Here is a 54,051-nt window from a genome sequence, read left to right on the forward strand (position 1 = left end):
TCATGGGCGTCGTGCTGATGCAGCTCGTCCGGGCCACGCTGATCAAGCACGACCTGCCGGACTCCGTCGCGCAGATGATCCAGGCCGCGATCATCGTCACCGCCGTCTACGTGGCACGGGAACGCCGATGACCGTGTCCGAAACGAGCAAGCGGTACAGGAAGGTGTTGCCCGGCGGCGCCGCGGTCGCGCTCGTCCTCGTGGTCGCGGTGTCGTGGCTGGTCTTCCCGCGCTTCGGCAGCCTCGACAACCTGCGCGACCTGGCGTTGCAGGGCTCGTTCCTCGCGGTGATCGCGCTCGGCATGACGTTCGTGATCATCACCGGAGGCATCGACCTCTCCGTCGGCTCGGTCTACGCCCTCGGCGGCGTGCTGGCGGCCTGGGCCTCGCAGTACGGGTTCCTGGCCGCGCTGGCCCTCCCGTTGCTGGTCTGCGGCACGATCGGGCTGATCAACGGCCTGCTGGTCGCCCGCACCAACATGGCGCCGTTCATCGTCACGCTGGCATCACTGCTGTTCGCCCGCGGCCTCCTCCTCGCGATCACCGACGAAGGTGCCACCACCTACCAGATCGCGCCGGACAGCGCGTTCGTCGAACTCGGCCGCGGCACGGTGTTCGGGTTCGGCTACCCGATCTTCCTCGTGGCGGTCCTCTGCGTCCTCGGCGGGCTGGTCCTGCACCGGACGGGTTTCGGCCAGAACGTGTTCGCCGTCGGCGGCGCGGAGCAGTCCGCGGTCCTGATGGGCGTTCCGGTCGTGCGGACCAAGATCGGGGTCTACACCGCGAGCGGCACGTTGGCCGGTCTCGCGGGCGCCCTGACCGCGGCCTACCTGCAGTCCGGCGTCACGGTCATTGGCGTCGGCACCGAACTGGACGCCATCTCGGTCGTGGTCATCGGCGGCACCCTGCTCACCGGCGGCATGGGCACGATCCTCGGCACGGTGATCGGGGTCGGCCTGATCAAGGTCATCCAGAACGTCATCAACCAGATCGGCACGCTCGACAGCAACTACCAGTCCGTGGTCAGCGGCGCGTTCCTGCTCGTCGTCGTTGTCCTGCAACGAGTACTCCGGAGGTAGGGGAGGAGCATCATGACCAGACGCGTCCTGGGCGTGTTGGTCGGCATCCTGATCACAACATCAACAGTCGCAAACCCCGCGCACGCGGCGGAGTGGCAACCGAAAACGCCTCCGCTCACGACACCGTGGACCAGCCAGGTGTCGCCGGCGAACGCCCTGCCCGAATACCCGCGCCCGCAGCTCGTCCGCACGGAATGGCAGAACCTCAACGGCGTCTGGGAGTTCGCGGGCGCACCGAACCTGGACAACCCGCCCTTCGGCCGGCCGCTGGCCGAAGGCGTCCTGGTGCCTTACCCGATCGAGTCCGCGCTGTCGGGGATCAAACGGCACGAGGACAACATGTTCTACCGCCGCACCTTCACCGTTCCGTCCACTTGGAACGGCCGGCGCGTCCAGCTCAACTTCGGCGCCGTCACCTGGGAGGCTCGGGTCTGGGTCAACGGCACGCGGGTCGGCACGCACACCGGCGGCTACGACGCGTTCTCGTTCGACATCACGCCCGCGCTCAAGCCGGGCGCGAACGAGATCGTCGTCGGCGTCGGCAGCCCGGTCGACGGCAGCCGCTACCCGATCGGCAAGCAACGCCGTGATCCCGGCGGGATCTTCTACACCGCCGCGTCCGGCATCTGGCAGACGGTGTGGCTGGAACCGGTGCGGAGTGCGCACATCACCCGCCTCGACACCACGCCGGACGTGGCGGCGGGCGTGCTCGACCTCGTCGTCCAGGGCACCGCGGGCCAGCAGGTCACCGCCGAGGTCCGCACCGGCAACACCACCGTCGGTTCGCGCACCGGCACCACGGGCTCCCACCTGCGAATCCCGGTGCCGAACGCCAGGCTGTGGTCGCCGGACGACCCGTTCCTCTACGACCTGCGCGTGACGCTCGCCGACGGTGACGTCGTTACCGGCTACTTCGGCATGCGCTCGCTCGGCAAGGCGATGGTCGGCGGCGTCATGCGGCCGTTGCTGAACGGCAGGTTCGTCTTCCAGATCGGCACGCTGGACCAGGGCTACTGGCCGGACGGCATCTACACCGCGCCGACCGACGGGGCACTGCGCTGGGACCTCGAACGCCAGAAGGCGCTGGGGTTCAACATGGTCCGCAAGCACATCAAGATCGAACCGGCGCGCTGGTTCTACCACGCCGACCGGCTCGGGCTGATGGTCTGGCAGGACATGCCCGCGGTCGACGCGGTGGACGAGGCACCGAACTCGCACGCGAACTACGAGTCGGAGCTCACGAGAATCGTCCAGCAGCTCAAGGGCATCACGTCGATCGTGCAGTGGGTGCCGTTCAACGAGGGCTGGGGCGAGTACGACGCCGGCCGCATCGTGAACCTGGTCCGCGGCATCGACGACACCAGGCTGATCAACCACAACTCGGGCTCCAACTGCTGCGTCTCCGATCCAGATCCGGGCAACGGCGACGTGATCGACGACCACGCCTACCAGATCACGACCGGCAACCGGCCGCCCGACGCGAACAGGGTCGCGGTGCTGGGCGAGTTCGGTGGCCTGGGCCGGCGGGTGACCGGTCACGAGTACGAGCCGGGCAAGGGGTTCGCCTACGGCGCCCTGTACCCGGACGAGCAGTCGCTGACCAAGCGGTACGAGGAGATCGTCAAGCAGGTCGCACGGCTGGTGCACACGCGTGGGCTGTCCGCGTCCGTCTACACGGAACCGTACGACGTGGAGAACGAGGTCAACGGCTTCTACACCTATGACCGCCGCGTGCTGAAGATGACCGAGGCACGGGTGCGCGACATCAACCGGAAGGTGCTCGCGGTCGCGACGGGCACGGCGATCGGCCCGGACGACCTGGTGTCGTTGCGCGTCACCACGACCGGCTACACCGACCGCTACCTGCGCCACCAGGACGGCCTGGCGCGCACCGACGTGATCGGCACGGACCTCGGCCGGCTCGACGCCACCTTCCGCGTGCGCCCAGGACTCGCCGACGCGGCGTGCTACTCCTTCGAGTCGCGGAACTTCCCCGGTGAGTTCCTGCGGCACAGCAACGGAAGGATCCGCAAGGACCGCGACGACGGCACGATCGCCGCGGACGCCACGTTCTGCGCGCGTGAGGGTTCCGGCGGCACCGCGCTGGAGTCGTACAACGTGCGCGGCGGCTTCATCAGGCACTTCAACGAGAACGTGTACCTCGCGCGCAGCGGCGGCCCGAACCCGTGGGACACGCCGACCTCGTTCGCCGCGGACACGACGTGGGCGATCGGCGTCGCGTTGTGGCGCAGCGGTGCCGACCTGCCGCTGGACCAGGCGCGATCGTTCCGGGTGACCACGCCCGGCTTCACGGACCGCTACCTGCGGCACCGCGACGGCCTGGCGCGCACGGACGTCGTCACGAGCACGAGCGACGGCCTGCTGAAGGCGGACGCGACGTTCGTGGTCAGGCGCGGGCTCGCCGACCCGACCTGCTACTCGCTGGAGGCCCGCAACTACCCCGGCCAGTACCTGCGGCACGCGGACTTCCGCGTCCGCCTGAACGCCAACGACAACACCGATCTCTTCCGCCGTGACGCCACGTTCTGCGCGCAGCCCGGCGACGGAGGCGTGCGGCTGGAGTCGGTCAACGAGCTCGGCACCAACATTCGCCACTACGCGGAGGAGGTCTGGGTCGCCTCGAACGGCGGCGCGCACACGTACGACAACCCTGCCTCGTACAACCAGGACGTGAGCTGGGCCGTGGGCTCACCCTGGGCACCGTAGGAGAGAACATGCTGCTACGCATAGTTTCCGTGTCCGCGATCGTGCTGAGCACGATCACCGTCCCTGCCGCGGTGGCGTCCGCGGACGTCGTCGACGCCATGAGCCGGGACTTCGGCATCAGCGCCGCACAGGCGCTGACCAGGATCCACCAGGAGAAGGTGGCGCTGAAGATCGCGCCGAACGCCCAGGCCGCGGCCGGGGAGTCCTTCGGCGGCAGCTGGTTCGCCGACGGCGTGCTGAAGGTCGCCGTCACCGACCCCGCCAAGGCCGACGCCGTGCGCGCTCAAGGCGCACAACCCGTGCTGCGCACGAAGACGCTCGCGTCGCTGAACGCGGTGAAGGCCGGCATCGACCGGCTGTCGAAGGCCGGCGCGGTGCCGAAGGACGTCGCCGCGTGGCGGGTCGACGTCCAGCGCGGCACCGTCGTGGTCGACGCCCTGCCGGGTGCCGATGTGTCCGCGCTGCCCAAGGACGTCGTCGTCAACACCGAAGGCGTGCAGCGGCCGCAAACGTTCGCGGCGGGCACCGTGGGCGGCGACCCGTTCTACACGGGCAACGTCCGCTGCTCGATCGGCTTCTCCGTGCACGGCGGGTACGTCACCGCCGGGCACTGCAACGTCGGCGCCTGGAACGTCTACGGCTGGGACCGTTCGTGGCAGGGCGAGTTCGTCGGTTCCTCCTTCCCCGGCAACGACTACGGCTGGGTCCGCACCGGCGGCGGCTGGTGGAACGTGGCGGTCGTGCTCGGCTGGGGCCAGGTGAGCGACGCCCTCGTGCGCGGCTCGTGGGAGGCCCCGCCCGGCACGTCGGTCTGCCGCTCCGGCTCGACCTCGCACTGGCACTGCGGTGTGGTCCAGGGCCGCAACGAGACCGTGAACTACCAGCAGGGCGCGGTCTACGAGATGGTCGGCACCAGCGTGTGTGCGGAACCCGGTGACTCCGGTGGCTCGTTCATCACCGGCGACCAGGCGCAGGGCGTGACGTCCGGCGGCTACGGCGACTGCTCCGGCGGCGGCCGGACGTGGTTCCAGCCCGTCAACGAGATCCTGCGCGTCTACGGGCTGACGCTGCTGACCGCCTAGTTGAACAGAATCCGCTTGGCCACGGCCTGACCGAGCGGCGTGCGCAGCCCCGCGAACGCCAGCTCGGCCAGGCCCGGCTCGCGGACCAGCGACAGCCCGCGCCGCATCGCCGACCGGATCCGGTGGCGGCGGCGCAGCGCAGCGCCGTCGTAGTGTTCGAGGACATACCTGTTGCCGCTGCGCAGGTAGTCGAACGTGACCGACGCGGCGAGCTCGGACATCCGCAGGCACGGGTCGAGCCCGCCCGCGGTGAGCGGGGAGACCGCGCCCGCCGCGTCGCCGACCAGCAGGCCGTCCGGCGACACGATCCGGCGCAGCAGCCCGCCGACCGGGATCGGCCCGCCGCGCCGCCTGACCGGACCGACGGGCGCCGGTGTGGGGAAGCTGTCCCGGAACCGTTGCAGCAGCCGGGGAAGCGGAGCGGTGAACCGGTCGGCGCGACCGGCCAGGCCGACGTGCGCGTGTTCGCCGTCGTCGATGACCCACGCGATGTAGCCGGGCGCGAGTCTCGGGTCGACGACGCAGTGGAACGTCGGCGTGGAGCCGGTCCTGATCGGGTAGACCTCCTCGATGCCGGTGATCAGCTTCCGGTTGACGTCCAGGCCGAGCTGCCTCGCGACGGTCGACCGGGCGCCGTCCGCGCCGATCGTGAACCTGGCGTGCACGGCTTTGCCCGGATAGCCGGCGTTGAGGACGACCTGCGCACCGGCCCGTTGAGCGTCCTCGACCGCCCGCGCGTAGATGCCGGCCATGTCGCCGACCCGGAACTCGTCGCGCGTGCTCACCAGCTCGACCGGTTCGCGCAGCGACGGCGGGTAGAGCAGCACGCGCCGGACCGCCGGGCCGAGGTGCGGCAGGTCGTAGTCGGTGAGCGTGCGCCGGACGAAGATGCCGGTGGTGCGGATGCCGGTGTCCAGGCTCGTCCTGCGCTCGCACACGGCCACGTCGAGGCCTGCTTCGGCGAGCAGGCGGGCGGTGTTGAGGCCGGCCAGGCCGGCGCCGACGACGAGCACGTCCACGGTGTCCATGCCCGACCGTAGAACCGATCGCTGCGCCGGTTTCCCCTTCACCGCAACACCTTCACCGGACCTGCACGGAAACTCCACAAACCCGATCGAACGAGGTGTTCCCTCCAGGTCGGCAGGAGGTGAGAATCGTTCGCGTGGGGGATCTGCACGGGCGGACCGTCGAGAGCAGGGCCGGGGTCACCGCCTTCCTGGCCGGTGTGTGGCTGATCGCCGCGCCACCGGTCCTGCACTTCAGCGCGTCCGCGCACGCCTTCCGGCCCTACTGGTGGTCGATGGGCCTGGCCGTGGTGATCATGCTGCTGGGCATGGTGCGGGCGCTGGCGCCGCTGGACGTGCCGTTCCTGCAGCCCGTCACCATCGCGCTCGCGCTGTGGCTGATCGTCGTGGCGTTGCGCGGAGCGGACGACAGCGTGTGGACCGTTTGGCTCAACCAGCTCGTGGTGTCGGCGTTGATCGCGCTGAGCGCCGGGCTCGCGTTGCTGATCGGCTCGCGGCAGTGAGCCGGTGGCCCGCGCGGGGCGGGCCACCGGGACGCTCAGCAGCGCTCGCTGGTGTTGGCGAACAGGAAGTAGCTGCTGCCGTCGACCTCGCCGTGCGCCCGCGTGCACTGGTCCAGCGTGTCCGCCGGACCGGACCACAGCTCCCGCTGTCCGCGCGCACCCGTCTTGTAGCCGTGCGAGTTGTTGTCGCGGGTGGTGGTGACGTTCGTGCGGAGGATGAAGTCCCTGCCGTGGCCCGCGATCCACGAGTCCCACACGTAGACGTAGGAGAAGTTCTTGCCACAGCCCTTGAACTGCTTCACCGACGCCATGGTCTCGTCGTAGTTCTTCGCGTACGCGGTCGACCCGATCTGCGTGACGCTGCTGCAGTACTGGTTGGACTCGGCGTGGGCGGTGCCGGTGCTCAGCACTGTCGCGGCAGCCGCGGCGACACCGGCCGCGGCCAGGATCTTGCGCATGGTGCTCCTCTCGTTCGCCGAGGAGCCTCCGTCGTGCCGGTTAGGCGCCGGTAAATCAGATCACCGCGGTCGCCTCGATCTCGACCAGGTGCTCGGGGACGTCCAGTGCGGCCACCCCGATGAGCGTGGCGGGCGGCGTCGCGGTCTCGCCGAGCGCCGCCATGGCGTTCTCGATGCCCTTGAGCAGCTCGGGCATCTTGTCCGGCGTCCAGTCCACGACGTGCAGCGTGACCTTGACGAGGTCCTTCAGCGACGCGCCGGCACCCTTGAGCGCGGTGTGCACGTTGACGTAGGCCTGCTCGGTCTGCCGGGCGAGATCCGGCTCCGCGTCCCAGGCGACCTGGCCCGCCACGTAGATCGTCTTCGTGCCGGTCGCGACGGCCACCTGGTGGTACACGTCGATCGCGGGCAGGCCGTCCGGGTTGATGAGCGTGACGGTCATGACTTCCTCTCTTGTGGTTACTCGGTAACCGTAGGAGAGTGTGGGCTGAACTGGAAGAACGCACTTTTTCGTGAGTGAGGAACCTCAAGGTGAGCAAGCAGCTCAGCGGCGATCTGGCGCGCGCGGACTCGTTGGCGCGCGAGATCTTCTCCGACATCGCCAACAAGTGGGCGCTGCTGATCATCGAGACGATCGGCGACTCGACCAAGCGCTTCACCGAGCTCAAGGTCGAGGTCGACGGCATCAGCCACAAGATGCTGACCCAGAACCTGCGGCTGCTGGAGCGCAACGGGCTGGTGACCCGTGTCGTGCACCCGACCGTGCCGCCGCGGGTCGACTACACGCTCACCGAACCGGGCCGGGCGTTGCGGGCGACCGTGGACGCGATGTGCGCCTGGACGACCCGCTACCTGAGCGAGATCGAGCAGGCGCGCAGCCGCTTCGGTCACTGAACCTGGTGATCACCGGGAACCTGGTGATCACCGGCCGGTGCCGTCTGGAACGCCGAGATCCGTCGCACCACCCGCACGGCGAGGACGGCGGCGACGATGCCGACGACCGCGCACAGGGTGGTGAGAACGGCCGCGACCAGGAACGAGCCGGTGGTGAGCTGACCGTTCTGGTAGACGTGGAAGTACGAGAAGTCGAGGAACCACATCAGCAGGTAGGCGGTCCACCACCTCGTCGTGGCGACGGGAGTCGGCCGTTGCCGCAGCGGGACGCCCTGCAGCTGCGGGTCGCAGGCGCGCCAGATGTCGTCGACGACGAGCTTGGGGAACCAGAGGTTCACGACCGGCACGAACCAGCCCAGCCACACCCAGACGCGGCCGTAGCGGTGTTCGCCGGGCCAGGTGAACCGCTCGGCGTTGAGGCGAGCCCGGTACAGCCACACGATGAAGACCACGATCGCGGCGAGCGTGATCACCGTGAGCGGCAGCTCGGTGGCCGCCCTGACCACCGTGACGGCGTCGAGCTCGGCCCTGGACGCGGTACCCGCGCGGTAGTCGGTGACGGCGGCGTAGGTCAGCCAGTCGGACGCCGCCTCGGCGACGTTGCCGAGCGCGACGATCCAGATGAGGACCGACGCCGCCGAACCGAGCCCGCGCACGGGTCTGAAGTGCTCCATGTTTCCCCCAGTCGATCGGTTGTTGTAGCGACCAGACGTCGTCCGGGGGAGAAATGTTGAGCGGCCCGCTGTGGGGCGGGCCACTCCGGCGGTCAGCTCCGCGGTTCGTAGAGGCTGAACGGCGTGCCCTGGTCGTCCCAGCAGTGCGCGATGCGGCCGACGTCCGGCACGGTCTGCACGTCGTCGCCCTTGCCGCCGAGCTCGGCGACCTTGCGCACCGACGCGTCGATGTCGGTGGTGTGGAAGTAGATGCGCGGCTGGGTGAGCTGGCCGTCCTTGGCGGCGATCGCGCCGGCCGCGCCGTTGGTGATCACGTGGTAGTCCTCGCCCATCGGGCTCGTCTCCCAGCCGAACACGCCGGCGAAGAACGCCCGTGCCCGCGCGGTGTCCTCCGCGGGCAGCTCGAACCAGTTGACCTGTCCGGACATCTCGATCGCTCCTTCGAGTTCGTGGTCTTGGTGAGCTGAGGACGAGCGAGCGGTCCGGAACTCGACATCAGCCGCCGAGATCTTTCAGCCGTCCGGCGAGGAACCGGCGGTCGGCGGGACCGGCGGCCAGGTCGTGGGCGCGCCGGTACGCGGCAACGGCCTCGTCCCGCCGGTCCAGGCGGCGCAGCAGGTCGGCGCGGGCGGAGTGCAGCAGGTGGTAGTCGTCCAGGCCGCTGATGCCGTCCATCAGGTCGAGCCCGGCCTGCGGCCCGTCGGCCATCGCGACGGCGACGGCGTGGTTGAGCTCGACCACCGGCGTCGGTGCCACGGCGAGGAGCTCGGCGTAGAGGGCGGCGACGCGCCGCCAGTCGACCGGGTCCTGCACGTGCAGGGCGGCGATCACGGCGTGCAGCACGTACGGGCCGGGCGTGCCGAACCGCAGCGCGCGGTCGAGCAGCGTCATGCCCTCGGCGATCTCGCCGGTGTTCCAGAGCGCGCGGTCCTGGTCTTCGAGCAGCACCAGGTCGCCTTCGGGGGAGAGGCGGGCGGCGCTGCGCGAGTCGTGCAGCAGCATCAACGCGACCAGCCCGTGCGCCTCCGGTTCGTCGGGCATGAGCGCCGCGACGAGCTTGCCCAGCCGCAGGGCTTCCTGCCGAAGATCGGCATCCGCGGCCGTGTAACCCCTGGTGAAGATCAGGTAGATCACCGCGAGCACGCCCTGCAACCGTTCGGGCAGCAGGTGGTCGGCGGGGACCTCGAAGGTGATGCCGGCGTCGCGGATCTTGCGCTTGGCCCGGACCAGCCGCTGGGCCAGCGCGGGCTCGGCGACCAGGAACGTCCGCGCGATCTGAGCCGCCGTGAAGCCCGCGACGGCCTGCAACGTCAGCGCCACCCGTGCCTCCTCGTTGAGCGCGGGGTGGCAGCAGGTGAAGATCAGGCTCAGCCGTTCGTCGCCCAGGTCGGCGAGCTGCTTGTCGGTCATCGTGACCGGCTCCGGCGGCGCGGGCAGCTTCGTGCGGGCCATCTGGGCGTGCCGGAGCCGGTCGCGCGCGTGGTTGCGGGCGACGGTGACCAGCCACGCGAACGGGTCGCCGGGCACCTCGGTGCGCGGCCACTTCCGCAACGCCTGCGAGCACGCCTCCTGCAACGCGTCCTCGGCCAGCTCGAAGTCGCCGAGCGCCCGCACGAGCGCCGCGAGCATCCTGCTCCGGTGCTCGCGGTACACCTGCTCGACCGCGGCCGACGCGAGGTCGCTCATGCCACCCCGTGGTTCAGGCCGGGGATGTGGTCGACCGGCCGCACCTCGACCGTCGCGCCGAAGTGGGCCTGCGGCATGAGCTCGGCCAGCTCCAGCGCCTCGTCGAGGTCGCGGCAGTTGAGCAGGTAGTAGCCGCCGAGGTGCTCGTGGGTCTCGGCGAACGGCCCGTCGGTCAGCATCGCCTTGCCGTTGCGCACCCGCACGGTCGTCGCCGTGCTGACCGGCTTGAGCGGGTCGCCCGCGACGAAGGCGCCCCGGCGGCGGCACTCGTCGGCGAACGCGTTGACCCGCGCGAGGATGTCCTCGAACCGCTGGTCGCCGGGCTTCGGGCGGTCCTCGCAGTTGTAGATCAGGAACATGTAGTGCATGCGTGTCCTCCAGTCGTCGTTCCGAGGACGAACGGTCCGTCCGGAACTCGACATTCGAGCACGCACTGTTTCTCACGGCAGCCCGAGTGCCGCCAGACTGGGGCGATGCGCATCACCAGGCTCGACCATCTGGTCCTCACCGTCGCCGACCTGCGGAGGACGATCGACTTCTACGCCGGCGTGCTCGGCATGGAGGAGGTCACGTTCGGTGACGGCCGCAAGGCGCTCGCGTTCGGCTCCAGCAAGCTCAACCTGCACGAGGCCGGCCACGAGTTCGAGCCCAGGGCCCGCCAGGCCGTTCCCGGGAGCGCCGACCTCTGCTTCATCACCGAGGACCCGCTCGACGACGTGATCGCGACGCTGGACGCGCACGGCGTCGCGATCATCGAGGGGCCGGTCGCACGCACGGGCGCGGTCGGGACGATCCGGAGCGTCTACGTGCGCGACCCCGACGGCAACCTCGTCGAGATCAGCAACTACTAGTTGACCCACCACTGCAGGGAGGAGCCATCCCTGGTGCCCTGGGGGATGTCGTAGGTGGCGGTTTCGCTCAGCGACGTGCCGCGCGCCCTGGCCTCCAACGTCTGCCCGGTCTTCCACCACCAGTTCGCGAAGAGCCGGCAGGAACGCCCCTGGATGGAGTAGATCGGCGAGGACACCCGGTCGCCGTGCTGGTTGAGCCCGGTGAGCTCGAACTGACGGGAGCCGGAGTTCTGGTTGTTGCAGACCTCCATCTGCACGGAGGGCGAGGACGCGTGGGCCACGCCGGGGAGGAACAGGCTCGCGGCGGTGGCGACCGCCGCCGTCAGTGCCCTGGGCCACAGGAAGGACATCGATCATCACCTTTCGTCGGGGTTCGTCGTCGAAAGGTAGTTCCGCGGTGGACCGGCCTGAGCGGTTTTCCGACCGATGCGGAACAAGTTCGACATCAGCAGCGTTCGTCGGTCTGTCCCCAGTAGACGTTGCCGTCGCCCCACACCTCGCCGTACGCCCTCGTGCACTTGGTGAGCGTGTCGGTGCCCTTCGACCAGACGTCCTGCTTGTTGGTGCCGTTGACGTTGCTGCCGTAGTCGCGGTCACCGTTCACGACCATCGCGGCGCTGGAGTAGAAGCTGCCGGGCTGCACGGCGTACGAGTCCCACACGTAGGTGTAGGCCCAGTTCCTGCCGCAGCCCTTGAACTGCTTGACCGACGCGATGGTGTCGTGGCCCTTCTTGATGTAACCCGTGGAGCCGATCTGCACGGTCGACGAGCAGCCGGGCGCCTGCTCGGCCTGGGCCGTGCTGGTGAAGCCGAACACCGACAGCGCCACCGCGGGCAGGATCAACATTGCTTTGCGCATGTGCCCACGGTGGCGCGAGCCGGTTAGTCAGCGGTTAATCGCCGTGCCGGTGCTCTCCCGGACCTTCTCGAAGTCCACGCCCGGCGCCAGTTCCACGAGCCGCAGGCCCTCGGGCGTCACGTCGAACACACCCAGGTCGGTGATCACGCGGTCGACGCACGCCTTGCCGGTCAACGGGAGCGTGCACTCGTCGACGAGCTTGGGGGTGCCGTCCTTGGCGGTGTGGGTCATCACGACGATCACGCGGCGGGCGCCGTGCACGAGGTCCATGGCGCCGCCGATGCCGGTGACGAGCTTGCCCGGCACCGCCCAGTTCGCGAGGTCGCCGCGGGCCGACACCTGCATCGCGCCGAGCACGGCGACGTCGACGTGGCCGCCGCGGATCATGCCGAACGACAGCGCCGAGTCGAAGAACGACGCGCCCGGCAGGACGGTGACGGTCTCCTTGCCCGCGTTGATCAGGTCGGGGTCGACGTCGTCGTCAGCGGGGTAGGGGCCCACGCCGAGGATGCCGTTCTCCGACTCCAGCACCACCTCGACGCCGGGCGGGAGGTGGTTCGGGATCAGCGTCGGCACGCCGATGCCGAGGTTGACGTACTCGCCGTCGCGCAGCTCCTGGGCCGCGCGGGCGGCCATCTCGTCACGACTCCACATGGCGCACCGTCCTGAACTCCACGCTCTTGTCGGAAACCTGCTCCGGCGTCAGCGGCACGACCCGCTGCACGAAGATGCCGGGCAGGTGCACCTCGTCGGGGTCGATGGCGTCCACGAGCTCCTCGGCCTCGGCGATCGCGACCCGGCCGGCCATCGCGGCGAGCGGGTTGAAGTTGCGGGCCGACTTCGCGAACACCAGGTTGCCGAACCGGTCCGCCTTCGCCGCCCGCACCAGCGCGAAGTCGGTGCGGATGCTGTGCTCCAGCACGTACTCGCGACCGTCGAACTCGCGCACCTCCTTGGCCGGGGAGGCGATCGCCACCGTGCCGTCGGGGTGGTAGCGCCACGGCAGGCCGCCGTCCGCGACCAGCGTGCCGACGCCCGCGGGCGTGTAGAAGGCGGGGATGCCGGTGCCGCCCGCGCGCAGCCGTTCCGCCAGCGTGCCCTGGGGGATCAGCTCGACCTCGATCTCACCCGCGAGGTACTGGCGGGCGAACTCCTTGTTCTGACCGATGTACGAGCCGGTGACGCGGGCGATCCGGCCGGCGGACAGCAGCACGGCGAGGCCCTGCTCCATCGCACCGCAGTTGTTCGACACGATGCCGAGCGAGCCGACGCCCTTGTCGTACAACGCGTTGATGAGCACCTTCGGCACGCCGCACAGCCCGAACCCGCCGACCGCGATGGTGGCGCCGTCGTCCACATCGGACACGGCTTCCGCCGCTGAGGTCACGATCTTGTTCATGACACCCTCTCGAAGACCGCCGCGAGCCCCTGCCCGCCGCCGATGCACATCGTTTCCAGCGCGTACCGCCCGTCGCGGCGCTCCAGCTCGCGCAGCATCGTCGCGAGGATCCGCGCCCCCGTCGCCCCGACGGGATGCCCGAGCGCGATGCCGGAACCGTTGACGTTGAGCCGTTCGAAGTCCGTCAGCCCCCACTCGCGGGTCACCGCCAGCACCTGCGCGGCGAACGCCTCGTTGAGCTCGATCAGGTCCATGTCGTCGAGCTTCAGACCGGCGATACCCAACGCCCGTGCGGACGACGGCACCGGCCCGATCCCCATCCGCGCCGGCTCGACGCCGGCCGAGGCCCACGACACCAGGCGTGCCAACGGGCGCAGGCCCAGCTCGGCGGCCTTCGCGGGATGCGTGACGACGCAGATCGCCGCGCCGTCGTTCTGCCCGCTCGCGTTGCCCGCCGTGACCGTGGCGCCCTCGACGTCCATGACGGTCTTCAACGACGCCAGCTTCTCCAGCGTCGAACCCGGCCGCGGGTGTTCGTCCGCCACGAAGTCGCCGACCGGGACCAGCTCGTCCGCGAACCGGCCGGAAACCTGGGCGGCGACCGCGCGTTCGTGGCTGCGCAACGCCAGCTCGTCCTGCTCCGCCCGCGCGATCCCGTACTCGCGGCGGAGGTTCTCCGCGGTCTCCAGCATTCCGCCCGGCACCGGGAAGCGCACGCCACCGGCCGTCACCCGCCCGCGCGCCAACGCGTCCGTGCCGGCGTTCGACATGCTCTCCACGCCACCCGCGAGCACGAGGTCCTGCGCGCCGGTCCGCACGGCCATCGCCGCGTTGATCACGGCCTGCAGTCCGGAACCGCACCGGCGGTCCAGCTGCACACCGGGCACGCCGACGCCCAGTCCCGCGTCCAGGGCGACGACCCGGCCGATCGCCGGCGCGTCCATGGTGGGGTAGCAGTGCCCGAGCACCAGATCGTCCACATCGGACGGATCGAGCTCTGTCCGGCGCATCAGCTCCGCGACGACGATTGCGCCGAGCTCCTGGGCCGTGCGCTCCTTGATCGCACCGTTGTAGCGGCCCACCGGGGTGCGGATGGGCTCGCAGATGACGGCGTCACGCATGAACTCTCCTCGTCAGGTGGTCGGCGACCAGGGCGTTCACGGCCGAGGGCTGCTCGGCGGTGAGCAGGTGCGCGGCGTCCGGCACGACCTCGAACCGCGCGCCGGGGATGCCGTCCGCGATGACCCGCACCGTGCTGGGCGGGGTCGCAGGGTCGTCGGCGCCCGCGAGCACCAGCGTCGGCACGGTGATGTCGCCCAGTGCGGCGCGCGTGTCGAACGTGCCGATCGCCTCGCAGCAGCCCGCGTACCCCTCCGCCGAGGTGGCGCGCAGCATGCCGAGCAGGCGCTCGGCCTCCTCGGGTTCGGCCGCGGCGAACTCCCGCGTGTACCAGGTGCCGAGCCGCGACGGCACCATCGCCCCGGTGCCGCTCTCGCGGACCGCCGCCGCCCGTGCCGGCCACTGCGGCGGGTCGGCGAACTGGGCGGCCGAGGCGCAGATCGTCAACGTCAGCAGGCGCTCGGCGTGGTGCAGGCCGAGCCACTGACCGATCGCGCCACCGAGCGAAACGCCCAGGTAGTGGCACCGGTCGACACCGAGTGAGTCGAGCAGCTCGACGACGTCGGCGGCCAGCTCGGCGATCGAGTACGGGCCGGGAGGCGCGGCGGAACGGCCGTGGCCGCGCAGGTCGAACCGGACGATCCGCCAGCGATCGGCGAGCCCGGCGACCTGGGCGTCGAAGAGGCCCAGCGAGGTGCCGATCGACGGCCCGAGCACGAGGACCTCGGCGTCCTCGGGGCCGTCGATGACGTGGTGCGGGATCACTGCTGCTCCCATCTTGTACGCTGTGCGTACAGCACGTACGCTTTGCGGTTACATCGAGGGTGCACCGTGCTTCGTTGAACTGTCAACCGGGAGGACGGGTGATGACGGACGAGCGCGACTTCGTCCAGAGCATCGAGCGCGGGTTCGCCGTGCTGCTCGCGTTCGACGAGGACCGGGTCACCCCGAACCTCGCGGAGCTGGCCGCCGCCACCGGTCTGTCCCGCCCCGCCGTTCGCCGGATCCTGCTCACGCTGCAACGACTCGGGTACGTGCGGAACGCCGGCAGCCGGTGGTCGCTGACGCCGCGCGTGCTGAGCATCGGGCAGCACTACTCGGCGTCCAACGCGATGATCGAGATCGCGCAACCGCACCTGCTGGACCTGTCCGTGCAGACCGGTGAGTCGGCGTCGCTGGCGGCGCTCGACGGGCGGGACGCCGTCTACGTCGCGCGCGTGCCGGTGCGGCGGATCATGAGCATCAACGTGTCGATCGGCACCCGGATCCCGGCGTTCGCGTCGTCGATGGGACGGGTCCTGCTCGCGTGGGCACCGGACGTGGTCGTGGACGAGATCGTCGCCGGCGGCCTGCCCGCGCTGACGAAGCACACGGTCACCGACGCCGGCGCGTTGCGCGACGTCCTGCGGCAGGTCCGCGCGGACGGGTGGTCGATCGTGGCGGAGGAGCTGGAGATCGGCCTGCTCTCGGTGTCCGCGCCCGTCCGCGACAGCACCGGCGAGGTGGTGGCCGCGCTCGCGTCGTCCACCTCCGTAGGACGGTCATCGGTTGAGGCGATCCGGCGTGATGTGGTGCCATTGCTGCTCGACACAGCGGAACGGATCAGCGCCGATCTGGGCCACAAGAACCGCTGAAGCCTGAGGAGGACGGATGTCCGCTCGGCCGAGGGTCCTGGTGATCGGTACCGGGTTCGCCGGTTTCCACTGTCTGCGCAAGCTCGAACGCGAGCTCCCCGAGGACGCGGCCGAACTGGTCGCCGTCAACCCGTCGGACTACATGCTCTACATCCCGCTGTTGCCGGAGGTCGCGGGCGGCGTGCTCGATCCGCGCCGGGTCGCCGTGCCGTTGCGGAACACCTTGAAGCGCACCGGGCTCGTGCTCGGCGCGGCGACCGGCATCTCGTTGGACGAGAAGTGCGTGCAGGTCGTGGACGTCGAAGGCCGGTCGAGCTCGCTGTCCTACGACCGGTTGCTGATCACGTCCGGCAGCGTCACCCGGCTGCTGTCGATTCTGGGCGTCGCCGAGCACGCCAAGGGTTTCCGGACCGTCGCCGAGGCCATCCACCTGCGCGATCACGTGCTGCGCCAGCTCGAACTCGCCGACCAGTCCGACGACCCGGAGGAACGCCGCGCGCGGTGCACGTTCGTGGTGGTGGGCGCCGGCTACACGGGCACGGAGGTGCTCGCCCAGACGCAGCTGCTGACCCAGGACGCGTGGCGGCACCTGCCGGGACTTCGCGACGTGAAGCCGCGCTGGATCCTCGTCGACATCGCCCCGCGCGTGCTGCCCGGCCTCGACCCGCGGCTGTCCGGACCCACGAAGAAGGTGCTGCTCAGGCGCGGTGCCGAGGTCAGGCTGGAAACCAGCCTCCAGGAGATGACCGACACCTGCGCGCGGCTCTCCGACGGCACCGAGATCCAGACCCGCACGGTGGTGTGGTGCGTCGGCGTGCGGCCGGACCCGCTGGTCGGCACGTTGCACATGCCCACGACCAACGGCCGGATCAACACCGACGCGTCGTTGCGGGTGTGCGACGACGTGTGGGCCGCCGGGGACGCGGCCGCGGTGCCGGACCTGGTGCGTCCCGGCGAGATCACCGCGATGACCGCCCAGCACGCCGAACGCCAGGGCCGGGTCGCGGCGATCAACATCGCGGCTTCGCTCGGCCACGGCACGGCCCGCGAGTACCGGCACAGGGATCTGGGCTTCGTGGTCGACCTCGGCGGCTGGCAGGCGGTCGCGAACCCGCTGGGCGTGCCGCTGACCAGCCTGCTCGCGAAGGCCGTGACCCGCGGCTACCACCTGATGGACCTGCCGTACGGGCGGTTCCGGACGGCGGCGAACTGGGTCACCGAGCTGGGCGCGGGACGGCAGATCACCCACTTCGGCGTGGTGCCGGACCGCGGCATCACGCTCGCGCAGGCCGACCTGCCGCCCGCCGCGGCCGGCGTCACGCCCCCGTGACGCCGTCGATGCCCTCGCGCAGGAAGTCCGCGTGGCCGTTGTGCCGTGCGTACTCGTGGCACAGGTGGTGCATGACCAGCCGCAACGACACGTGCTCCTCCCACCGCGGCTGGTAGCCCGTCACGTCGAGCGACTCGGCCTCGCGCTCGATCTTTCGCGCGTGCTCGACCTCGTTCTGCCAGGCGGCGAACGCCTCACCGCGCGTCGAGTTCGAGGCGTCGTAGGCCACCTGGTAGTCGTTGGCGTCCGACCACACCAGCGGGATGTCCTCGCCGTTGATGACCTTGCGGAACCACGTGCGCTCCACCTCCGCCATGTGCCGGACCAGGCCGAGCAGCGTCAGCGTGGACGGGGGCATCGAGCGGCGGCGCAGGTCCTCGTCGGACAGGCCGTCGCACTTCATCGCGAGGGTGGCGCGGTGGAAGTCGAGGAAGGCGCGCAGGGTCTCGCGCTCGTCGCCCTGGACTGGAGGGCTCGGTCGTTCGGTGTTCACCGGCCCAGTCTTCCACCACCAGCGGCAGCGGGCGGCCGATCGTCCTATGTGGCCGGTGCGGTGGCCGACGTGTCCGGTGGCGGTGAACCCTGCGCTACGGTGGCCGTGAGGAGAGGGGTGGCCGATGTCCCAGCGGCTCGACGAGGCCGAGTCGGCGTTCGCGGCCGCCCGGCCGCGGCTGTTCGGCATCGCGTACCGCATGACCGGCAGCGTCGCCGACGCCGAGGACCTGGTGCAGGAGGTCTGGCTGCGCTGGCAGCTCGCCGACCGCGCGTCGGTGCTCAACCCCGAGGCGTACCTCGCGACGGCGATCACCCGGCTCGCGATCAACGAGTCGCAGACCGCGCGGGCCCGCCGCGAGACCTACGTCGGGCCGTGGCTGCCGGAGCCGGTGGACACGGCGGCCGACCCGCAGCTGGGCGCCGAGCAGGGCGCGGTGCTGGAGCTCGCCGTGCTGATGCTGCTGGAGAAGCTCACGCCGACCGAGCGGGCCGCGTACGTGCTGCGCGAGGCGTTCGACTACCCGTACCGGGAGATCGCCGACATCGTGCGGACCAGCGAGGTCGCGGCGCGGCAGCTGGTCAGCCGGGCGCGCAAGCACCTCGCCGACGAGCGCGGGGTGCCCGTCGAACGCGCCGAGCAGCGCAGGCTCCTGGAGGCGTTCGTGGCGGCCGCGCAGGCAGGTGACCTGGCCGGACTGGAGAAGCTGTTCGCGCAGGACGTGGTCAGCTACTCCGACAGCAACGGTGCCGTGCGGGCCGCCGGCCGGCCGTTGTTCGGCGCCGCCACGTTGGCGAAGATCTTCGCGGCGTGGGCGCCTGGCTTCTGGGCCGGCGCGCAGGTCGACTACGTGGAGGCGAACGGCGAGAGCGCCGTCCGGTTGCGCAAGGACGACAGCACCTACGCGGTGATCACCGTGACGGTCTCCGCGGAAGGCATCGACCAGGTGTTGTGGCTGGTCAACCCGGAGAAGCTCGCCGCGTTCCGGTGAGCCTGTCACAACCGCGCGGGCTGTCCTGTCCTAGCTGGTGAACGCCCGCACGGGACGGGCTCGCGAGAGGGACTGCAATCATGAGGATCGTTGTCATCGGGGGCACCGGGTTGATCGGCAGCCAGGTCGTGAAGCGGCTCGGTGAGCACGGCCACGACGCCGTGCCCGCGTCGCCGAACAGCGGCGTGAACACGGTGACCGGTGAGGGCGTGAAGGAGGTTCTGCAGGACGCCGACGTGCTGGTCGACGTGTCGAACTCGCCGTCGTTCGCCGACGACGACGTCATGAACTTCTTCACCACCGCCACCACGAACCTGACCAAGGCCGCCCAGGAGGCCGGCGTCGGCCACTACGTCGCGCTGTCCATCGTCGGCACCGACGAGCTGCCCGACTCCGGCTACCTGCGCGCGAAGGTGGCGCAGGAGAAGCTGATCACCTCCTCCGGCCTGCCGTACTCGATCATCCGCGCGACCCAGTTCTTCGAGTTCGCCGGCGCGATCGCGGACTCCGCGACCGTCGACGGTGTCGTGCACCTGCCGCACGGTGGCGTGCAGCCCATCGCGGCCGCCGAAGTGGCCGCCGTGGTCGCCAGGACGGCGGCGAGCGCTCCGATCAACGGCGTGCAGGAGATCGGCGGCCCGGAGGAGCTCACGCTCGACGGCTGGGTGCGCACGGTGCTGGCCCAGCGCAACGACCCGCGCGAGGTCGTCGGCGACCCGAAGGCCCAGTACTTCGGCACGTTCCTGACGGGCAGGCAGCTCGTGCCGAACGAAGGCGCTCAGCTGCAGCCGACCAGCCTGCAGGCCTGGCTGGCGGCCGGCAACTGAAAGTCCACGGTGGACGGGCTGCTGAGCCCGTCCACCGCTCTGCCCGTCACAGCGCGGAGAAGTGGGCGGCGTCCCCGCTGACCGGTGTGCTGGCCACGCCCTCGACGCTGACCGGGACGTCACCGGCGATGGTGACCCGGTGCAGCCGGCGGCGCTGGTCGTCGTAGTCGGCGACGCCGTAGTGCTGGGTGGCGCGGTTGTCCCAGATCGCGATGTCGCCGTCGGACCACTGCCAGCGCACCGTGTTCTCCAGCTTGATGATCCGCTGCTGGAGCAGTCCGAAGATCGCCTGCGACTCGGCCGGCGTCACCCCGACGATCCGCTTCACGAAGTGGCCCAGCAGCAACGCGCGTTCGCCGGTCTCGGGGTGCACGCGGACCAGCGGGTGTTCGGTCTCGAACACGTGCGAGCGGAACTCGTCGCGGTAGGACTGCTCCTTGACGTCGATGCCGCCGATGCGGGTCGAGTCCACGTGGCCCGCGTAGTCGTAGAGGTTGGTGTGCACGGCCCACAGCCGGTCGACCAGCGCGCGCAACGCCTCCGGCAGGTCGGCGTAGGCCTGCGCGGTGTTGGCCCACACCGTGCTGCCGCCGTACGGGGGCAGCACGATCGCGCGCAGGATGCTGATCGCGGGCACCCGGTCGACGAACGTCACGTCGGTGTGCCAGCTGTTGGCCTTGCCGTGCTCGGAGTCGATGGCCAGCACGTTCTCGTGCTCCTGGCCCCGGACGGTCGGGTGCGCCAGCGTCGGCTGGCCGAGCAGGCGGGCGAACGCGAGCTGCCCGGCGTCGTCGAGGTGCTGCTGACCGGAGAAGAACACCACCTTGTGCGCCAGCAACGCGGCCCTGATCTCGGCCACGGTGTCCGCGGGCAGGTCGCCGGAGAGCTCGACGCCGTCGATGCGCGCGCCGATGTGCGCTCCCAGCCGGTGGACGGTGATCGTTCTGGTGAGTTGCGCTGTCATGTCCTCAACCATGCGCGGCCTGTGGCGGCCGGATCTACTTTGCGTGCAACAAAAATAAGTTCGTCCCACCCTGCGGACGACTTATTTCCGGCGGGAAAGTTAAACCTCGGTGTCCAGGGCTTCTTCACCATGTGGGACGTCCGATCGCGTCGTTGACCCTGCTCGGAGCGGATGTGACGCTCTGCGCCGTGAGCCAAGCCGCCTTTCTCACCTCGCGCCGGCACGTCGACCTCCGACGGCACGCCAGCGCGTTCTGTCGTGCCTGCCGCTGAACCCCAGACCCGTCAATTCCCCGTTCAGCAAAGGAATCGGCCGTGACCACCACACGACGGAACTTCCTCGGACTCACACTTCTCGGCCTCACCGCTGCCGCCTGCGCGCCGGCGGCCGGTGCGGGCCAGGAGACCAAGACGTTGCGCTACCAGGGCTGGGCGGGTGACGTGACGCTGCCCGAGCTCGCCGCCGACCTCGGCTACCTCGGCGACGTGAAGCTCGACTGGGTCGGCAACACGATCAGCGGCCCGCAGGACATCCAGTCCGCCGCGACCGGTCAGGTCGACTTCGGCGGCGCGTTCAACGGCGCGGTCGTGAAGCTCAAGTCCGCCGGTGCCCCGATCAGGTCGGTGATCGGTTACTACGGCACCGACGAGCAGGCCTACAGCGGCTTCTACGTGCTGGACGACAGTCCCATCAGGACCGCGCGCGACCTGATCGGCAAGAAGGTCGGCATGAACACCCTCGGCGCGCACCACGAGGCCATGCTGGGCATCTACCTCAAGCGCAACGGGCTGAGCCAGGACGAGATCAAGAAGGTCGAGGCGACGGTCGTGCCGCCGGTCAACACCGAGCAGGCGGTGCGGCAGAAGCAGATCGAGGTCGGCGTGCTCGGCGGCATCCTGCGGGACAAGGCGCTGGAGAAGGGCGGGGTGCGCAAGCTGTTCTCGGACTTCGACCTGCTCGGCGCGTTCACCGCGGGCACGTACGTGTTCACCGAGAAGTTCCTGCGCGACAACCCGAACACCGTGCGCACGTTCGTGTCCGGTGTCGCCAAGGCGATCGAGTGGAGCCGCACCACGCCCCGTGAGCAGGTGGTCGCGCGCAAGGTCGACATCCTCACCAAGCGCGGCCGCAACGAGGACCCCGGCGCGCTCAAGTACTGGAAGTCCACGGGTGTCGCGGAGAAGGGCGGCAAGATCCTCGACGAGGAGCTGCAGGTCTGGATCGACTGGCTGGCCGACCGCGGTGAGATCAAGCCCGGTCAGGTCGAGCTCTCCGGCCTCTACACCAACGAGTACAACGAGCTCGCGAAATGAGCCCGCACATCAGCTTCCGCGATGTCACCAAGCGGTTCCCGGTCAAGGGCACCGAGTTCACCGCCGTCGACGGCATCGACCTCGACGTCGCGCGCGGCGAGTTCCTGGTGCTCGTCGGCCCGAGCGGTTGCGGCAAGTCGACGTTGCTCGACCTGCTCGGCGGTCTCACCTCGCCGTCCGCGGGCGAGATCCTGCTGGACGGGCGGCCGATCACCGGGCCGGGACTGGACCGCGGCATCGTGTTCCAGCAGTACGCGCTGCTGCCGTGGCGGACCGCTCTGGGCAACGTCGAGTTCGGCCTCGAAGCCACGGGCGTGCCGCGCAGGCAACGGGCCGCGCGGGCGCGGGAGTTCCTGAACCTGGTGGGGCTCGACGGGTTCGAGGACCGGCACCCGCACCAGCTGTCCGGCGGGATGCGCCAGCGGGTCGCGATCGCCCGCAGCCTCGCCTACGACCCGGCCGTCCTGCTGATGGACGAGCCGTTCGCCGCGCTCGACGCCCAGACGCGGGAGTCGTTGCAGGACGAGCTGCTGCGCATCTGGCAGCGCACCGGCAAGACGGTCGTCTTCATCACGCACGCCATCGACGAGGCCGTGCTGCTCGGGCAGCGCGTGGCCGTGCTGACGTCGCGGCCGGGCCGGGTCAAGGAGGTCGTGGCGGTCGACCTCGGTGATCGCACCGCTTCGGACGACCCCAGGTCCAGCGCCGAGTTCGCCCGCTACCGGCACCGCATCTGGGATCTGCTGCACGACGAAGTCTCCCGCGCACAGCAACAGGAGAAGGAGGTGGTGGGGGCATGACCGCACTGCTGGAATCCCGTCCCGCGGCCCGGGTCGCACCGGCCGTTGTCCGTCCACGACGGACTCGGCGGGTGCTGGACGCGGTGCTGACCGGGGTGGGCAAGAGCATCGCCGTGGTGGTGTTGCTGGTGGTGTGGGAGGTCGCGCCCCGGCTGGGCCTGGTCGACGCCACGTTCCTGCCGTCGTTCTCCGCGGTGCTGGGCGCGTGGTGGGACCTGCTGGTGAGCGGCAACCTGCTGGAGAACACGCGGGCGTCGCTGGCCCGGTCGCTCGCCGGCTTCGGGTTCGCGGTGGCGGGCGCGGTTCCGCTCGGGTTGCTGATCGGCTGGTACAAGCCGGTGTCCACGCTGCTGAGCCCGCTGCTGGAGGTGTTCCGCAACACCGCCGCTCTGGCGCTGCTGCCGGTCTTCGTGCTGCTGCTGGGCATCGGCGAGACGTCGAAGATCGCGATCGTCTTCTACGCCTGCACCTGGCCGATCCTGCTGAACACGATCAGCGCGGTCGGCGGGGTCGACCCGACGTTGCTGCGCCTCGCGAAGTCGATGAACCTGAGCGGGTTCCGGTTGTTCCAGAAGGTGATCCTGCCTGCCGCGGTGCCGACGGTGTTCACCGGCATCCGGCTGGCCGGCGCCGTGTCGATCCTGGTGCTGGTGGCCGCGGAGATGGTCGGGGCGAAGGCCGGCCTGGGCTACCTGATCAACGCCTCGCAGTACAACTTCGCCATCCCGCAGATGTACGCGGGCATCATCACGATCTCCGCGATCGGGGTGCTGTTCAACCAGGTGCTGGTCAGCGTGGAACGCCGCTTCACGTCGTGGCGCGTTCCGGTGGGAGGCTGAGATGACCCTCGAACTGAGTGCGGACGTGCTGGTGGTCGGCGGCGGACCGGCCGCGACCTGGGCGGCTCTGAAGGCGGCGGAAGAGGGCGCCACGGTCGTGCTGGCGGACAAGGGCTACTGCGGCACGAGCGGCGCGACCGCGTCGGTCGGCACCGGCGTCTGGTACGTGCCGCCGGATGCGGACGCCCGCGAGGCCGCGATGGCGAGCCGGGAGGCGCTCGGCGGCTACCTCGCCGACCGGCGCTGGATGGCCAGGGTGCTCGACGAGACCTACGACCGGATCAACGAGCTGGCCTCCGCCCGGTACCCCTTTCCCGTCGGCCCTGACGGCCAGCCGCTGCGCAACGGCCTGCAGGGCCCGGAGTACATGCGCCGCCAGCGGATCCGCGTGCGGCGGGCCGGTGTCACGATCCTCGACCACAGCCCGGTCACCGAGCTGCTCACCTCCCCGGACGGCGCGGTGGCCGGAGCCGCCGGGCACCAGCGGCAGGCGGACCGGCCGTTCCGGGTCCGCGCGGGCGCCGTCGTGCTCGCGACCGGAGGGTGTGCGTTCCTGAGCAAGGCCTTCGGGTGCAACGTGAACACGGGTGACGGCGCACTGTTCGCGGCCGAGGCCGGTGCCGAGCTGTCGGGCATGGAGTTCTCCAACGCCTACGGCATCGCGCCCGAGCACACCTCGGTGACGAAGACCGCGTTCTACAACTACGCCACCTTCTACCGGGCCGACGGTTCGGTGCTGGAGGGCGCGGGCAGCCAGCGCGGGCGGTCGGTGATCGCACGGACGTTGCTGTCGGAGAAGGTGTTCTGCAAGCTCGACCGCGCCGACCCGGCCGCGCAGGCCGCGATGCGGCTGGCCCAGCCGAACTTCTTCCTGACGTTCGACCGGTTGGGCATCGACCCGTTCACCGACGCGTTCGCGGTGACGCTGCTCGCCGAGGGCACGGTGCGGGGCACCGGTGGCATCCGGATCGTCGACGACGGCTGCGCCACGACCGTGCCGGGACTCTACGCGGCCGGTGACGCGGCGACCCGCGAGCTGATCTGCGGCGGGTTCACCGGCGGCGGCAGCCACAACGCGGCCTGGGCGATCTCGTCCGGGTCGTGGTCGGGACGGGCGGCGGCTCGGTTCGCCCGGTCCGTCGGACGGGGTGCGCGGCGGGTGCGGGCTGCTGGGGGAGCCGGCCTGCGGCCTGGCGGGACGGTGGCGGACGTCGACATCGCCGAGGTCGTGCGGACGGTTCAGGCCGAGGTGTTGCCGTACGACAAGAACTACCTGCGGCACGGGGACGTGCTGCGCGAGTCGCTCGGGGTGCTGGACGGTGTCTGGGAGTCGTTGAGGTCGGTGGAGGCGGTGGGCAACGCCTCGGTGCCTGCGCGTCAGGCGGTTTCGATGGTGGCGCATGCCCGGTGGATGTACACGTCTGCGTTGGCGCGCAACGAGAGTCGGGGGATGGCTCGGCGGCTGGATCGGCCTGAGCTGGACCCCGCTCAGCACCACCGGATCACCTCGGGAGGACTCGACGAGGTGTGGGCGCGACCCGAGGCGGTGGTCGCGTGATCGAGCTGATCTCCACCCAGCAGTGCATCGCCTGCGACAAGTGCATCCTGGTCTGCCCCACCAACGTCTTCGACCGCGGCACCGACGGCCTGCCGGTGATCAGCAGGCAGTCGGACTGCCAGACGTGCTTCCAGTGCGAGGCGAACTGCCCGGCCGACGCGTTGTTCGTCGCCCCGCACACCCATCCGCTGCCGGAGTCGCTGGACGAGAACGAGTTGCGGCGCACCGGGTTGCTCGGCAGCTACCGCAGGGACATCGGCTGGGGCAAGGGCCGCACGCCGGGAGCGGCACGGGCGGTCGGGCCCGCGCTGTCCCCGGCCGGCCAGCCGCTGATCTCATGACCACCCCGGCCGGAACGGCGTTGCGGGCCCTGCTGCGGCACGGGCCGATCGCGCGCAGCACGATCGCCCGCGAGACCGGGCTGAGCCCCGCCGCCGTGACCCGCACGTGCTCGGCGCTCGCCGACGCCGGACTGCTGGTCGAGGCCGCGGAGTCGGTGCCGTACCAGGGGATCGGGCGTCCGCACGTGCCGGTGGACATCGACACCGGGCGGCACGTCGTGGCGGCGCTGCACGTCGCGCACGAGTACTGCACGCTGGCGTTGCTCGACCTGCGCGGACGCCTGCTCACGCGGGAGGTGATCGGGCACCGCGACCCGGCTGATCCGCACCACGTGCTCACGACGGCCGCGGACCGGTTGGTGCGGCTGCACGCCGAACGGCTGCCGGGGCTCGTGCCGATCGGGCTCGGGGTGGCGGTCGGCGGCTGGGTCGACACCGAGCAGGGCGTGCTGGTGCAGCACGCCTCGCTGGGGTGGCGGGACGTGCGGGTGCGCGAGCTGCTGACCGCGCGCACCGGGCTGCCGGTGCTGGTGGACAGCCACGCCCGTGCCCTCGCCCAGGCCGAGCAGCTCTTCGGCCGGGCGGGGCACCGGGAGTCGATGCTGCACCTGTTCGTCGGCAACGTGGTCGACGCGGCCATCGTGACCGGCGGCACCACCCACCGCGGCGCGCGGTCGGCGGCGGGCGACGTCGCGCACCTGGCGCTCGGCGATCCCGCGATCGGTTGCCCGTGCGGACGTTCCGGCTGCCTGCAGGCCACCGTGGCCGACCAGGCGTGGGCACACCGGGCCTGGCAACGCGGTGTGGTGCCGCGACCGTCCATGATGGACCTCGCTAACCTCGCGAAGGACGGTGACCGCGCGGCCGTCGACGTGCTGGTGGAACGCGCCGGGATCATCGGCCGGGCCGCCGCCGTGCTGTTCGACTTCATCAACCCCGACGTGCTCGTCGTGACCGAGATCGGCACGAACTGGCTGCCCGAGTGCGTCGACACCCTGCGCGCCGAGGTGGCCGCGGCATCGAGCCTGTGCACCTCGCCGGAGCTCGTGCTGCCGAGCAGCTTCGGCGTGGACGTGCTCGGCATGGCCGCCGGTGCCGTCCAGCTCTGCGCCCTTTACGCCGATCCACTGCAATTCTCGTTGGCAGGAGTCTGAAAGTGACCGAACGTCAGCTGCACCTCAACGCGTTCCTGATGGGCGTCGGCCACCACGAGGCGGCCTGGCGCCATCCGCGCACCGACCCGAAGGCGCTCGACGACGTGGCGCACTTCCAGAACCTCGCCCAGATCGCCGAGCGCGGCACGTTCGACTCGGTGTTCCTCGCCGACGGCGTGCAGATCTGGGGCGACGTCCGGCACACCGCGGCCGGCCGGTTCGAACCGCTCACCCTGCTGACCGCGCTGTCGCAGGTGACCGACCACATCGGACTGATCGCCACCGCCTCGACCGGCTTCAGCGAACCGTACAACCTGGCGCGCCTGTTCTCGTCGCTCGACCACATCAGCGGTGGCCGGGCGGGTTGGAACATCGTGACCACCGCGCAGGACCGTTCCGCGCAGAACTTCAACCGCTCGGCCAACCTCAAGCACTCCGAGCGTTACGAAAGAGCGGACGAGTTCCTCGACGTCGTCACCGCGCTGTGGGACTCGTGGGAGGACGACGCGCTGGTCGTCGACCAGACCTCCGGCGTGTTCGCCGACGAGACGAAGGTGCACGAGATCGGCCACAGCGGCCGGCACTTCTCGGTGCGCGGCCCGTTGAACGCCACGCGCAGCCCGCAGGGCCACCCGCTGCTCGTGCAGGCGGGCTCCAGCGAGGACGGCAAGGCGTTCGCGGCCCGCTGGGCGGAGGCGGTGTTCACCGCGCAGCAGACCCACGAGGAAGCCGTCGCGTTCTACACGGACCTCAAGCGCCGCGTCGAGGCCTTCGGACGACCGTCCGACGGCCTGAAGGTGCTGCCCGGCATCGTGCCGGTCCTCGGTGGCACCGAACAGGAGGCCCAGGCGCTCGCGGACGAGCTCACGTCGCTGATCATCCCGGAACGCGCGGTGCGCCAGCTCACCGACATGATCGGGATCGATCTCACCGGCCACCCGCTCGACGAGCCGCTGCCCGACCTGCCGCCGGTCACGGAGGTCAACGGCGCCAAGAGCCGGTTCGAGCTGGTGCGGGACCTGGCGGTGCGGGAGCGGCTGACGTTGCGGCAGCTGCTCGGCAGGCTGGGCGGCGGGCGCGGGCACCAGGTCGTGGCCGGCACGCCCGAGCAGATCGCGGACCACATCGAACTGTGGTTCCGGACCGGGGCGGCGGACGGGTTCAACGTCATGGCACCGCTGCTGCCGTCCGGGCTGGAGGAGTTCGTCGAGCACGTGGTTCCGTTGCTGCGGGCGCGGAAGCTGTTCCGCGGCGAGTACACCGGACGGACGTTGCGCGACCACTACGGGCTGGCACGGCCGGTGAGCCGGTACGCGGTGAGCTGACGCGGCTCAGTCCTGCACGGCCTCGAACTCCTGGAAGACCGACTCGAAGGCCGCCTCGTCGTTCCCGATCACGTGCTCCACCACGGCATGCCACCGGGTGAGCCGGATCACGTTCGCCACGGCCCGCTGCCGGAGCGTGCTCGAACAGCTCTCGCGACCGCTCGGCGTCCCCGTTGCGGTACGTGGTGCGGACGAGCTGGAGGAAGGCCTCGACGCGGCCATGGTCTCGCCGCGGTTCACCCTGCCCACCGACGCCCACAGCGCGGGCAGGTCCACCGGCACGTCCCCGGCGCGGTCGATCAGCTCGGGCGGCGCGATCCGCTTGACCTGCAACCGGTACCGCGTCCGGACGGGTGCACCGGTCAGCAGGTTCACGTCGCCGTGGAGGGTGCCGATCTGCGTGAGAGGGCCGCTCACCGTGCCGTGCACGGCGTTCGACACCTGGCTCTCGGTCACGTTCATGATTGTCGCGCGGACCGCCTAGAACGTTGCGTCGCGGAGCTGTCTGCGTGATGTCACGCCGAGCTTGCCGAACACCTTGCGCAGGTGCCATTCCACCGTGCGTGGACTGATGAACAGGCGCGTGCCGATCTCCGGGTTCGAGTAGCCCTCGCGGGCCAGCCGGGCGATCTGGTACTCCTGCGCGGTCAGCTCGTCGGTCGGTTCGGCGGTGCGCTTGCGGGCGGTTTCGCCGGTGGCCTGCAGTTCACGCCACGCCCGTTCGGCGAACGCGGACATGCCGCACGACGTGAGCATCTCGTGCGCCGTGCGGAGGTGCTCGCGAGCCTCGACGCGTTGACCCTCACGGCGCAGCCACTCGCCGTACAGCAGATGTGCGCGCGCCAGTTCCGTGCGCAGGCCGGAGCGGGCGAAGTGGCCGATCGACTCGGCGAAGGCGGCGGGCTCGCCGTTCAACGCGCGCAGGCGGGCCTTGACGCCCGACGACCACGCGGTGTCGACCCACGCCGACGAACGGTCCAGGGCCTCGGCCACCAGGGCGAGGTCACCGGTGCGGGACGCGGCCTCGGCCAGTTCGGACGTGATCAGGCCGCTGTAGACCAGGGTGTCGGTGCCGAACACGCGCAACGCGGCGTCGCGGGCGAGGTCGTGGCGGCCCTGTCCGTTGTGGAGGATCGCGAGCACCCAGTCGGCGATGGTGGCGAGCCGGCCCTGGCCTTCCGCCCGCGCGGCAGCACCGGCGGCGGTGGCCAGGTCCTCACCGCGGAACGCGGCCTGCAGCAGGACGGCGTAGGCGACCGGCGGGGTGCCGGTGACCTCGGAGATCCGCCGGTCCTCCTCGATCAGCGCCTGGGCGGCGGCCGGTTCGCCCGCCAGCAGTTCGTTGTCCGCCAGGAAGTTCAGCGCGAACTGCAGCTGGACGAGGGCTCCCGCGTCCCGGGCCAGGCGGACCTGCTGCCTGGCGAACGCGCGGCGCGTCTCGAAGTCCCACAGCTCGCTCGCGACGATGCCGCCCGCGCGGTTGCCGAACAGCCACGGCAGGCGGCTGATGTCGCCGGCATCGACCTTCAGCGTGCGCACCTCGCCGAGAGCGCGGGTCAGGTGCGGCACGGACGCCGCGTAGCCGTCGGTGATGCGAGTGGCCAACGCATCGAGGACGAGGTCGAGCGCGCACGGGGGAGTGCGCGGGGGAGGCGCAGCGCGTGCGGCTCCGGTCAGTGGGGAACCGGCCCAGATCGCCGCGGACAGCGCTTCCAGGTGGGTCTCGCGGGCCAGATCGGGGTCGAACGGGGTGAGCCGGCGGGCCGCGCTGAACAGCAGGGGCGCGGCCTCGGCGACCCGGCGCTGGTCGAACGCGATGTGGCCGCGCAGGTGCTCGACCTCGGCGCTGCGGCGCTCGTCGGGCGGGCCTGCCTCGACGGCGCTGAGCAGCCGCAACGCCGCGTCCAACGCGCCCGCGTCGCGCTTGGCCCGCGCCGCCGCCAGCTCACGGGCGGCCCGGCGGCCGGGTTCCGGGGTGAGCACCGCGGCCTGTTCGAGGAACGCGGCCGCGGCCAGCAGACCGCCGCGGGACCGGGCACGTGACGCGGTGTTCTCCAGATCGGCGGCGACTTCCTCGTCCGGCGCCGCGGTGCCCTGCGCGCGATGCCACGCCCGCCGGTCCGGGTCGATCTCCCGGTCGGTCACGTCCGCCAGCGCCCGGTGCACGCGCTGCCGGTCCGCCGCGGTCGCCGATCGGTACACCGCCGACCGCACCAGCGGGTGCCGGAACCGCACGCGAGCCCCGAACTCGATCAGCCCGGTGCCCAGTGCCGCCGCGGCCGGGTCGGCGCCCAGCCCGAGCAGCCCGGCCGCACGCCACAGCAGGGTCGCGTCACCGAGCGGTTCGGCCGCGGCGGTCAGCAGCAGCAGTCGCGTGTCGGCGGGCAGCGGTTCGATCTGACGGACGAAGCTCCGCTCGATCCTGCTGGTCAGCGGCCCGGCGTCGAGGCCGTCGGCGACCTCGCGCGGCAGCTCCAGCAACGCCAGCGGGTTGCCGCGGGCCTCGGCGATGATCCGGTCGCGCACCCGGCCGTCCACCGGCCCCGTGATCACCGAGTCGAGCAACGCGCGGGCGTCGGCGTCGTCCAGGCCGCGCACGAACAGCTCCGGCAGGCCGTCGAGGTGGTCGTTGTCTTCGCGCAGCACGAAGACCAGCGCGATCCGTTCGGCGAGCAGCCGGCGGGCGACGAACCCGAGCACCGCGGACGACATCGAGTCGAGCCACTGCGCGTCGTCTACCAGGCACGCCAGCGGTTGTTCGTCGGCGACCTCGGCGAGCAGCGTCAGCACCGCCAGCCCCACCATGAACCGGGTCGGCCGGGGCCCCGCCGCCAGGCCGAACGCGGTGCCGAGCGCCTCGCGCTGCGGCGCGGGCAGCCGGTCCAGCCGGTCGAGGAACGGCACGCACAACTGGTGCAGCCCCGCGTACGGGAACGCGCTCTCCGCCTCCACGCCCGCGGCCCGAGTGACCAGGAACCCCGAGGCGCGCGCCGACACCTGGTCGAGCAGCGCCGTCTTGCCGATCCCGGCCTCGCCGCGCAGCACCAGCACCTGGCCGCTGCCCGCCCTGGCCCGCGTCAGCAGGCGGTCCAGCGTCTCGCCCTCAGCGCGTCTGCCCAGGAGATCGTCCGACACGGGCCCGAGCCTACGCACCAGGGACCGACCAGGGGGTTCCACGGGTTCGAAGGGGGCCCTGGTGGGAGCAACCTCGTGTCATCAACGAAGAAGGAGAGGACATGGACTACAAGTTCGAGGTCGCGGTCATTCCGGTCAGCGACATCGACCGGGCGATCCACTTCTACCGGACGCTCGGCTGGCGCTTCGACGCCGAGTTCGCCGACGACGAGGGCTACCGCCTGGTGCAGCTCACCCCGCCCGGTTCGCCGGCGTCGATCATCTTCGGCAGCGGCGTGACGAACGCGGAGCCGGGCAGCGCCGAGGGCCTGCACCTGATCGTCGACGACATCGTCGCCGCCCGTGAGGATCTGCTCGGCCGCGGCGTCGAGGTCAGCGAGATCTTCCACGACAAGACCGGCGTGTTCCACCACGCGGGCACCGACGGCCGAGTGGACGGGCCCGCTCCGGACCGTGCGAGCTACGGATCGTTCGCGTCGTTCAGCGACCCGGACGGCAACGGCTGGGTGCTGCAGGAGATCACGACTCGCCTTCCGGGACGGGTGTCGTGAACCTGACCAAGATGGACATGAAGCTCGAAGTCACCGTCATCCCCGTCACGGATGTGGAGCGCGCCAAGGAGTTCTACCTCCGGCTGGGCTGGCGGCTCGACGTCACCCCGCCGTGGGTCGTGCAGTTCACCCCGCACGGCTCGGGCGCCTCCATCCACTTCGGTGAGGGCGTCACGACCGCGGCACCCGGTTCCGGACGGCACTTCCTGATCGTCTCGGACCTCGTGGAGACGCACGAGGCCCTGCTCGCCGCCGGGATCGAGGTCGGCCCGATCTACCACGGTGGCCCGGACGGTCCCGTCGAGGGCGTGGACCCGCAGCGCCGCAGCTACTTCTCACGTGCCGAGTTCGCCGATCCGGACGGCAACCTCTGGATCCTGCAGGAGGTCACGACCCGCCTGCCCGGCCGCGTCGACGCCGACGACACGTCCTACGCGTCGATCGCCGACCTGGCCGCGGCGTTGCGCCGTGCCGCGACGGCGCACGGCGAGCACGAGAAGCGCAACGGCGGTGAGTTCGACGAGAACTGGCCCGACTGGTACGCCGAGTACTTGGTCAAAGAGCAGACGGGCGAGGAGCTGCCGCGCTAACTTGCGCGGGTGATCCCCGAAGTGGAACAAGCGCTGCGCGGAACGCCGTCGAAACTGGCGTTCCGCGCGCTTTGTGCCGGCACCGGCGCCGACCTGGTGTCCTACTGCGACGAACAGCTCGCGTCCTGGCCGGACGAGCTGCGCGAGGCACCGTGGTCCTGGCTCGCGGCACTGGAATCCGGCTTCACGAAACCGGTGTGGCCACTCGTCCGGTCACTCGACCTCGGGCGCGCCGGCACCGGACTGCGCAAGCTCAGCGTCCCGGATCCGCGTCGTCCGGAGATGCGTGCGGTGACCAGGCTGACGCTCGGCTATCTCGATCGCGAGCAGCTCCAGGCGTTGACCGCGACCGCCGACGAGTGGGAGAACCTGCGCAGCGTTCGCTGCCGGATGCTGCTGCCTCAGGACGCCGACGTGCTCGGCCGGCTCGCGCGCAGCGAGCTCGTCACGCGGCTTGACTCGCTGATCCTCGTGAACGTGACGGAGAACCTGTTCCACTTCACGAAGCCGTCGTTCCGGCTCGACCGGCCGACCCGCCTGCGCCACATCGGCGTGATGGCATCGGACCTGGCCCACCTGTTGCGCGAGGGACTGGTACCCGAGCTGCGGTCCGCCGAGGTGCTCGTCGGGTCCGCCGAGGAAGCCCGGGAACTCGCTTCCTGCGCCGGGCTCGCGTCCCTGGAACGGCTGGAGATCGGGTTCCGGTGCGGCCACAACGGCCGGCAACCGTTGTGGCGACCGTTCTTCGGCAACGTGATCGAGGAGGACGACGAGGCCTGCGCGGAGTTCTTCTCCCGCGCCGACCTCTCGGGGCTGCGCGGCCTGCGGGTGCGCGGCACGCCGATGGGGCTCGGCCGCGAGGGACTCGGTGCGCGCGGCGTCGAGGCGATCCTGCCGGTGGTGCCGCGGCTGACCGAGCTGGCCCTCGAAGGGCTGCCCGTGGACGACAGGTCGATCGCGGCCGTCATCGGTGCTCTGGACAGCTCGCGCCTGGAGAAGCTGACGTTGTGCGATCTGGTCGCCACTGACCTGTCGGCGGACGCTTTCGCTGCCGCGCAAGCGTTTCCGCGGCTGCGTCACCTGGACCTCAGCCGCAACCACCTCGGCGCGGAAGGTGCGCGGCGGGTGCTCGGCGTCGAGCTGCCCGTGCTGGAGCACCTCGACCTGAGCGGCCACTGGGGCGACTCGCCGCACTACGCCCGCTCCGATCTCCAGCCCGTCGGTGACGGTGGCGCGATCGCCGTGGCGTCGGCCGGTCTGGCGAACCTCAGGACGTTGCGGCTCTCGGCGGTGGGGCTCGGGCCGGAGGGACTCGCCGCGCTGCTGCCGTTGCCCGGCCTGGATGACCTGGACGTGGCCGGCAACCCGATCGGCGAGCTGCTCCCGCTGCCGCGGTGGGGTTCGGTGCGGACGGTGAAGCTGGCCGACTGCGGCCTGGGCGACTCGGCCATCGCCGCACTTCCACCCGAGGCGTCCCTGGTGAGCCTTTCCCTGGCCTACAACAAGTTCGGCTCGGACGGCGCCCGTGCGCTGGCCGCGTGGCCGGTGCTGCCGCAGCTGTGGTCGCTCGACCTGCACGACCACACGATCGGCGACGACGGCCTGGCCGCCCTGGCCGCGTCCGGTGCCGCGCGGCGGCTGGTCGAGCTGGACCTGCAGCAGGACTGCTGGAACGCGCACCGCCGCTCGTACGTCACGCCGCTGCCCGACGAAGTCCTTGTGCGCGAATCGTTCCCGGCTCTCGACTCGATGTTCCTCGGCATCATCGACGGCTACCACGGCGCCCGGTACAGCACCGGAGTCCGCGACCTGCCCGCCGATGCCCGGCCGGAGCTGGTCGCGTTCCTGGACCACGTGGAGATCGAGGAGGACGACGACGAGGAAGAGGACCAGGACCACCCGCCGCGGGAGACCGACTTCCGCAGCGATCAGGCCGAACGCTGGGCGAAGGACCTCGCCGAGGCCGAGGACTTCGCCCGCCGGATGATGTCAGGTGACATTGGGTGGCTGCCCTAGGGGGCGTCCCTGATGTGCGGAAGTCCTGGCGCGGCCTACCTTCTGCGGCAAGCGAGGGAGGCCGCGATGAAGGCGATCGTCCAGGACAGATACGGCTCTGCGGACGTGTTGGAGCTCCGCGAGGTCGAACGACCCGTGCCCGGTCCCGGTGAGGTGCTGGTACGGGTGCGGGCGTCGTCGGTGAACGCCGCCGACTGGCACGTGATGCGGGGCGACCCGTACTTCGCGCGCCTGTTCCTCGGCCTGCGCGCCCCGAAAACCCGGATCCGCGGTCTCGACTTCGCGGGCGTGATCGAGGCCGTCGGACCGGAGGTGAGCGGCCTGCTGCAGGTGGGCGACGAGGTGTTCGGCGAGGTCGAGGGGTCCTTCGCCGAATACGTGCGGGTGCCCGCGCACCTCGTCGAGCACAAGCCGTCGAACCTGACCTTCGAGCAGACCGCGACGCTGCCGCTGGCGGGCAACACGGCGTGGACGGGACTGCGCGACCTGCAGGCCGGGCAGAAGGTGCTGATCAACGGCGCGTCCGGCGGGGTCGGCCTGCTGGCGGTGCAGATCGCCAAGGCCCGCAAGGCGATCGTGACCGGCGTGTGCAGCACGCGCAACGTCGAGCAGGTGCGCGCGGTCGGTGCCGACCACGTCATCGACTACCGGAACGAGGACTTCACCCGTGGTGGTGAGCGCTACGACCTGATCTTCGACCTGGTGGGCAACCGGTCGATGAGCTCGTTGCGCGGCTCGCTCACCCCGGACGGGACGCTGGTGCTGTCCGGGGGCGGCAGCTTCAACGGCGGCGCGCTCTTCGGGCCGTACCGGCTGATCATCCAGGGCAAGGTGCTCGGACCGTTCGCACGGCAGCGGCTCGTCGTGCTGGAAGCCAAGCCCAGCAAGGAGAACCTGGCCGCACTGCGGGAGCTCGCCGAGTCGGGACGGCTGGTGCCGGTGATCGAGCGGACGTACCCGCTGACCGACGCGCCCGAGGCGATCCGGCACGTGGAGGGGGAGCACGCCCGCGCGAAGGTCGTGGTGACGGCCTGACCTGACCCGTGCTCGGCGGAAATTCCGTGGCGCAGAAGGCCCCGAGGCGACGACGATCCGCCCCATGGTCGAAGTTCGCGTCAGCGGTGGCACGGTCAGAGGCACCTCCGAATCGGGCGTGGCGGTCTTCCGGGGCATCCCGTTCGCCGCGCCCCCGGTCGGCGCCCTGCGGTTCGCCGCACCGCGACCGGCCCCGGCGTGGGACGGCGTGCGGGAGGCGACCGCGTTCGGCCCGCCGCCTCCGCAACCGCAGGCCTTCGGCATGAACCAGGTGGGCGTGGCGGGCGACGACTGGCTGACCGTCAACGTCTGGTCGCCGGACCTCGCCGCGAACCTGCCGGTCATGGTGTGGATCCAGGGCGGCGCCTACGTCTTCGGCACGTCCGGCCTGCCCGAGTACGACGGCCTGCGCCTCGCCCGGGACGGCGTGGTGCTGGTGACGTTCAACTACCGCGTGGGCATCGAGGGGTTCGCGCACGTCGAGGGCTCGCCGCCGAACCGCGGTCTGCTCGACCAGGTCGCCGCCCTGGAGTGGGTGCGCGACAACATCGGCGCGTTCGGCGGCGATCCCGGCCGCGTCACGATCTTCGGCCAGTCCGCGGGCGGCGGCTCGGTCGCCGCGCTGCTCGCGATGCCGCGAGCCGCCGGGCTCTTCCACCGGGCGGTCGCGAGCAGCGTGCCCGGCCCGTTCTTCACGCCGGAGCTGGCCGCGGACGTCGCGTACGCCTGTGCCGCCGAGCTGGGCGTGAAACCGAGCGAACTGTCCACAGTGGACCCGGCACTGCTGCCGGCCGCGGCCGACGAGATCATGGCCAAGATCGGGCAGTTCACCGGGAGGTGGGGCCGGGCCGCGCACAAGCAGATCCCGTTCGCGCCGGTCGTCGACGGGGACGTCCTGCCGGTCACGCCGTGGGAGGCGGTGGCCGCGGGCGCGGCGCGGCACGTCGGCCTGGTCGCCGGCCACACGCGGCACGAGCAGCGCCTGCTCACCATGATCGACGGGATGCTCGGCCAGGTGACGGACGAGCAGGCGGCGACCGCGCTGGAGGTCTTCGCGCCCAGCGCGGGGGACTACCGGAGGAGCTTCCCGGACGCGGGCCCGGACGAGCTGTACGACCTGGTCTGCTCGGACTGGGTGTTCCGGATGCCGTCGCTGCGGCTGGCGGAGGCGCAGGCCGCGGCGGGCGGCAGGGCGCACGTGTACGAGCTGGCCTGGCCGGCGCCCGGTCTGGGCGGTGCACTGGGCGCGTGCCACGGCCTGGACGTGCCGCTGGTGTTCGGGAACCTGGACCGCGGCCGGCCGGCGATGTTGCTCGGCGAGGTGACGCCCGAGGCGATGGAGCTGTCGGACCGCATGCGCGGCGCGTGGACGGCGTTCGCGGCCAACGGAGATCCGGGCTGGCCCGCCTACGCCGCGGACCGTCTGACGCGCGTCTTCGACGTCGTGGACCAGGTGGTCCCGTACCCGGAGGAGAAGTCCAGGCTGATCTGGCAGGACCACGACTTCCGCCCGCTCGACCTGGCGGGGTGAGGCGGGAATACCTCTCACCGGTCGGCGTTGTACGCGCCGGAAGGGAGGTTCGATGAGCGAGAACCGCTGGGTGGCCGCGACCCGCCTGTTCGACACGGTCCGCGCGGAGACGGTCGCCGACAAGTGGGAACGCGCACAGCTGCTGTTCGAGACGAGGGACTACGCCAAGGCGGCGCTGCTGCTCGCCGAGGTCGTCGAGGAAGTGCCGTTCCAGACGGACCTCTGCCTGCTGCTGGCGCGCGCCTACTACCACTCGGCGCAGCTGGGCAAGGCCGAGGCGCAGCTCCGCGTGATCGTGGACCGCGACCCGGTCGAGCACTACGCCCACCTGCTGCTCGGGCGCACGCTGGAACGGCAGGGGCGGCCGGAGGAGGCCGCGCCGTGGCTGCGGCTGGCCGCCGCGTTCGGCGGCGAGCTAACTGACGTCTAGCTTCGCGAACGCCCGCAGCAGACCCGGCGCCACCCGGCTCGCCAGCCGTGCCGCCTTCGCCTCCGCCGTCACCGGAACCACCGGCCGGTTGCGGCGAACCGCGCGCACGATCTCGGCGGCCACCCCCTCCGGCCCGAACCCGCGCCGCGCGTAGAGCCGCGTCGCGCGGGCCTGCTTGCGGCTCTGCTCCTCGGCGCTGACGCCGGAGAACGTCGTGGTGGCCGTGATGTTCGTGTTGACCAGCCCCGGACAGATCGCGCTGACCCCGATGGCGTGCGGCGCGAGCTCGGCCCGCAGGCAGTCCGACAGCATGAACACCGCGGCCTTGCTGGTCGCGTACGCGGAGAGGATCTTCGACGGCAGGTAGGCCGCCGCCGAGGACAGGTTCACGATGTGACCGCCCTCTCCGCGTTCGACCATCAGCTCACCGAACGCGCGGCAGCCGTGCACGACACCCCACAGGTTGACGTCCAGCACCCGTTGCCACTGCTGCGTCGAGGTCGACAGGAACGACCCGGAGTGGCCGATGCCCGCGTTGTTGACCACGACATCGGGCACCCCGTGCTCGTCGGCGACCTGCCGCGCCCACGCGCGCACGGCCGCTTCGTCGCGGACGTCGACCTCGTAGGCGTGGCCGTCGACCAGTTCCGCGGTCTCCTTCGCGGCCGCGAGGTCCACATCGGACACCACAACTCGGGCACCCGCCTCGGCGAACGCCACCGCGGTCGCCCGGCCGATACCGCTGCCGCCACCGGTGATCACGACGAGCTCGCGCGGGGGAGTGGCGTCCCCGACGAACTCGCTGATCATGCGGGCGAGCTGCCGCGGGTGGCTCAGCGGCGCCCAGTGCCCGGCCGCGATCCTGCGCCGCCGCAACGACGGCACCCAGCGTTCGAGGTCGAGCGGTTCGGTGCGGATGTAGCGGTCGCGGGTCGGCTGGATCACCTGCACCGGCATGGGGGCGAGGCGGTGCCGCGGCGAGCGCATGACCTGGCGGATGTTGACCCGGTACAACGAGATCCCGCGCACCGCGTCCCTGGTGATCGTCCTCGCGGGCCTGACGTCCACGCCCTCCAGGCGCTTCAGCACGGCACCCCAGCGCGGGCCGAGGTACAGGCGCCAGAACAGCGGCGCCAAGACCGGCAGGTGGAACGCGCCGATGTACCAGGACTGCAGGAACTGCCGGACGTGCGCGACCGACAACCGCTTGCGCGACCAGTGACCCATGTGATCCAGACACGGCCCGGAGATCGAGGTGAACGTCGCGATCCGCGCGCCGGGCGTGGTCACGGCCTCCCACGACTGGATCGAGCCCCAGTCGTGGCCGACGAGGTGCACCGGCTCGTCCGGGCTGACCGCGTCGATCACCGCGAACAGGTCGGCCGCCAGGTGCTCCAGCCGATAACCGTCCTCAGTGGACGGTGGCGTCGACTCGCCCGCGCCGCGCACGTCGTAGGTGACGACCCGGAAGTCCTCTTCGAGGATCGCCGCCACGCGGTCCCACACGACGTGCGTGTCGGGGTATCCGTGCACCAGCACCACGGTCGGTCCACTCGTGCCGCGCACCTGCACGGCGAGGTCGACTTCTCCGGAACGCACCTTCACAGCTCCTCCACGACGAGTCGGTCACCGTTCGGCCGGTCCACGCAGATCCGCACCCCGCCGACCTCGCACGTGCCGCAGAACCCCTGCCGGCACGAGTAGGCGACCGACGGCCGGAAGTCCCTGATCACGTCGAGCGCCGACCGGTCGGCCGGCACGTCGAGGGATACCCCGCTGCGGCGCAGTTCGACCGTGAACGGCCGCCCGCCCACGATCGGCGGCGGCCCGAACCGCTCGAAGTGCAGCCAGCGCGCGGAGAACTCGGTGCGGACCTGGTCGAGCATCGGCGCCGGACCGCAGCAGTAGACCGCGCCCGCGGGCTGCGCGTCGGCGAGCAGCGGGCCGCCGCGGCCGATCCTGATGTCGACCCGGCCGATCGGCAGTTCGTCCAGGAACGGCATGGCCTTCGTCGACCGGCCGCAGTAGACGAGCCGCCAGTCGAGGCCGGCCTTCGCGGCCGCGTGGACCATCGGCAGGATCGGCGTGATGCCGATGCCGCCTGCCACGAACAGCACCGGTCCGATGCCGGCGAACGGGAACGCGTTGCGCGGTCCTCGCACCTGGATTCGGTCGCCGATGTTCAGGGCCTGTACCTCGCGTGATCCGGCGCCGACTCTGCGGACCGCGATGCGGTAGGTGGGGTCGGCCGGGTCGCCGCACAGCGAGTACTGGCGCCGCAGGCCGCTCGGGAGGTGGAGGTCGAGGTGGCAGCCGGGTTGCCAGGGCGGGAGCGATGGGCCGCCCAGCCGGAGGCTTACCACGTCGTCGGCGACCTCGGTGCGTTCGGTGACGTTGAGCCACAAGGCGTCGCGGGCGGGGCCGGGCTGGGCGCGGCCGCCGAAGCGGGTGACGGCGGCGTCGTAGAGGTGGCCGAACCGGGTCAGGGTGCGCAGCATCGGACCGCCTCCGCCCCGGGCTGGGCCGTCAGGTCCGGTCGGGCTGCGGGGTAGCGGACTGCTGGTCCGGTTGGGGCTGTGGTGTCGGGTTGGGGCGCGCGGTAGCGGACCGCTGGTCCAGGTCGGGCCGTGCGGTACCGGACCGCCGGTCCGGGTAGAGCTGTGGGGTCGGATTGGGTCGTGCGGTACCGGACCGCTGGTCCGGGTAGAGCTGTGGGGCCGGGTCGGGTCGTGCGGTAGCGGACCGCCGGTCCGGGTAGGGCTGTTGGGTCGGATTGGGTCGTGCGGTAGCGGACCGCTGGTCCGGGTGCGGCTGTGAGGTCGGATTGGGCTGCTTGGTAGCGGACTGCCGGTCCGGATAGGGCTGCCGGGTCAGGTTGAGCTGTGCGGTAGCGGACCGCCGGTCCGGGTAGAGCTGTCGGGTCGGGTCGGGCCTCGCGGTGCCGGACCGCCGGTCCGGACAGGATCGCCAGCCCGCACCGAGCCGCACGGCATCGAACCGCCGCTCCTCCACGCCACATCAGTGCGCCTCCCGAGCCGCGGGCGACGACGCCAGATAAGCGACAGCCTGCGCCGTCGACCCCTCCTGCCCAGGGTGGTAATCCGGGTGGAAGTACCGCAGAAACGCCAGAAAGATCTCCGACAGCTGAGGCAGCAACCCCCGCCGCCCGGCCCGCATCGCCTCACGCCACGTGAGCCGCACCCGAGCGGTCCGGTCCGCCCGCAGCAGGAACCGCGCACCCCGCACCCACAGCCAGAACATCACCGGCGCGACCAGCAGCATCGTCCGCGCCCGCCGCACGTACCGGCGGTCGAGGTGGCGCATCAGGTCGTAGGCGACGCTGTGGTGCTCGACCTCCTCGGCCGCGTGCCAGCGCAGCAGGTCGAGCATCACCGGGTGGATGCCGGCGCGGTCGAGCGCCTGGGCGTTCAGCATCCAGTCGCCCAGGTACGCCGTGAAGTGCTCGATGGCCGCCACGATCGCGACCCGCTCGATCAGCTGCTCGCGCGCCTGCTCGTCGGTCAGTCCCGGCCTAGGGCCGAGGATGCGCCGGAACACGTGCTCCATCTGCCGGGTGAACGGCCGCGGGTCCAGTCCGCCCGCGAGCAGGTGGTCGAGCACCTCGCTGTGCGCCTCGGCGTGCATCGCCTCCTGCCCGATGAAGCCGAGCACGTCCTCGCGCAGCGTGTCGTCGGTGATCAGCGGCACGGCCTGCTGGAACGTCCGCGCGAACCACCGCTCGCCCTCGGGCAGCAGCAGGTGCAGGACGTTCATGACGTGCGTCGCCACGGGTTCGCCGGGGATCCAGTGCATCGGCAGGGTCGACCAGTCGAAGCGCACGTCACGGGGCTGCAGAACGAGGTTGTCCGGCTCCATCGCCTACCTCCGGCAATTACTACGCGGCCGTAGCTTTGTGAAAGCTACGCCACCGTAGCAATATGGGAGGGTGAGCACAACGCGCCGGAAGTACGCCCGCCGCCTGCCGCCCGAGCAGCGCCGCGAGCAGCTGCTGGACGCGGCTCTCAGCCTGATTCCGGCAGGGTTCGACACCGTGACGATGGAATCCGTCGCCAAACAGGCCCAGGTGACGAAACCTGTCCTCTACGACCTCTTCGCCAACCGGGCTGAGCTGATCGGTGCCCTGCTGGAACGCGAGGCCGCCAGGGCGACCGAGCAGGTCGTCGCGGCCTTGCCGACCGACTTCGCCACGCGCTCGCCGGACGACGCCTTCGCCGACGCCGTCCGGGTCTTCGTGCACGCCGTCGTCGAGGCGCCCGACCGCTGGCGCCTGGTGCTGCTGCCGCCCGAGGGCACGCCGCGTGAGTTCCGCGCCCAGGTCGAACTGGTGCGCGCGGGGGTCCTCGCCCAGATCGAGGACCTGGCCGCGCTGGGGCTGAAGGAGCTGGGCGGGCTGGACGACCTCGACTCGGGCCTGCTGGGGCACGCGATGCTCGCGCTGGCCGAGATGTCGGGACGGCTGGTGCTGACCGACCCGGAGAAGTTCACGCCCGACCGGCTGGTGGCCTTCGTGACGCGGATCGCGCACGGCCTGCGCTGAGCACTACCGCCTGGTTCGGACGTGCGTGAGCAACGCGAGCCCGGTCGGGTCGTGGCCGATCGAGACGTCGCAGCCCGGCAGCAGCGCACGCACGGCGGCCTCGTCGCGCTCGATCAGCGACCACTCCATCAGGAACTCGAGCGGCCACCGGAACGGGTTGCCCACCCCGATGCAGGAGAAGCAGAACGTGCCGCCCGGACGGCACAGCCTGGTCAGCACGGCCTCGGTCAGGCGGACGGCGGCGCGGTCGTTGAGGTAGTCGTACAGGCCGCCGGCGAGCACCAGGTCGAACGGGCCGAGCTCGGCCAGGGCACCTAGTGCGCGGAAGACGTTGCCGGGCACCGCGGTGGTGAAGTCGTTGAGCAGGCCGAGCCGCTTCCGCGTCAGCTCCAGCGCGTCCGGGTCGACGTCGGTGAGCACGAAGCGGTCGCCGGGGCGGACCACGCCCGGCGGGATGTGCCGCAGGTCGGGCGCGGCGCCGGAGGCGATCAGCAGCACCGACCGCGGGCCGTTGCGCGGCGCGGTCAGCGTGTCGCTGATCAGCCGGGCCTGGTGCAGCACGCGGTTGCGCAGCTGCTGGGTGATCGCCGAGCTCTGCAGGCTCGCCTCGACGTGCCACCCGAGGGTGCCCGGCGTGGCGCCGTTGGCCTGCGCCATCACGTGCTCGACCAACCGGAAGTCGCTCGGGTAGCCGCGCGCCCATTCCTGTTCGCTGCGCATGAACGGGGTCCGCGCGCACGCCGACCGTGCCGGTTGGACGATCGCGGCGATGTCCTCGTCCGGCACACCCGCGAGCACGCCGGCGCCGATCTGCGTGCCGAGCGTGCGGAAGCGTCCTCCCACCAGCATGTGCGTCGCGGGATCGGCGAGGTTGAACTCCTTCTCACTGCGCAGGAAGCCGTCGACGGCGTCGCTGAGCCGGTGCAGGGCGTCCATGCTTTGCGGGAGCACTGTCATCGAACACTTCCTCGCTGCGGCAACGATTCCCGAGCCTGTCAGTCGGCGCCGCCGCCCGACAGAGGCTTTCGGGTAATACGGAGCCGACCCCGTCCGCAGTTCAGCGACCGGCCGCCATGATCGCGTCCGCGATCGCCTGATGCCCCGCCGGAGTGGGGTGCACGTCGGACTGGTCGCAGAAGTACGTCAGTGTGCAGACCTCGGCCACCGAGGCTGGGATCTGGCCGTACTTCGGGTGTTCGGTCAGGTCCGTCAGCGCCCCGTAGCCGCCGGTCGTCTTGGTGATGTCGGCGAACTTGGCGCCGAACTTCGCGTACTCGGCGGCCATCTCGCCGTTGAAGTCCTCGTACAGCGACACCGACGAACGCGCGAGCTCCTCGCCGTTCGGGAACGCCGGGTTCACCCACGCGCCCAGGAACACGTCCGGGTAGGTCAGGCCGATGATCTTCACGTCCGGCGCGGCCTCGCGGATGCGGGTGAGCACGGTGGAGATGTTGGTCTTGGTGTCGGTGAGGGCGCCCTTCGCGCACTCGAGCGGGTTCTCCGCCACCGCGCACGGTTCCACCAGGTCGTTGCCGCCGATCACCAGCGTGACCAGACCGACCCTGCCGGTGCGCAGCTCGTCGACGGTCGCGTCGATCTGGCTGCGGCCCTCCGCCTCCGGGCCGCAGGCGGGCTCGGTCAGGAGCTCGGCGGAGGTGACGCCGTTGCAGGCGAGGTTGACGAGGTTCAGGCCCTCGCGCTTGGCGATGATGTCGGCGAAGCTCTCGCCGTTGCCGACCGGCGAGAAACCGGTGGCGTAGGAGTCGCCGAGCGAGATGTAGATCTGCTGCCCGTCCTTGGGGTCACCGCCCGTCATCGGTGCGGCGGAAGTGACGTCCTGCGGTCTTGAGGTGCACGCGGCCAGCGCCGTCACCAACGCGATGACCAGGGCAAACCTCGGCACACCCGCTCCTATGCATCGGGAACTGATGTGCCGAGGGTACTGAACCGGTCGTGAGCCCACTGTGTTAGCCGAAGCTGCGCAACCGGAGGCTGTTGGTGACGACGAACACGGACGAGAACGCCATGGCCGCGCCCGCGATCATCGGGTTGAGCAGGCCGAGCGCGGCCAGCGGCAGGGCGGCGACGTTGTAGGCGAACGCCCAGAACAGGTTGCCCTTGATCGTCGCCAGCGTGCGGCGGGACAACCGGATCGCGTCCACGGCGGCCCGCAGGTCGCCGCGCACCAGCGTGAGGTCGCTCGCCTCGATCGCGACGTCCGTGCCGGTGCCCATGGCCAGACCGAGATCGGCCTGGGCGAGTGCGGCGGCGTCGTTCACGCCGTCGCCGACCATCGCGACGACACGGCCTTCGTCCTGCAGGCGCTTCACGACGTCGACCTTGTCCGCGGGCAGCACCTCGGCGATGACCTCGTCGATGCCGACCTCGGCGGCCACGGCCCGAGCCGCGGCCTCGTTGTCGCCGGTCAGCAGCACCGGGCGCAGGCCGAGTCCGCGCAGGCCCTCGATCGCCTCCTTCGAGGTGGGCTTCACGGTGTCGGCCACGACGAGCACGCCGCGGGCCTTGCCGTCCCACGCGACCAGCACCGCCGTGCGGCCCTGCCGTTCGGCGGCCTCCTTCGCCTCGGCGAGCGCCGGGTCGAGCCGGATGCTCCACTCGTCGAGCAGCTTCTGCCGTCCGACGAGCACCGCGTGCCCGTCGACGACACCCTGCACGCCGAGTCCCTCCACGTTCTGGAAGTCGTCGACGGCAGGCACCTCGCCCGCCGCCCGCACGACGGCCTTGGCGATCGGGTGCTCCGAGGCGTGCTCCAGCGCACCGGCGAGCCTGAGCACCTCGGCCTCGGTCTCGTCCTGCGCGGTGTGCACGCTCACCAGGCTCATCCGGCCCGCGGTCACGGTTCCGGTCTTGTCGAGCACGACCGTGTCGACGCGCCGGGTGGACTCCAGCACCTCCGGGCCCTTGATCAGGATGCCGAGTTGGGCGCCGCGGCCCGTGCCGACCAGCAGCGCGGTCGGCGTGGCCAGGCCCAGCGCGCACGGGCAAGCGATGATCAGCACCGCGACCGCCGCCGTGAACGCGGCACCCGCGCCGCCGCCCGTGCCGAGCCAGAAGCCCAGCGTGCCGACGGCGAGCGCGATCACGATCGGCACGAACACCGCGGAGATCCGGTCGGCCAGGCGTTGCACCTCGGCCTTGCCGTTCTGCGCGTCCTCGACCAGCTTCGCCATCTGCGCGAGCTGGGTGTCCGAACCGATCCGCGTGGCCCGCACGACGAGCCGGCCGCCCGCGTTGACCGTCGCGCCGACGACCGCGTCGCCCGGCCGCACCTCGACCGGCACGGACTCGCCGGTGAGCATGCTCGCGTCGACCGCCGAGCTGCCCTCCTCGACGACGCCGTCGGTGGCGATCTTCTCGCCGGGCCGCACGACGAACCGGTCGCCCTTGCGCAGCTCGCCGGTCGGGACGCGGACCTCGCGGCCGTCCCGCAGCACCGCCACGTCCTTGGCGCCCAGTTCGAGCAGTGCCTGCAACGCCGCTCCCGCGCGGCGCTTGGACCGCGCCTCGAAGTAGCGCCCGGCCAGGATGAACGTCGTGACGCCCGCCGCGACCTCGAGGTAGATGTTGCCGGTGCCTGCCATCCGCTCGATGGTGAACGTGAACCCGTGCGTCATGCCCGGTGTGCCGGCGGTGCCCAGGAACAGCGCGTAGAGCGACCACAGGAACGCCGCGCCGACGCCGAGCGAGATCAGCGTGTCCATCGTGGCGGCGCCGTGGCGCAGGTTCGTCCAAGCCGCCTTGTGGAACGGCCACGCGGCGTACGTGACGACGGGCCCGGCGAGGGCGAGCGACAGCCACTGCCAGTAGGTGAACTGCAGTGCTGGGATCATCGCGAGCGCGATCACCGGCACGGCCAGCGCGGTGGCCGTGATCAGCCGTTGCCGCAGGGTCTTCGCCGGGTCGTCGTCCTTCTCGGCGGCGGCTTGCGGCGCCTGCGGGAGCTCGGCGGTGTAGCCGGTGTCCTCGACGACCTTCACCAGGTCGGCCGGGGTGAGGTCGTCCGGGTAGCTGATCCTGGCCTTCTCGGTCGCGTAGTTGACCGACGCCTCGACGCCGTCCAGCCTGTTGAGCTTGCGCTCGATCCGCGCGGCACAGGAAGCGCACGTCATGCCGCCGATCGAGATCTCGACGGTGGTCTCAGTGGCCATGACCGCCCTCCTCGCGGGTCGTGAGCGTGAACTCGGCCGTGCGGACCTCGTTCTCGTGCTGGAAGTCCAGGAACAGCCGGTAGGTACCGGCCGTCGGCACCTCCACCGCGAACTTCACCTCGTCGCTCTGCTCGGGGTGCACGTGCAGGTACGCGAGGTCGGCCGACCTCAGCGCGACCAGGTGCCCCTTGGCGCCCAGGTAGTTCTGCAGGTCGGTCACCGGCCTGCCGTTCCTGGTGACGCCGATGGTCACGGTGGACGCGGCACCGGCGTCGAGGTCGCCGTTGAGGGTTACCTCGTAGCCGTCGACGGTGAACGTGCGGCTGGCGGCGTAGTTGTGCGGCCGGTAGTCGCCCGCGACCTGGAGGTCGGCGCCGAGCGTGGTCTTCTGGCCGTCCGCCGGCTTGAAGTCGGCGAACACGCGGTAGCTGCCCGCTTCGGTCAGCTTGAGCGGCACCGACCACATGCCGTCCGGCGTCATCTCCGGGTGCACGTGCCGGAAGCCCGACCCGTCGCGGCGGACGACGATCAGGTGCAGCCGCTTCTCGTGCTCGACGTCGAACTTCGTGACGGGCTTGCCGTCCGGGCCGCTGATGTGGAAGCCGAGCGACTCGTTCTCGTGCAGCCGCAACGTGTAGCCCTTGTCCGAAACGGACAGTCCAGGTGGGACCTCCGCCGGCTCGGCGTTGTGCTCGTTGTGCGCCATGGGTGTCTCCGGCTTGGCGACCGGACCGGCCGCCGCGCCCGCGGCCCAGGTGCCCCCGAAGATCACGGCCAGCGCCGCGCCGTAGAGCGCGACCTTGTACCCGGTCCTCATCGTTCGGCCAGCTCGTAGCCGGCCTCGGCGACCGCGGCCCGCACGTCGCCGAGCGCGACCGGCGCGGTGCTGGTGATCGTGAGCCGGCCGGTCGGCAGGTCGACGGCCACGTCGCTGACGCCGCTGATCCGGCCGACCTCCTCGGTCACCGAGCTGACGCAGTGGCCGCAGGTCATGCCGTTGACGGTGTAGCTGGACTCGCTCATGGTTCTCGTACTCCTCACGGGTCAGGAACGGACCAGGCGGGCGATGGCGTCGCCGGCTTCCGCGATCTTCGCGTCGGCCGCGGTGCCGCCCTCGCTGATGGCCTGGCTCACGCAGTGCCTGAGGTGCTCGTCGAGCAACCCCAGTGAGACCGCCTGCAACGCCCGTGTGGCAGCGGAGATCTGGGTGAGCACGTCGATGCAGTACTCGTCGTTCTCGATCATCCGCTGCAGACCGCGGACCTGCCCCTCGATCCGGCGGAGGCGGCGCAGGTGGGCGTCCTTGTTCCCGGCGTAGCCGTGCATGTCTCGCTCCTTCTCCGGCCACCGCGCGGCCGGCTGGTCACGCCGGGGGAGCGGTGGGCTCGCCTCATTTATACCCTAGGGGGGTATGGGTATGTCAAAGGTTGGCCGTGCGGCGGGCGCGTGAGCTGGCTATCTTCCGCAGGTGACCGATCGGCAGAAACTCGCGCACGCCACCGTCCGACCGGCGGTGATCGTCGGAGCGCTCGGCGTCGTGTTCGGCGACATCGGCACGAGCCCGATCTACACGATCCAGACGGTCTTCAACCCCGCCGACCCGCATCCGGTCCCGGTGAGCGTCGACAACGTCTACGGCGTGGTGTCGCTGATCTTCTGGTCGGTCATGATCATCGTGACCGTCACGTACGTGCTGCTGGCCATGCGCGTCGACAACGACGGCGAGGGCGGCATCATGGCCCTCATCACGCTGCTGCGGCGGTGGAAGTCCAAGCAGGGCCGCAAAGCCGCGGCCACGCTCGCGGCACTGGGCATCTTCGGCGCGGCCCTGTTCTTCGGCGACAGCATGATCACCCCGGCGATCTCGGTGCTGTCCGCGGTGGAGGGTCTGAAGGTCGTCGAGCCGGAGCTGGAACGGTTCGTCGTACCGATCACCGCGGTGATCATCGTGGGGCTCTTCCTGGTGCAGCGCAGGGGAAGCGCGGTCGTCGGCCGGTTCTTCGGGCCGGTGATGATCCTCTGGTTCGTCGCCATCGGCGCGGCCGGGATCACGGGGATCGTCCGCCATCCGGAGATCCTCAAGGCGCTGTCGCCGACGTACGCGATCGGGTTCCTGTTCGGGCACTTCGGCATCGCGTTCTTCGCGCTGGCGGCGGTCGTGCTGGCGGTGACCGGTGCCGAGGCCCTCTACGCGGACATGGGGCACTTCGGCCGGCCCGCGATCGCGCGCGGGTGGTTGTTCCTGGTGCTGCCGGCGTGCGTGCTCAGCTACCTGGGGCAGGGCGCGCTGGTGCTCGCCGACGAGTCGAACGTCAGCGGGCCGTTCTTCCTGCTCGTGCCCGAGTGGGGGCGCTGGCCGCTGGTGGTGCTCGCGACGGCGGCGACGGTCATCGCCTCGCAGGCCGTGATCACCGGCGCGTACTCGGTGGCCTCACAGGCCGCGCAGCTCGGGTACCTGCCGCGGTTGCGCATCGCGCACACCTCGGAGTCGACGATGGGGCAGATCTACGTGCCGTGGATCAACTGGCTGCTGATGGTGTCGGTGCTGACGCTGGTGTTCGCGTTCCGCAGCTCGGCGGCGCTGGCGTTCGCGTTCGGCATGGCGGTCACCGGCACGATCACCATCACCACGACGCTGTTCCTGTTCATCTCGCGGCTGAAGTTCAAGGCGCCGGCCTGGGCGATCGCGCTCGGGTGCGTGGTGCTGCTGGGCGTCGACCTGCTGTTCCTCGCGGCCAACCTGACCAAGCTGCTGCACGGCGCGTGGCTGCCGCTGCTGATCGGGCTCACCGCGTTCACGGTCATGACGACGTGGCAGCGCGGACGGGCGGTCGTCACCGGGAACCGCAACCGGGCCGAGGGATCATTGCGGGCGTTCGTCGAGGAACTGCACGAGCTGTCACCGATCCGAGTGCCGGGCACGGCGGTGTTCCTCAACCGCGGCAAGGAAAGCGCGCCGCTCGCCCTGCGGGCCAACGTCGAGCACAACCAGGTGCTGCACGAGCGCGTGGTGGTCGTGTCGATCGAGACCGAACCCGTGCCGCGCGTGCCGCTGGACCGCCGCATCGAGGTCGACGAGCTCGGCTACGGCGACGACGGGATCATCCACGTGAGCGCGCGCTTCGGGTACATGGAGACGCCGGACGTGCCCGCCGCGCTGGCGTTGCTGGACGCCTCGCAGACCGAGGGCGAGCTGGACCTCGACCAGGCGCGGTACTTCCTGTCGAAGATCGAGCTGCGGCGCGGCCAGGCACCGACGATGGCGGCCTGGCGCAAACGGCTGTTCGTCGCCACCTCCCACATCACCGCGGACGCCGCCGAGCACTTCGGATTGCCCCGAGAGCGAACAGTGATCATGGGTGCGCACATCGATGTTTAGCTGATGGCATGACGCCCTACCTGAACCTGGAACCGTCGACGGAGCGTCCCGCCGTCGTGCTGGTCGCGGGCCTCCCGGCACGGGCAAGAGCACGCTCGCGGAGGCGCTGGCCGGCCACCTCCGCCGGCCGATCTTCTCGATGGACTGGACGCTGGGCTCGCTGGTGCTGGCCAGGGTGCTGACCGACGACAACGTGGACGAGGTGGTGGACCTGCAGCTCACCGCCTCTGTGGCGCGGCACGTCCAGCTGGGCGTCGACGTGGTCCTCGACGAGACCGGGCACACCCGCGCGGGCCGCGCCCGGTGGCGAGAGCTCGTCGAGCGGCTCGGCGGGGTGTTCGTCGGCGTCGAGTGCGTCTGCTCGGACGAACGCCTGCACCGCGAGCGCGTCGAGGGCCGGTCGCGGGGCATTCCCGGCTGGCACTCGACGGTGTCGTGGGAGCACGTGCAGCGCATGCGCGGGCTGTGGGAGCCGTGGGACGAGGACCACCTGGTGCTCGACACGGCCGCGGAGACCCCGGACAGCTCGCTGAAGCGGGTGCTGGACGCGCTAGGCGTCGAGGTCCGGTAGCGGCCGGCGGCAGATCTCGCGGGCCTCGTCCGCCGGCACCCCGAACATGCGCAGCAGGTCCTCGGCGATCTGGTCGGTCGCCGCCGCGTCGTCGCGCTCGGGTTCGGCGTGCAGCAGCTGGCCGAGCGCCAGGACGGCGCCCGCGGCGATCACCAGCGCCAGTTCGGGGTCCGCGACCGTGAAGCGGCCGGCCGCGAGTGCCGCGTCGATGTCGCGGCGGGCCCGGTGGGCGAGGCCCTTGCCCGACCTGGTGAACTCGAAACCGTTGTGCAGCAGCACTTTGCTGAGCTCCGGCAGGCACCGGTGCAGCCGTCCGGTGAGCCGGAAGCTCTGCGCGAACACGTGCGCGGGGTCGTCGATGTCGCCGGTGAGGCCGTCGAGCACCTGGCCGAACGTGTCCAGCGCGTCCTCCAGTGCCGCGTGGAACAGGTCTTCCTTGCTCTCGAAGTGGTTGTAGAACGAGCCCATCCCGACGTCGGCGCTCTGCGTGATCTCCAGGATCGGGGCGTTGAGCCTGCCGCTCGCGATGAACTCCTGCGCCGCGCGGACCAGCGCGGCACGGGTGCGGGCCTTGCGGCGCTCCAGGCGGTTCTCGGTCACCCGGACAGTCTAGTCGAACGTCACAACTGACGGAATCCTCAGAAACTCTTGACTGATGACGTGTTCGTAACTGAGGATTTCGTCAGTAACCGCTTCGTCGTGACCTGGAGACCGCAGTGACCGTCACCCTCGCCGTCCTCGTCGCCCTGATCTTCGCCGGTCTTGGCACGATGAAGGTCCTCGCTCTGCCCAGGGCACGTGAGCTGGCCGCCCACTCCGGCTTCTCCGTCACCGCCTACCGCGGCATCGGCGCTCTCGAACTCGCCGGTGCCGCCGGCGTCCTGCTCGGCCTCGCCGTCCCGTTGCTGGGCGGCCTCGCCGGCGCGGGCCTGCTCCTGCTGCTCGTCGGCGCGGTGATCACGCACGTGCGCAACGAAGACACCCTTCCGCAGCTCGCGCCGGCCGTCGTGTGCGCGCTGCTCGTCATCGGATATCTGGTGGTGCTGCTGTGAACCGCATCGACACGCATCAACACGTCGTCCCGCCTCGTTACGCGCAATGGTTGCGCGACAAGGGAATCGAGCCCGGCGGCGTTGCCGTCCCGGACTGGTCGGAGAACATCGCGCTGAAGTTCATGGACGGCCACGGGATCCAGACCGGGATCCTGTCGCTGTCCACCCCCGGCGTGCACTTCGGCGACGACCGGGAGGCCCGCAGGTGGGCCCGCGAGATCAACGAGCTGTGCGCGGACCTGCAGGACCGGCGTCCCGACCGGTTCGGCACCTTCGCCACGCTTCCGCTGCCCGACGTGGACGGCGCGATCGAGGAGGCCGCCTACGCGCTGGACGTGCTCAAGGCCGACGGCATCGTCCTGATCGCCAACTACGAGGGGCGCTACCTGGGCGACGAGACCTTCCGGCCGTTGCTGGAGTTCCTGCACGAGCGCGCCGCCGTGGTGTTCGTGCACCCCGGCGAGCTGCCGACCCCGCCGGTGCCCGGCATCCCGTCGTTCACCGCGGACTTCCTGCTGGACACCACCCGCACGGCGATCAGTCTCATCCTGTCCGGCGCGATGGAGCGGTACGCGGGCATCCGGTTCATCCTGGGGCACGCCGGCGGGTTCGTGCCGTACATCGCCTACCGCATCATGCTCACGATGGCGAAGGAAGGGCTGGCCCCGAGCCTCGACGTGCTGAAGAGGTTCTACTACGACGTCGCGATCTCGGCGACGCCCGCCGCGCTGCCGAGCCTGCTGGAGATCGCCGATCCCGGCCACGTCACCTACGGCAGCGACTTCCCGTTCGCGCCGCCGATCGCGGTCGAGCTGATCAACGCCCAGTACGACAAGTACCCCCTCGACCCGGCGCTGCGGGCCGCGATCGACCGGGGCAACTCCGAGGCGTTGTTCCCGCGCCTGAAGGGAATGCGGTGACACCGCGGCAGCACCGATCGGGGCGCACTCCTGGTGCGCCCCGATCGGTGCACGGCCTGGCGGTCAACAGGGGAGACCGCAGGCCCCGGCCCTTCCACGTCGCAGGGGTGGCGTTGAAGGGTGGTGCCAACGCGAATTAATCTCGCGTAACTGAACTAACCAGTGAGGACCGAGCAGGGGATAGGGCCCCATCACCAAACGGCGACGGCTGTGTTGTGGCCGCCGCACAACCGGGCTCGTGGAGGTGCAGTGCCGGGTATGTCCGCAATGGTGCGGCAGGTGCTCGAAGCCGTCGCGGCCGACGAGAAGGTGGTCGAACGGGTCGTCGACGCCGCCCGCGGCCAGTCGCCGGAGGTCGCGCGGCTGCCGGCGGAGGAGAACCGGCGGCACATCGCGTTCCTGCTCGCGGAGGGGATCGCGCACCTGGAACGCGGCGGGTCGCCCGACGACGGCGACTTCTCGGCGGCGCTGGCGCTGGGGGCCGACCGCGCGGCGCAGGGCGTGTCGATGGCCGGGCTGTTGCGGGGCGTGCACGCCGGACGGACCGAGCTGATCCGGGCGAGCGTCGAGCTCGCGCGGTCGCTGGCGGTCGACGACGGCGCGATCCTGGACTTCATGATCGACCTCGACCACTACGTCGGCGCGGTCGAGCGCAACATCGTCAGCGGGTACCACACGGCCGAGCTGCAGCTGTCCCGCACGGCTCGTGAGCTGAACACCCAGGTGCTGCGCCGGTTGCTGGTCTCCGGCGAGTTCCCGGACGCCTCCGAGCTCGCCCGTGCCGGGCTGCGACCGGACGGGCGCTACCACTGCGTGGTGTCGGCGGTGACCGACCCGAGCCACGCGCGGACGCTGGAACAGCGGCTGCACCCGTTCGGCGGCGTGTACGGGCTCGTCGAGGGACGACTCACCGGGCTCACGCACCTGCCACCGGCCTGGTCGGACGATCTGCTGGTGGTGTCGCCCGCGACCGGCCTGAAGTCGTTGCGGGACATGTACTCCATGTGCGCGCAGGCCCTGGCCGCCGCCGGCGGTTCGCCGGGCGTGCGGAACCTGGTCGACCTCGCCGGTGAGACCGCTCTCGCCGCGTTCCCCGGGCTGGCCGGCACCCTGGCGGACGAGCTGCTGGGACAGCTCGACCCGAAGAGCACCTTCCACCACGAGATGGTGGCGACGGCGTTGTGCTACCTGGACAACGGCGGCCGGCTCAGTGCGACGGCCTCGGCGCTGCACATCCACGCGAACACCGTGCGGTACCGGCTGGACCGGCTCGTTGAGCTCACGTCCGCCGACCTGGGCGAGAACCCGGACGCGGGGCGGTCCCACGTGTTGACGACGCTGCACACCTGGTGGGCGCTGCGGTCGTGGCTCGACCGCAGCGCCCGCTGACTCACAGGCGGTAGAAGTTCGAGTAGTGGTCCGGCGAGAAGTAGACGTTGCCGTTGGTGTTGTCCAGGACGATCCGGTACGCGTCACGCGCGGCGCCGCGGGCCCGCGGGTAGACGTCGAACTCCTGGTAGGTGTGGCCGGCCGGCAGCTGGCCCTCGCGGTTGAAGAACTGGCCGCCCGTGTAGTTGTACTTGCCGGTCGGCCACGCGTACCAGCCCTTGTCCGGGTAGCCCAGCGACTGCCACGTCGAGTTGGCGGAGCGCGCCGCGGAACACCGCGACTGCGTGCAGGAGCTGTAGACGCCGGCGCTGGCCGCGGGTGCGACGGCCGCGGTCAGGCCGAGCACGGACGCGACGATCGCGAGAGCGGCGAGCAGGCGATGTGTCCGATTCGGTTGCAGGGTTCGCACTTCAGACCTCCATCGGCAGGGAACCTGGATGTCGTGATCATTTCTGTTGATCACCACGGGCCGGTGAACGGAAGGCGACCAACCGCGCAACGCCGGCTGTGGCCTGTTCACGTTCGCACAGATGCCGTTGGTGTGAACGGTCTTGGTGCGACCACGGCCGATTCCACGTGCCGCAGACTCTGAACGCCTGAGTTGATCAACGCCGAACAGCCGATTGCGGACGCGGCCTCCGGCGATAAGTTTGCGCAATGGCAGCACGGAAGCACTTGTTGGTGCTGTTGACCCTGCTCACCGCCGGGTGCACGGCGGCGCAGGGCGGCACGCCCTCGCCGGCACCAGGAGGTTCTTCCCCTTCGTCGTCCGACAAGGTCATGTCCACGAAGGTGCGCGCC

At 70.8% G+C, this 54,051-nt stretch carries 59 protein-coding genes and 1 pseudogene (2 of these 60 running past the window's edge); 32 read left to right on the top strand and 28 right to left on the bottom strand.

The genetic code is table 11. The features are described from left to right. The 4 genes in view from ACWEIJ_RS29095 to ACWEIJ_RS29110 are tightly spaced (at most 12 nt apart) and all read left to right on the top strand, a layout consistent with a single transcriptional unit that may run on beyond the window. A protein-coding gene (locus tag ACWEIJ_RS29095) for an ABC transporter permease (protein ID WP_449840425.1) crosses the window boundary here: on the top strand, window positions 1-131 show its final stretch. Its footprint begins 802 nt before the window's first position; the window shows 131 of its 933 coding nt (coding positions 803-933); its start codon lies off the left edge, out of view; it ends in the stop codon at window positions 129-131. Further along, window positions 128-1,078: an ABC transporter permease gene (locus tag ACWEIJ_RS29100; RefSeq protein ID WP_449840426.1), complete on the top strand. Its 951-nt coding sequence runs from the start codon at window positions 128-130 to the stop codon at window positions 1,076-1,078. The genes ACWEIJ_RS29095 and ACWEIJ_RS29100 overlap by 4 nt, the downstream gene beginning before the upstream one ends. 12 nt (window positions 1,079-1,090) lie before the next feature. Further along, on the top strand, window positions 1,091-3,805 hold the full coding sequence (locus tag ACWEIJ_RS29105) for an AbfB domain-containing protein (protein ID WP_449840427.1): 2,715 nt from the start codon (window positions 1,091-1,093) through the stop codon (window positions 3,803-3,805). A gap of 8 nt (window positions 3,806-3,813) precedes the next feature. Then, window positions 3,814-4,887 carry a S1 family peptidase gene (locus tag ACWEIJ_RS29110; protein ID WP_449840428.1) on the top strand — a complete coding sequence of 358 codons (1,074 nt, stop codon included), beginning with the start codon at window positions 3,814-3,816 and terminating at the stop codon, window positions 4,885-4,887. Here the strand turns inward: ACWEIJ_RS29110 and ACWEIJ_RS29115 are convergent. Continuing rightward, window positions 4,884-5,915 carry an FAD-dependent oxidoreductase gene (locus ACWEIJ_RS29115; RefSeq protein ID WP_449840429.1) on the bottom strand — a complete coding sequence of 344 codons (1,032 nt, stop codon included), beginning with the start codon at window positions 5,913-5,915 and terminating at the stop codon, window positions 4,884-4,886. The genes ACWEIJ_RS29110 and ACWEIJ_RS29115 overlap by 4 nt on opposite strands. Window positions 5,916-6,049: 134 nt before the next feature. Here ACWEIJ_RS29115 and ACWEIJ_RS29120 point away from each other — a divergent pair, with 134 nt between their 5' ends. Then, window positions 6,050-6,415 (top strand): hypothetical protein, encoded by a 366-nt coding sequence (locus ACWEIJ_RS29120; RefSeq protein WP_449840430.1) that lies wholly within the window; start codon window positions 6,050-6,052, stop codon window positions 6,413-6,415. 35 nt (window positions 6,416-6,450) lie between these two features. On the opposite strand, the gene ACWEIJ_RS29125 is transcribed toward ACWEIJ_RS29120, so the two are convergent. Both ACWEIJ_RS29125 and ACWEIJ_RS29130 read right to left on the bottom strand, forming a co-directional pair. Further along, the gene (locus ACWEIJ_RS29125; protein WP_449840431.1) at window positions 6,451-6,873 is read right to left on the bottom strand and encodes a hypothetical protein; all 423 of its coding nucleotides are present in this window, start codon (window positions 6,871-6,873) and stop codon (window positions 6,451-6,453) included. A gap of 55 nt (window positions 6,874-6,928) precedes the next feature. Further along, window positions 6,929-7,315: a RidA family protein gene (locus ACWEIJ_RS29130; RefSeq protein ID WP_449840432.1), complete on the bottom strand. Its 387-nt coding sequence runs from the start codon at window positions 7,313-7,315 to the stop codon at window positions 6,929-6,931. Between the two features lie 74 nt (window positions 7,316-7,389). Here ACWEIJ_RS29130 and ACWEIJ_RS29135 point away from each other — a divergent pair, with 74 nt between their 5' ends. Continuing rightward, entirely contained in the window at window positions 7,390-7,767 is a 378-nt protein-coding gene (locus tag ACWEIJ_RS29135; protein ID WP_449840433.1) for a winged helix-turn-helix transcriptional regulator, read from the top strand. Here the strand turns inward: ACWEIJ_RS29135 and ACWEIJ_RS29140 are convergent. The 4 genes from ACWEIJ_RS29140 to ACWEIJ_RS29155 form a co-directional block, all read right to left on the bottom strand. Beyond that, window positions 7,761-8,441, bottom strand: coding sequence for a DUF4328 domain-containing protein (locus tag ACWEIJ_RS29140; RefSeq protein ID WP_449840434.1), 681 nt, complete (start codon window positions 8,439-8,441; stop codon window positions 7,761-7,763). The genes ACWEIJ_RS29135 and ACWEIJ_RS29140 overlap by 7 nt on opposite strands. A gap of 92 nt (window positions 8,442-8,533) precedes the next feature. Beyond that, on the bottom strand, window positions 8,534-8,869 hold the full coding sequence (locus tag ACWEIJ_RS29145; RefSeq protein ID WP_449840435.1) for a VOC family protein: 336 nt from the start codon (window positions 8,867-8,869) through the stop codon (window positions 8,534-8,536). 67 nt (window positions 8,870-8,936) lie between these two features. Then, window positions 8,937-10,127, bottom strand: coding sequence for an RNA polymerase sigma factor (locus ACWEIJ_RS29150; RefSeq protein ID WP_449840436.1), 1,191 nt, complete (start codon window positions 10,125-10,127; stop codon window positions 8,937-8,939). After that, window positions 10,124-10,495: a YciI family protein gene (locus tag ACWEIJ_RS29155; protein WP_449840437.1), complete on the bottom strand. Its 372-nt coding sequence runs from the start codon at window positions 10,493-10,495 to the stop codon at window positions 10,124-10,126. The genes ACWEIJ_RS29150 and ACWEIJ_RS29155 overlap by 4 nt, the downstream gene beginning before the upstream one ends. Before the next feature lie 105 nt (window positions 10,496-10,600). Here ACWEIJ_RS29155 and ACWEIJ_RS29160 point away from each other — a divergent pair, with 105 nt between their 5' ends. Continuing rightward, window positions 10,601-10,978: a VOC family protein gene (locus ACWEIJ_RS29160; protein WP_449840438.1), complete on the top strand. Its 378-nt coding sequence runs from the start codon at window positions 10,601-10,603 to the stop codon at window positions 10,976-10,978. Here the strand turns inward: ACWEIJ_RS29160 and ACWEIJ_RS29165 are convergent. The 6 genes from ACWEIJ_RS29165 to pcaD form a co-directional block, all read right to left on the bottom strand. Continuing rightward, window positions 10,975-11,328 carry a hypothetical protein gene (locus ACWEIJ_RS29165; protein WP_449840439.1) on the bottom strand — a complete coding sequence of 118 codons (354 nt, stop codon included), beginning with the start codon at window positions 11,326-11,328 and terminating at the stop codon, window positions 10,975-10,977. The two genes, ACWEIJ_RS29160 and ACWEIJ_RS29165, sit on opposite strands and share 4 nt — an antisense overlap. A gap of 95 nt (window positions 11,329-11,423) precedes the next feature. Continuing rightward, the gene (locus ACWEIJ_RS29170; protein ID WP_449840440.1) at window positions 11,424-11,837 is read right to left on the bottom strand and encodes a hypothetical protein; all 414 of its coding nucleotides are present in this window, start codon (window positions 11,835-11,837) and stop codon (window positions 11,424-11,426) included. Window positions 11,838-11,864: 27 nt separating this feature from the next. Next, the gene (locus tag ACWEIJ_RS29175) at window positions 11,865-12,491 is read right to left on the bottom strand and encodes a CoA transferase subunit B (protein WP_449840441.1); all 627 of its coding nucleotides are present in this window, start codon (window positions 12,489-12,491) and stop codon (window positions 11,865-11,867) included. Further along, window positions 12,478-13,236, bottom strand: a complete 759-nt coding sequence (locus tag ACWEIJ_RS29180) for a CoA transferase subunit A (RefSeq protein ID WP_449840442.1) — start codon at window positions 13,234-13,236, stop codon at window positions 12,478-12,480. Before ACWEIJ_RS29180 ends, ACWEIJ_RS29175 begins: the two co-directional genes overlap by 14 nt. Beyond that, window positions 13,233-14,357: an acetyl-CoA C-acetyltransferase gene (locus tag ACWEIJ_RS29185; RefSeq protein ID WP_449840443.1), complete on the bottom strand. Its 1,125-nt coding sequence runs from the start codon at window positions 14,355-14,357 to the stop codon at window positions 13,233-13,235. Before ACWEIJ_RS29185 ends, ACWEIJ_RS29180 begins: the two co-directional genes overlap by 4 nt. Next, window positions 14,350-15,132: a 3-oxoadipate enol-lactonase gene (gene pcaD, locus ACWEIJ_RS29190; RefSeq protein ID WP_449840444.1), complete on the bottom strand. Its 783-nt coding sequence runs from the start codon at window positions 15,130-15,132 to the stop codon at window positions 14,350-14,352. Before pcaD ends, ACWEIJ_RS29185 begins: the two co-directional genes overlap by 8 nt. Window positions 15,133-15,221: 89 nt before the next feature. Here pcaD and ACWEIJ_RS29195 point away from each other — a divergent pair, with 89 nt between their 5' ends. Next, window positions 15,222-15,989: an IclR family transcriptional regulator domain-containing protein gene (locus ACWEIJ_RS29195; RefSeq protein ID WP_449840445.1), complete on the top strand. Its 768-nt coding sequence runs from the start codon at window positions 15,222-15,224 to the stop codon at window positions 15,987-15,989. Window positions 15,990-16,005: 16 nt separating this feature from the next. Then, window positions 16,006-17,319, top strand: a complete 1,314-nt coding sequence (locus ACWEIJ_RS29200) for an NAD(P)/FAD-dependent oxidoreductase (protein ID WP_449840446.1) — start codon at window positions 16,006-16,008, stop codon at window positions 17,317-17,319. Here ACWEIJ_RS29200 and ACWEIJ_RS29205 read toward each other — a convergent pair. Further along, window positions 17,306-17,812 carry a DinB family protein gene (locus ACWEIJ_RS29205; protein ID WP_449840447.1) on the bottom strand — a complete coding sequence of 169 codons (507 nt, stop codon included), beginning with the start codon at window positions 17,810-17,812 and terminating at the stop codon, window positions 17,306-17,308. The genes ACWEIJ_RS29200 and ACWEIJ_RS29205 overlap by 14 nt on opposite strands. A gap of 124 nt (window positions 17,813-17,936) precedes the next feature. On the opposite strand from ACWEIJ_RS29205, the gene ACWEIJ_RS29210 reads away from it, so the two are divergent. Further along, window positions 17,937-18,803 (top strand): RNA polymerase sigma-70 factor, encoded by an 867-nt coding sequence (locus ACWEIJ_RS29210; protein WP_449840448.1) that lies wholly within the window; start codon window positions 17,937-17,939, stop codon window positions 18,801-18,803. A gap of 80 nt (window positions 18,804-18,883) precedes the next feature. Continuing rightward, the gene (locus ACWEIJ_RS29215) at window positions 18,884-19,630 is read left to right on the top strand and encodes an SDR family oxidoreductase (RefSeq protein WP_449840449.1); all 747 of its coding nucleotides are present in this window, start codon (window positions 18,884-18,886) and stop codon (window positions 19,628-19,630) included. A gap of 46 nt (window positions 19,631-19,676) precedes the next feature. On the opposite strand, the gene ACWEIJ_RS29220 is transcribed toward ACWEIJ_RS29215, so the two are convergent. After that, the gene (locus tag ACWEIJ_RS29220; protein WP_449840450.1) at window positions 19,677-20,594 is read right to left on the bottom strand and encodes a TauD/TfdA dioxygenase family protein; all 918 of its coding nucleotides are present in this window, start codon (window positions 20,592-20,594) and stop codon (window positions 19,677-19,679) included. A 188-nt stretch (window positions 20,595-20,782) separates the two neighbouring features. Between ACWEIJ_RS29220 and ACWEIJ_RS29225 the strand changes: the two genes are divergently transcribed. From ACWEIJ_RS29225 to ACWEIJ_RS29260, 8 genes are read left to right on the top strand one after another with little or no spacing between them, the layout of a single operon-like run. Then, window positions 20,783-20,866, top strand: a complete 84-nt coding sequence (locus ACWEIJ_RS29225; RefSeq protein WP_449840552.1) for a putative leader peptide — start codon at window positions 20,783-20,785, stop codon at window positions 20,864-20,866. 42 nt (window positions 20,867-20,908) lie between these two features. Further along, window positions 20,909-21,907 carry an ABC transporter substrate-binding protein gene (locus ACWEIJ_RS29230; protein ID WP_449840451.1) on the top strand — a complete coding sequence of 333 codons (999 nt, stop codon included), beginning with the start codon at window positions 20,909-20,911 and terminating at the stop codon, window positions 21,905-21,907. Beyond that, window positions 21,904-22,707: an ABC transporter ATP-binding protein gene (locus tag ACWEIJ_RS29235; RefSeq protein ID WP_449840452.1), complete on the top strand. Its 804-nt coding sequence runs from the start codon at window positions 21,904-21,906 to the stop codon at window positions 22,705-22,707. Before ACWEIJ_RS29230 ends, ACWEIJ_RS29235 begins: the two co-directional genes overlap by 4 nt. Next, complete coding sequence (locus ACWEIJ_RS29240) at window positions 22,704-23,546, top strand: ABC transporter permease (RefSeq protein ID WP_449840453.1); 843 nt, start codon at window positions 22,704-22,706, stop codon at window positions 23,544-23,546. Before ACWEIJ_RS29235 ends, ACWEIJ_RS29240 begins: the two co-directional genes overlap by 4 nt. Window position 23,547: 1 nt before the next feature. After that, a complete protein-coding gene (locus ACWEIJ_RS29245) occupies window positions 23,548-25,104 on the top strand; it encodes an FAD-dependent oxidoreductase (RefSeq protein ID WP_449840454.1) in 1,557 nt (518 codons plus the stop codon). Continuing rightward, a complete protein-coding gene (locus tag ACWEIJ_RS29250) occupies window positions 25,101-25,445 on the top strand; it encodes a 4Fe-4S dicluster domain-containing protein (protein ID WP_449840455.1) in 345 nt (114 codons plus the stop codon). Before ACWEIJ_RS29245 ends, ACWEIJ_RS29250 begins: the two co-directional genes overlap by 4 nt. Next, window positions 25,442-26,599: an ROK family protein gene (locus ACWEIJ_RS29255; RefSeq protein WP_449840456.1), complete on the top strand. Its 1,158-nt coding sequence runs from the start codon at window positions 25,442-25,444 to the stop codon at window positions 26,597-26,599. The genes ACWEIJ_RS29250 and ACWEIJ_RS29255 overlap by 4 nt, the downstream gene beginning before the upstream one ends. Before the next feature lie 2 nt (window positions 26,600-26,601). After that, complete coding sequence (locus ACWEIJ_RS29260; protein WP_449840457.1) at window positions 26,602-27,924, top strand: LLM class flavin-dependent oxidoreductase; 1,323 nt, start codon at window positions 26,602-26,604, stop codon at window positions 27,922-27,924. A 6-nt stretch (window positions 27,925-27,930) separates the two neighbouring features. On the opposite strand, the gene ACWEIJ_RS29265 is transcribed toward ACWEIJ_RS29260, so the two are convergent. Together ACWEIJ_RS29265 and ACWEIJ_RS29270 are read right to left on the bottom strand one after the other, a co-directional pair. Beyond that, on the bottom strand, window positions 27,931-28,380 hold the full coding sequence (locus ACWEIJ_RS29265) for a hypothetical protein (protein ID WP_449840458.1): 450 nt from the start codon (window positions 28,378-28,380) through the stop codon (window positions 27,931-27,933). Between the two features lie 24 nt (window positions 28,381-28,404). After that, window positions 28,405-31,059 carry a helix-turn-helix transcriptional regulator gene (locus ACWEIJ_RS29270; protein ID WP_449840459.1) on the bottom strand — a complete coding sequence of 885 codons (2,655 nt, stop codon included), beginning with the start codon at window positions 31,057-31,059 and terminating at the stop codon, window positions 28,405-28,407. Window positions 31,060-31,160: 101 nt separating this feature from the next. Here ACWEIJ_RS29270 and ACWEIJ_RS29275 point away from each other — a divergent pair, with 101 nt between their 5' ends. From ACWEIJ_RS29275 to ACWEIJ_RS29300, 6 genes are all read left to right on the top strand, one after another. Continuing rightward, entirely contained in the window at window positions 31,161-31,610 is a 450-nt protein-coding gene (locus ACWEIJ_RS29275) for a VOC family protein (protein WP_449840460.1), read from the top strand. Then, window positions 31,607-32,200, top strand: a complete 594-nt coding sequence (locus ACWEIJ_RS29280) for a VOC family protein (protein ID WP_449840461.1) — start codon at window positions 31,607-31,609, stop codon at window positions 32,198-32,200. Before ACWEIJ_RS29275 ends, ACWEIJ_RS29280 begins: the two co-directional genes overlap by 4 nt. 9 nt (window positions 32,201-32,209) lie before the next feature. After that, window positions 32,210-34,216 carry a hypothetical protein gene (locus ACWEIJ_RS29285; protein ID WP_449840462.1) on the top strand — a complete coding sequence of 669 codons (2,007 nt, stop codon included), beginning with the start codon at window positions 32,210-32,212 and terminating at the stop codon, window positions 34,214-34,216. Window positions 34,217-34,282: 66 nt separating this feature from the next. Further along, the gene (locus tag ACWEIJ_RS29290) at window positions 34,283-35,251 is read left to right on the top strand and encodes an NAD(P)-dependent alcohol dehydrogenase (protein WP_449840463.1); all 969 of its coding nucleotides are present in this window, start codon (window positions 34,283-34,285) and stop codon (window positions 35,249-35,251) included. Window positions 35,252-35,315: 64 nt separating this feature from the next. Continuing rightward, a complete protein-coding gene (locus ACWEIJ_RS29295; protein WP_449840464.1) occupies window positions 35,316-36,782 on the top strand; it encodes a carboxylesterase/lipase family protein in 1,467 nt (488 codons plus the stop codon). A gap of 52 nt (window positions 36,783-36,834) precedes the next feature. Then, entirely contained in the window at window positions 36,835-37,212 is a 378-nt protein-coding gene (locus ACWEIJ_RS29300) for a tetratricopeptide repeat protein (RefSeq protein WP_449840465.1), read from the top strand. On the opposite strand, the gene ACWEIJ_RS29305 is transcribed toward ACWEIJ_RS29300, so the two are convergent. From ACWEIJ_RS29305 to ACWEIJ_RS29315, 3 genes are all read right to left on the bottom strand, one after another. Next, window positions 37,198-38,811, bottom strand: coding sequence for an SDR family oxidoreductase (locus ACWEIJ_RS29305; protein ID WP_449840466.1), 1,614 nt, complete (start codon window positions 38,809-38,811; stop codon window positions 37,198-37,200). The two genes, ACWEIJ_RS29300 and ACWEIJ_RS29305, sit on opposite strands and share 15 nt — an antisense overlap. A gap of 2 nt (window positions 38,812-38,813) precedes the next feature. Next, window positions 38,814-39,710, bottom strand: coding sequence for a PDR/VanB family oxidoreductase (locus ACWEIJ_RS29310; protein ID WP_449840467.1), 897 nt, complete (start codon window positions 39,708-39,710; stop codon window positions 38,814-38,816). Between the two features lie 520 nt (window positions 39,711-40,230). After that, entirely contained in the window at window positions 40,231-41,088 is an 858-nt protein-coding gene (locus ACWEIJ_RS29315) for a metal-dependent hydrolase (protein ID WP_449840468.1), read from the bottom strand. A 70-nt stretch (window positions 41,089-41,158) separates the two neighbouring features. Between ACWEIJ_RS29315 and ACWEIJ_RS29320 the strand changes: the two genes are divergently transcribed. Next, window positions 41,159-41,770 (top strand): TetR/AcrR family transcriptional regulator, encoded by a 612-nt coding sequence (locus ACWEIJ_RS29320; protein WP_449840469.1) that lies wholly within the window; start codon window positions 41,159-41,161, stop codon window positions 41,768-41,770. Between the two features lie 3 nt (window positions 41,771-41,773). On the opposite strand, the gene ACWEIJ_RS29325 is transcribed toward ACWEIJ_RS29320, so the two are convergent. The 6 genes from ACWEIJ_RS29325 to ACWEIJ_RS29350 form a co-directional block, all read right to left on the bottom strand. Next, window positions 41,774-42,727 carry a class I SAM-dependent methyltransferase gene (locus tag ACWEIJ_RS29325; RefSeq protein WP_449840470.1) on the bottom strand — a complete coding sequence of 318 codons (954 nt, stop codon included), beginning with the start codon at window positions 42,725-42,727 and terminating at the stop codon, window positions 41,774-41,776. 100 nt (window positions 42,728-42,827) lie between these two features. After that, window positions 42,828-43,673, bottom strand: a complete 846-nt coding sequence (locus ACWEIJ_RS29330) for an SGNH/GDSL hydrolase family protein (RefSeq protein WP_449840471.1) — start codon at window positions 43,671-43,673, stop codon at window positions 42,828-42,830. 64 nt (window positions 43,674-43,737) lie between these two features. Further along, window positions 43,738-45,939, bottom strand: coding sequence for a heavy metal translocating P-type ATPase (locus ACWEIJ_RS29335; protein ID WP_449840472.1), 2,202 nt, complete (start codon window positions 45,937-45,939; stop codon window positions 43,738-43,740). Next, complete coding sequence (locus tag ACWEIJ_RS29340) at window positions 45,929-46,756, bottom strand: hypothetical protein (protein WP_449840473.1); 828 nt, start codon at window positions 46,754-46,756, stop codon at window positions 45,929-45,931. Before ACWEIJ_RS29340 ends, ACWEIJ_RS29335 begins: the two co-directional genes overlap by 11 nt. Continuing rightward, window positions 46,753-46,962, bottom strand: a complete 210-nt coding sequence (locus tag ACWEIJ_RS29345; RefSeq protein WP_449840474.1) for a heavy-metal-associated domain-containing protein — start codon at window positions 46,960-46,962, stop codon at window positions 46,753-46,755. The genes ACWEIJ_RS29340 and ACWEIJ_RS29345 overlap by 4 nt, the downstream gene beginning before the upstream one ends. A 21-nt stretch (window positions 46,963-46,983) precedes the next feature. Continuing rightward, entirely contained in the window at window positions 46,984-47,265 is a 282-nt protein-coding gene (locus ACWEIJ_RS29350) for a metal-sensitive transcriptional regulator (protein ID WP_449840475.1), read from the bottom strand. A gap of 142 nt (window positions 47,266-47,407) precedes the next feature. Here ACWEIJ_RS29350 and ACWEIJ_RS29355 point away from each other — a divergent pair, with 142 nt between their 5' ends. Then, entirely contained in the window at window positions 47,408-49,318 is a 1,911-nt protein-coding gene (locus tag ACWEIJ_RS29355; protein WP_449840476.1) for a potassium transporter Kup, read from the top strand. A gap of 76 nt (window positions 49,319-49,394) precedes the next feature. Beyond that, a pseudogene (locus tag ACWEIJ_RS29360) lies at window positions 49,395-49,889 on the top strand (AAA family ATPase); the annotation flags it as partial. Here ACWEIJ_RS29360 and ACWEIJ_RS29365 read toward each other — a convergent pair. Then, window positions 49,869-50,489: a TetR/AcrR family transcriptional regulator gene (locus ACWEIJ_RS29365; protein WP_449840477.1), complete on the bottom strand. Its 621-nt coding sequence runs from the start codon at window positions 50,487-50,489 to the stop codon at window positions 49,869-49,871. The pseudogene ACWEIJ_RS29360 and the gene ACWEIJ_RS29365 overlap by 21 nt on opposite strands. Before the next feature lie 116 nt (window positions 50,490-50,605). Between ACWEIJ_RS29365 and ACWEIJ_RS29370 the strand changes: the two genes are divergently transcribed. The 3 genes from ACWEIJ_RS29370 to ACWEIJ_RS29380 all read left to right on the top strand — a co-directional run bounded on the left by ACWEIJ_RS29370 (window position 50,606) and on the right by ACWEIJ_RS29380 (window position 53,250). Beyond that, window positions 50,606-50,941, top strand: coding sequence for a DoxX family protein (locus tag ACWEIJ_RS29370; RefSeq protein ID WP_449840478.1), 336 nt, complete (start codon window positions 50,606-50,608; stop codon window positions 50,939-50,941). Next, on the top strand, window positions 50,938-51,861 hold the full coding sequence (locus tag ACWEIJ_RS29375) for an amidohydrolase family protein (RefSeq protein WP_449840479.1): 924 nt from the start codon (window positions 50,938-50,940) through the stop codon (window positions 51,859-51,861). Before ACWEIJ_RS29370 ends, ACWEIJ_RS29375 begins: the two co-directional genes overlap by 4 nt. A 258-nt stretch (window positions 51,862-52,119) precedes the next feature. Then, window positions 52,120-53,250 carry a PucR family transcriptional regulator gene (locus ACWEIJ_RS29380; protein WP_449840480.1) on the top strand — a complete coding sequence of 377 codons (1,131 nt, stop codon included), beginning with the start codon at window positions 52,120-52,122 and terminating at the stop codon, window positions 53,248-53,250. A gap of 1 nt (window position 53,251) precedes the next feature. Here the strand turns inward: ACWEIJ_RS29380 and ACWEIJ_RS29385 are convergent, their stop codons facing one another. Continuing rightward, the gene (locus tag ACWEIJ_RS29385; protein WP_449840481.1) at window positions 53,252-53,659 is read right to left on the bottom strand and encodes a ribonuclease domain-containing protein; all 408 of its coding nucleotides are present in this window, start codon (window positions 53,657-53,659) and stop codon (window positions 53,252-53,254) included. A gap of 248 nt (window positions 53,660-53,907) precedes the next feature. Between ACWEIJ_RS29385 and ACWEIJ_RS29390 the strand changes: the two genes are divergently transcribed. Then, window positions 53,908-54,051: the beginning of a cellulose binding domain-containing protein gene (locus tag ACWEIJ_RS29390; RefSeq protein ID WP_449840482.1), read on the top strand. It continues 756 nt past the right edge of the window; only the first 144 of its 900 coding nucleotides appear in the window; it begins with the start codon at window positions 53,908-53,910; the stop codon falls past the right edge of the window.

This window comes from Lentzea sp. NPDC004789 (assembly GCF_053601075.1).

Bases quoted from the DNA above. Each gene is read 5' to 3' on its own strand.
- ACWEIJ_RS29255 (WP_449840456.1), top strand. From the start codon at position 25,442: ATGACCACCCCGGCCGGAACGGCGTTGCGGGCCCTGCTGCGGCACGGG.
- ACWEIJ_RS29245 (WP_449840454.1), top strand. From the start codon at position 23,548: ATGACCCTCGAACTGAGTGCGGACGTGCTGGTGGTCGGCGGCGGACCG.
- ACWEIJ_RS29295 (WP_449840464.1), top strand. From the start codon at position 35,316: ATGGTCGAAGTTCGCGTCAGCGGTGGCACGGTCAGAGGCACCTCCGAA.
- ACWEIJ_RS29315 (WP_449840468.1), bottom strand. From the start codon at position 41,088: ATGGAGCCGGACAACCTCGTTCTGCAGCCCCGTGACGTGCGCTTCGAC.
- ACWEIJ_RS29215 (WP_449840449.1), top strand. From the start codon at position 18,884: ATGAGGATCGTTGTCATCGGGGGCACCGGGTTGATCGGCAGCCAGGTC.
- pcaD (WP_449840444.1), bottom strand. From the start codon at position 15,132: ATGGGAGCAGCAGTGATCCCGCACCACGTCATCGACGGCCCCGAGGAC.
- ACWEIJ_RS29165 (WP_449840439.1), bottom strand. From the start codon at position 11,328: ATGTCCTTCCTGTGGCCCAGGGCACTGACGGCGGCGGTCGCCACCGCC.
- ACWEIJ_RS29310 (WP_449840467.1), bottom strand. From the start codon at position 39,710: ATGCTGCGCACCCTGACCCGGTTCGGCCACCTCTACGACGCCGCCGTC.
- ACWEIJ_RS29155 (WP_449840437.1), bottom strand. From the start codon at position 10,495: ATGCACTACATGTTCCTGATCTACAACTGCGAGGACCGCCCGAAGCCC.
- ACWEIJ_RS29210 (WP_449840448.1), top strand. From the start codon at position 17,937: ATGTCCCAGCGGCTCGACGAGGCCGAGTCGGCGTTCGCGGCCGCCCGG.
- ACWEIJ_RS29125 (WP_449840431.1), bottom strand. From the start codon at position 6,873: ATGCGCAAGATCCTGGCCGCGGCCGGTGTCGCCGCGGCTGCCGCGACA.
- ACWEIJ_RS29240 (WP_449840453.1), top strand. From the start codon at position 22,704: ATGACCGCACTGCTGGAATCCCGTCCCGCGGCCCGGGTCGCACCGGCC.
- ACWEIJ_RS29195 (WP_449840445.1), top strand. From the start codon at position 15,222: ATGACGGACGAGCGCGACTTCGTCCAGAGCATCGAGCGCGGGTTCGCC.
- ACWEIJ_RS29180 (WP_449840442.1), bottom strand. From the start codon at position 13,236: ATGAACAAGATCGTGACCTCAGCGGCGGAAGCCGTGTCCGATGTGGAC.
- ACWEIJ_RS29105 (WP_449840427.1), top strand. From the start codon at position 1,091: ATGACCAGACGCGTCCTGGGCGTGTTGGTCGGCATCCTGATCACAACA.
- ACWEIJ_RS29110 (WP_449840428.1), top strand. From the start codon at position 3,814: ATGCTGCTACGCATAGTTTCCGTGTCCGCGATCGTGCTGAGCACGATC.
- ACWEIJ_RS29335 (WP_449840472.1), bottom strand. From the start codon at position 45,939: ATGGCCACTGAGACCACCGTCGAGATCTCGATCGGCGGCATGACGTGC.
- ACWEIJ_RS29350 (WP_449840475.1), bottom strand. From the start codon at position 47,265: ATGCACGGCTACGCCGGGAACAAGGACGCCCACCTGCGCCGCCTCCGC.
- ACWEIJ_RS29380 (WP_449840480.1), top strand. From the start codon at position 52,120: ATGTCCGCAATGGTGCGGCAGGTGCTCGAAGCCGTCGCGGCCGACGAG.
- ACWEIJ_RS29140 (WP_449840434.1), bottom strand. From the start codon at position 8,441: ATGGAGCACTTCAGACCCGTGCGCGGGCTCGGTTCGGCGGCGTCGGTC.
- ACWEIJ_RS29325 (WP_449840470.1), bottom strand. From the start codon at position 42,727: ATGACAGTGCTCCCGCAAAGCATGGACGCCCTGCACCGGCTCAGCGAC.
- ACWEIJ_RS29130 (WP_449840432.1), bottom strand. From the start codon at position 7,315: ATGACCGTCACGCTCATCAACCCGGACGGCCTGCCCGCGATCGACGTG.
- ACWEIJ_RS29185 (WP_449840443.1), bottom strand. From the start codon at position 14,357: ATGCGTGACGCCGTCATCTGCGAGCCCATCCGCACCCCGGTGGGCCGC.
- ACWEIJ_RS29100 (WP_449840426.1), top strand. From the start codon at position 128: ATGACCGTGTCCGAAACGAGCAAGCGGTACAGGAAGGTGTTGCCCGGC.
- ACWEIJ_RS29175 (WP_449840441.1), bottom strand. From the start codon at position 12,491: ATGTGGAGTCGTGACGAGATGGCCGCCCGCGCGGCCCAGGAGCTGCGC.
- ACWEIJ_RS29145 (WP_449840435.1), bottom strand. From the start codon at position 8,869: ATGTCCGGACAGGTCAACTGGTTCGAGCTGCCCGCGGAGGACACCGCG.
- ACWEIJ_RS29170 (WP_449840440.1), bottom strand. From the start codon at position 11,837: ATGCGCAAAGCAATGTTGATCCTGCCCGCGGTGGCGCTGTCGGTGTTC.
- ACWEIJ_RS29340 (WP_449840473.1), bottom strand. From the start codon at position 46,756: ATGAGGACCGGGTACAAGGTCGCGCTCTACGGCGCGGCGCTGGCCGTG.
- ACWEIJ_RS29115 (WP_449840429.1), bottom strand. From the start codon at position 5,915: ATGGACACCGTGGACGTGCTCGTCGTCGGCGCCGGCCTGGCCGGCCTC.
- ACWEIJ_RS29235 (WP_449840452.1), top strand. From the start codon at position 21,904: ATGAGCCCGCACATCAGCTTCCGCGATGTCACCAAGCGGTTCCCGGTC.
- ACWEIJ_RS29150 (WP_449840436.1), bottom strand. From the start codon at position 10,127: ATGAGCGACCTCGCGTCGGCCGCGGTCGAGCAGGTGTACCGCGAGCAC.
- ACWEIJ_RS29200 (WP_449840446.1), top strand. From the start codon at position 16,006: ATGTCCGCTCGGCCGAGGGTCCTGGTGATCGGTACCGGGTTCGCCGGT.
- ACWEIJ_RS29345 (WP_449840474.1), bottom strand. From the start codon at position 46,962: ATGAGCGAGTCCAGCTACACCGTCAACGGCATGACCTGCGGCCACTGC.
- ACWEIJ_RS29160 (WP_449840438.1), top strand. From the start codon at position 10,601: ATGCGCATCACCAGGCTCGACCATCTGGTCCTCACCGTCGCCGACCTG.
- ACWEIJ_RS29290 (WP_449840463.1), top strand. From the start codon at position 34,283: ATGAAGGCGATCGTCCAGGACAGATACGGCTCTGCGGACGTGTTGGAG.
- ACWEIJ_RS29220 (WP_449840450.1), bottom strand. From the start codon at position 20,594: ATGACAGCGCAACTCACCAGAACGATCACCGTCCACCGGCTGGGAGCG.
- ACWEIJ_RS29300 (WP_449840465.1), top strand. From the start codon at position 36,835: ATGAGCGAGAACCGCTGGGTGGCCGCGACCCGCCTGTTCGACACGGTC.
- ACWEIJ_RS29275 (WP_449840460.1), top strand. From the start codon at position 31,161: ATGGACTACAAGTTCGAGGTCGCGGTCATTCCGGTCAGCGACATCGAC.